General features: G+C 27.5%; 60 protein-coding genes and 1 pseudogene (1 of these 61 running past the window's edge). 20 read left to right on the top strand and 41 right to left on the bottom strand.

The window, feature by feature from the left end:
• The 10 genes and pseudogenes from ACQY5W_RS09195 to ACQY5W_RS09240 form a co-directional block, all read right to left on the bottom strand.
• Positions 1–1,014 (bottom strand): annotated as a pseudogene (locus ACQY5W_RS09195) (hypothetical protein); the annotation flags it as partial.
• 183 nt (positions 1,015–1,197) lie between these two features.
• Positions 1,198–2,736 carry a hypothetical protein gene (locus ACQY5W_RS09200; protein ID WP_428024666.1) on the bottom strand — a complete coding sequence of 513 codons (1,539 nt, stop codon included), beginning with the start codon at positions 2,734–2,736 and terminating at the stop codon, positions 1,198–1,200.
• On the bottom strand, positions 2,733–3,308 hold the full coding sequence (locus ACQY5W_RS09205) for a HyaD/HybD family hydrogenase maturation endopeptidase (RefSeq protein ID WP_428024667.1): 576 nt from the start codon (positions 3,306–3,308) through the stop codon (positions 2,733–2,735). Before ACQY5W_RS09205 ends, ACQY5W_RS09200 begins: the two co-directional genes overlap by 4 nt.
• A 108-nt stretch (positions 3,309–3,416) precedes the next feature.
• The gene (locus ACQY5W_RS09210) at positions 3,417–4,103 is read right to left on the bottom strand and encodes a cytochrome b/b6 domain-containing protein (protein WP_428024751.1); all 687 of its coding nucleotides are present in this window, start codon (positions 4,101–4,103) and stop codon (positions 3,417–3,419) included.
• A gap of 19 nt (positions 4,104–4,122) precedes the next feature.
• On the bottom strand, positions 4,123–5,859 hold the full coding sequence (locus ACQY5W_RS09215) for a nickel-dependent hydrogenase large subunit (protein WP_428024668.1): 1,737 nt from the start codon (positions 5,857–5,859) through the stop codon (positions 4,123–4,125).
• Positions 5,859–7,106 (bottom strand): hydrogenase small subunit, encoded by a 1,248-nt coding sequence (locus tag ACQY5W_RS09220; RefSeq protein WP_428024669.1) that lies wholly within the window; start codon positions 7,104–7,106, stop codon positions 5,859–5,861. The genes ACQY5W_RS09215 and ACQY5W_RS09220 overlap by 1 nt, the downstream gene beginning before the upstream one ends.
• A gap of 279 nt (positions 7,107–7,385) precedes the next feature.
• The gene (locus ACQY5W_RS09225) at positions 7,386–8,738 is read right to left on the bottom strand and encodes a nickel-dependent hydrogenase large subunit (protein WP_428024670.1); all 1,353 of its coding nucleotides are present in this window, start codon (positions 8,736–8,738) and stop codon (positions 7,386–7,388) included.
• Positions 8,735–9,652 carry a Ni/Fe hydrogenase gene (locus tag ACQY5W_RS09230; RefSeq protein ID WP_428024671.1) on the bottom strand — a complete coding sequence of 306 codons (918 nt, stop codon included), beginning with the start codon at positions 9,650–9,652 and terminating at the stop codon, positions 8,735–8,737. The genes ACQY5W_RS09225 and ACQY5W_RS09230 overlap by 4 nt, the downstream gene beginning before the upstream one ends.
• On the bottom strand, positions 9,645–10,241 hold the full coding sequence (locus ACQY5W_RS09235; RefSeq protein WP_428024672.1) for a TetR/AcrR family transcriptional regulator: 597 nt from the start codon (positions 10,239–10,241) through the stop codon (positions 9,645–9,647). The genes ACQY5W_RS09230 and ACQY5W_RS09235 overlap by 8 nt, the downstream gene beginning before the upstream one ends.
• Before the next feature lie 124 nt (positions 10,242–10,365).
• Positions 10,366–12,939 (bottom strand): bifunctional aconitate hydratase 2/2-methylisocitrate dehydratase, encoded by a 2,574-nt coding sequence (locus tag ACQY5W_RS09240; protein ID WP_428024673.1) that lies wholly within the window; start codon positions 12,937–12,939, stop codon positions 10,366–10,368.
• 414 nt (positions 12,940–13,353) lie between these two features.
• Between ACQY5W_RS09240 and ACQY5W_RS09245 the strand changes: the two genes are divergently transcribed.
• Positions 13,354–13,758, top strand: coding sequence for a YiiD C-terminal domain-containing protein (locus ACQY5W_RS09245; RefSeq protein ID WP_428024752.1), 405 nt, complete (start codon positions 13,354–13,356; stop codon positions 13,756–13,758).
• On the opposite strand, the gene yddG is transcribed toward ACQY5W_RS09245, so the two are convergent.
• A complete protein-coding gene (yddG, locus tag ACQY5W_RS09250; RefSeq protein WP_428024674.1) occupies positions 13,748–14,638 on the bottom strand; it encodes an aromatic amino acid exporter YddG in 891 nt (296 codons plus the stop codon). The genes ACQY5W_RS09245 and yddG overlap by 11 nt on opposite strands.
• A 74-nt stretch (positions 14,639–14,712) precedes the next feature.
• On the opposite strand from yddG, the gene ACQY5W_RS09255 reads away from it, so the two are divergent.
• A complete protein-coding gene (locus tag ACQY5W_RS09255; protein ID WP_428024675.1) occupies positions 14,713–15,501 on the top strand; it encodes a DUF3108 domain-containing protein in 789 nt (262 codons plus the stop codon).
• Between the two features lie 2 nt (positions 15,502–15,503).
• On the top strand, positions 15,504–16,280 hold the full coding sequence (locus tag ACQY5W_RS09260) for a M48 family metallopeptidase (RefSeq protein WP_428024676.1): 777 nt from the start codon (positions 15,504–15,506) through the stop codon (positions 16,278–16,280).
• A gap of 16 nt (positions 16,281–16,296) precedes the next feature.
• Here the strand turns inward: ACQY5W_RS09260 and ACQY5W_RS09265 are convergent, their stop codons facing one another.
• Positions 16,297–17,007 carry a YebC/PmpR family DNA-binding transcriptional regulator gene (locus ACQY5W_RS09265; protein ID WP_428024677.1) on the bottom strand — a complete coding sequence of 237 codons (711 nt, stop codon included), beginning with the start codon at positions 17,005–17,007 and terminating at the stop codon, positions 16,297–16,299.
• 89 nt (positions 17,008–17,096) lie between these two features.
• Here ACQY5W_RS09265 and ACQY5W_RS09270 point away from each other — a divergent pair, with 89 nt between their 5' ends.
• The 4 genes from ACQY5W_RS09270 (at position 17,097) to ACQY5W_RS09285 (ending at position 19,735) form a co-directional block, all read left to right on the top strand.
• Positions 17,097–17,291 (top strand): CPXCG motif-containing cysteine-rich protein, encoded by a 195-nt coding sequence (locus ACQY5W_RS09270; RefSeq protein WP_428024678.1) that lies wholly within the window; start codon positions 17,097–17,099, stop codon positions 17,289–17,291.
• A 6-nt stretch (positions 17,292–17,297) separates the two neighbouring features.
• Positions 17,298–18,236 (top strand): M23 family metallopeptidase, encoded by a 939-nt coding sequence (locus ACQY5W_RS09275; RefSeq protein WP_428024679.1) that lies wholly within the window; start codon positions 17,298–17,300, stop codon positions 18,234–18,236.
• 112 nt (positions 18,237–18,348) lie between these two features.
• Entirely contained in the window at positions 18,349–19,095 is a 747-nt protein-coding gene (locus ACQY5W_RS09280) for a hypothetical protein (protein WP_428024680.1), read from the top strand.
• 10 nt (positions 19,096–19,105) lie between these two features.
• Entirely contained in the window at positions 19,106–19,735 is a 630-nt protein-coding gene (locus tag ACQY5W_RS09285) for an HAD family hydrolase (protein WP_428024681.1), read from the top strand.
• Here ACQY5W_RS09285 and ACQY5W_RS09290 read toward each other — a convergent pair.
• Positions 19,732–20,244, bottom strand: coding sequence for a hypothetical protein (locus ACQY5W_RS09290; protein ID WP_428024682.1), 513 nt, complete (start codon positions 20,242–20,244; stop codon positions 19,732–19,734). The two genes, ACQY5W_RS09285 and ACQY5W_RS09290, sit on opposite strands and share 4 nt — an antisense overlap.
• Positions 20,245–20,282: 38 nt before the next feature.
• Here ACQY5W_RS09290 and ACQY5W_RS09295 point away from each other — a divergent pair, with 38 nt between their 5' ends.
• Complete coding sequence (locus ACQY5W_RS09295; RefSeq protein WP_428024683.1) at positions 20,283–22,055, top strand: ABC transporter ATP-binding protein; 1,773 nt, start codon at positions 20,283–20,285, stop codon at positions 22,053–22,055.
• Here ACQY5W_RS09295 and ACQY5W_RS09300 read toward each other — a convergent pair.
• Together ACQY5W_RS09300 and ACQY5W_RS09305 are read right to left on the bottom strand one after the other, a co-directional pair.
• Positions 22,047–24,311, bottom strand: a complete 2,265-nt coding sequence (locus ACQY5W_RS09300) for a cache domain-containing protein (RefSeq protein ID WP_428024684.1) — start codon at positions 24,309–24,311, stop codon at positions 22,047–22,049. The genes ACQY5W_RS09295 and ACQY5W_RS09300 overlap by 9 nt on opposite strands.
• Positions 24,312–24,368: 57 nt before the next feature.
• Positions 24,369–24,668, bottom strand: a complete 300-nt coding sequence (locus ACQY5W_RS09305) for a hypothetical protein (protein WP_428024685.1) — start codon at positions 24,666–24,668, stop codon at positions 24,369–24,371.
• 91 nt (positions 24,669–24,759) lie between these two features.
• Here ACQY5W_RS09305 and ACQY5W_RS09310 point away from each other — a divergent pair, with 91 nt between their 5' ends.
• The 3 genes from ACQY5W_RS09310 to ACQY5W_RS09320 all read left to right on the top strand — a co-directional run bounded on the left by ACQY5W_RS09310 (position 24,760) and on the right by ACQY5W_RS09320 (position 26,792).
• Positions 24,760–25,188 carry a disulfide oxidoreductase gene (locus ACQY5W_RS09310; protein WP_428024686.1) on the top strand — a complete coding sequence of 143 codons (429 nt, stop codon included), beginning with the start codon at positions 24,760–24,762 and terminating at the stop codon, positions 25,186–25,188.
• Positions 25,188–25,739, top strand: coding sequence for a TlpA family protein disulfide reductase (locus ACQY5W_RS09315; RefSeq protein WP_428024687.1), 552 nt, complete (start codon positions 25,188–25,190; stop codon positions 25,737–25,739). Before ACQY5W_RS09310 ends, ACQY5W_RS09315 begins: the two co-directional genes overlap by 1 nt.
• 81 nt (positions 25,740–25,820) lie before the next feature.
• Complete coding sequence (locus tag ACQY5W_RS09320; protein WP_428024688.1) at positions 25,821–26,792, top strand: hypothetical protein; 972 nt, start codon at positions 25,821–25,823, stop codon at positions 26,790–26,792.
• Here ACQY5W_RS09320 and ACQY5W_RS09325 read toward each other — a convergent pair.
• Entirely contained in the window at positions 26,789–27,769 is a 981-nt protein-coding gene (locus ACQY5W_RS09325) for a lytic murein transglycosylase (protein WP_428024689.1), read from the bottom strand. The two genes, ACQY5W_RS09320 and ACQY5W_RS09325, sit on opposite strands and share 4 nt — an antisense overlap.
• Positions 27,766–28,710, bottom strand: coding sequence for a class I SAM-dependent methyltransferase (locus tag ACQY5W_RS09330; protein ID WP_428024690.1), 945 nt, complete (start codon positions 28,708–28,710; stop codon positions 27,766–27,768). The genes ACQY5W_RS09325 and ACQY5W_RS09330 overlap by 4 nt, the downstream gene beginning before the upstream one ends.
• An 87-nt stretch (positions 28,711–28,797) precedes the next feature.
• Here ACQY5W_RS09330 and ACQY5W_RS09335 point away from each other — a divergent pair, with 87 nt between their 5' ends.
• The gene (locus tag ACQY5W_RS09335; RefSeq protein ID WP_428024691.1) at positions 28,798–29,277 is read left to right on the top strand and encodes a hypothetical protein; all 480 of its coding nucleotides are present in this window, start codon (positions 28,798–28,800) and stop codon (positions 29,275–29,277) included.
• A gap of 14 nt (positions 29,278–29,291) precedes the next feature.
• On the opposite strand, the gene ACQY5W_RS09340 is transcribed toward ACQY5W_RS09335, so the two are convergent.
• From ACQY5W_RS09340 to ACQY5W_RS09365, 6 genes are all read right to left on the bottom strand, one after another.
• Positions 29,292–30,242 (bottom strand): hypothetical protein, encoded by a 951-nt coding sequence (locus tag ACQY5W_RS09340; protein WP_428024692.1) that lies wholly within the window; start codon positions 30,240–30,242, stop codon positions 29,292–29,294.
• Between the two features lie 8 nt (positions 30,243–30,250).
• Complete coding sequence (locus ACQY5W_RS09345; RefSeq protein WP_428024693.1) at positions 30,251–31,027, bottom strand: ion transporter; 777 nt, start codon at positions 31,025–31,027, stop codon at positions 30,251–30,253.
• Positions 31,028–31,029: 2 nt separating this feature from the next.
• On the bottom strand, positions 31,030–31,404 hold the full coding sequence (locus ACQY5W_RS09350) for a cupin domain-containing protein (protein ID WP_428024694.1): 375 nt from the start codon (positions 31,402–31,404) through the stop codon (positions 31,030–31,032).
• Positions 31,405–32,970 (bottom strand): autoinducer-2 kinase, encoded by a 1,566-nt coding sequence (gene lsrK / locus ACQY5W_RS09355; protein WP_428024695.1) that lies wholly within the window; start codon positions 32,968–32,970, stop codon positions 31,405–31,407.
• 322 nt (positions 32,971–33,292) lie between these two features.
• Positions 33,293–34,480, bottom strand: a complete 1,188-nt coding sequence (locus ACQY5W_RS09360; RefSeq protein WP_428024696.1) for a class II aldolase/adducin family protein — start codon at positions 34,478–34,480, stop codon at positions 33,293–33,295.
• Positions 34,481–34,489: 9 nt separating this feature from the next.
• Positions 34,490–34,774, bottom strand: coding sequence for a putative quinol monooxygenase (locus tag ACQY5W_RS09365; RefSeq protein WP_428024697.1), 285 nt, complete (start codon positions 34,772–34,774; stop codon positions 34,490–34,492).
• A gap of 128 nt (positions 34,775–34,902) precedes the next feature.
• Here ACQY5W_RS09365 and ACQY5W_RS09370 point away from each other — a divergent pair, with 128 nt between their 5' ends.
• Both ACQY5W_RS09370 and ACQY5W_RS09375 read left to right on the top strand, forming a co-directional pair.
• On the top strand, positions 34,903–35,289 hold the full coding sequence (locus ACQY5W_RS09370) for a thioredoxin family protein (protein ID WP_428024698.1): 387 nt from the start codon (positions 34,903–34,905) through the stop codon (positions 35,287–35,289).
• The gene (locus ACQY5W_RS09375; protein ID WP_428024699.1) at positions 35,286–35,879 is read left to right on the top strand and encodes a pentapeptide repeat-containing protein; all 594 of its coding nucleotides are present in this window, start codon (positions 35,286–35,288) and stop codon (positions 35,877–35,879) included. The genes ACQY5W_RS09370 and ACQY5W_RS09375 overlap by 4 nt, the downstream gene beginning before the upstream one ends.
• Before the next feature lie 21 nt (positions 35,880–35,900).
• Here ACQY5W_RS09375 and ACQY5W_RS09380 read toward each other — a convergent pair whose 3' ends face one another.
• Positions 35,901–36,542 carry a DsbA family protein gene (locus ACQY5W_RS09380; RefSeq protein WP_428024700.1) on the bottom strand — a complete coding sequence of 214 codons (642 nt, stop codon included), beginning with the start codon at positions 36,540–36,542 and terminating at the stop codon, positions 35,901–35,903.
• A gap of 375 nt (positions 36,543–36,917) precedes the next feature.
• Between ACQY5W_RS09380 and ACQY5W_RS09385 the strand changes: the two genes are divergently transcribed.
• Together ACQY5W_RS09385 and ACQY5W_RS09390 are read left to right on the top strand one after the other, a co-directional pair.
• On the top strand, positions 36,918–37,136 hold the full coding sequence (locus tag ACQY5W_RS09385) for a cold-shock protein (protein ID WP_013135109.1): 219 nt from the start codon (positions 36,918–36,920) through the stop codon (positions 37,134–37,136).
• Between the two features lie 252 nt (positions 37,137–37,388).
• Positions 37,389–37,871 carry an S-adenosylmethionine--2-demethylmenaquinone methyltransferase gene (locus tag ACQY5W_RS09390; RefSeq protein WP_428024701.1) on the top strand — a complete coding sequence of 161 codons (483 nt, stop codon included), beginning with the start codon at positions 37,389–37,391 and terminating at the stop codon, positions 37,869–37,871.
• A 12-nt stretch (positions 37,872–37,883) separates the two neighbouring features.
• Here ACQY5W_RS09390 and ACQY5W_RS09395 read toward each other — a convergent pair whose 3' ends face one another.
• Positions 37,884–40,502: a methyl-accepting chemotaxis protein gene (locus tag ACQY5W_RS09395; RefSeq protein ID WP_428024702.1), complete on the bottom strand. Its 2,619-nt coding sequence runs from the start codon at positions 40,500–40,502 to the stop codon at positions 37,884–37,886.
• A 110-nt stretch (positions 40,503–40,612) separates the two neighbouring features.
• Here ACQY5W_RS09395 and ACQY5W_RS09400 point away from each other — a divergent pair, with 110 nt between their 5' ends.
• Together ACQY5W_RS09400 and ACQY5W_RS09405 are read left to right on the top strand one after the other, a co-directional pair.
• Positions 40,613–41,728, top strand: a complete 1,116-nt coding sequence (locus ACQY5W_RS09400; RefSeq protein ID WP_428024703.1) for an RHS repeat domain-containing protein — start codon at positions 40,613–40,615, stop codon at positions 41,726–41,728.
• A gap of 11 nt (positions 41,729–41,739) precedes the next feature.
• Positions 41,740–42,147, top strand: a complete 408-nt coding sequence (locus tag ACQY5W_RS09405; protein WP_428024704.1) for a hypothetical protein — start codon at positions 41,740–41,742, stop codon at positions 42,145–42,147.
• Between the two features lie 136 nt (positions 42,148–42,283).
• On the opposite strand, the gene ACQY5W_RS09410 is transcribed toward ACQY5W_RS09405, so the two are convergent.
• The 4 genes from ACQY5W_RS09410 to ACQY5W_RS09425 form a co-directional block, all read right to left on the bottom strand.
• Positions 42,284–43,279 carry an IS110 family transposase gene (locus tag ACQY5W_RS09410; RefSeq protein ID WP_428024705.1) on the bottom strand — a complete coding sequence of 332 codons (996 nt, stop codon included), beginning with the start codon at positions 43,277–43,279 and terminating at the stop codon, positions 42,284–42,286.
• Positions 43,280–43,460: 181 nt separating this feature from the next.
• A complete protein-coding gene (locus ACQY5W_RS09415) occupies positions 43,461–44,000 on the bottom strand; it encodes a hypothetical protein (protein ID WP_428024706.1) in 540 nt (179 codons plus the stop codon).
• 221 nt (positions 44,001–44,221) lie between these two features.
• A complete protein-coding gene (locus tag ACQY5W_RS09420; RefSeq protein ID WP_428024707.1) occupies positions 44,222–44,512 on the bottom strand; it encodes a type II toxin-antitoxin system RelE family toxin in 291 nt (96 codons plus the stop codon).
• Positions 44,512–44,787, bottom strand: a complete 276-nt coding sequence (locus tag ACQY5W_RS09425; RefSeq protein WP_428024708.1) for a type II toxin-antitoxin system Phd/YefM family antitoxin — start codon at positions 44,785–44,787, stop codon at positions 44,512–44,514. The genes ACQY5W_RS09420 and ACQY5W_RS09425 overlap by 1 nt, the downstream gene beginning before the upstream one ends.
• A 184-nt stretch (positions 44,788–44,971) precedes the next feature.
• Between ACQY5W_RS09425 and ACQY5W_RS09430 the strand changes: the two genes are divergently transcribed.
• Positions 44,972–46,348 carry a PhoH family protein gene (locus ACQY5W_RS09430; protein WP_428024709.1) on the top strand — a complete coding sequence of 459 codons (1,377 nt, stop codon included), beginning with the start codon at positions 44,972–44,974 and terminating at the stop codon, positions 46,346–46,348.
• A gap of 238 nt (positions 46,349–46,586) precedes the next feature.
• Positions 46,587–48,089, top strand: coding sequence for an HD domain-containing protein (locus ACQY5W_RS09435; RefSeq protein ID WP_428024710.1), 1,503 nt, complete (start codon positions 46,587–46,589; stop codon positions 48,087–48,089).
• Positions 48,090–48,106: 17 nt separating this feature from the next.
• Here the strand turns inward: ACQY5W_RS09435 and ACQY5W_RS09440 are convergent, their stop codons facing one another.
• From ACQY5W_RS09440 to ACQY5W_RS09495, 12 genes are all read right to left on the bottom strand, one after another.
• Positions 48,107–48,394, bottom strand: a complete 288-nt coding sequence (locus ACQY5W_RS09440; protein ID WP_428024711.1) for a peptidylprolyl isomerase — start codon at positions 48,392–48,394, stop codon at positions 48,107–48,109.
• Between the two features lie 13 nt (positions 48,395–48,407).
• Positions 48,408–49,376 carry a GGDEF domain-containing protein gene (locus ACQY5W_RS09445; protein ID WP_428024712.1) on the bottom strand — a complete coding sequence of 323 codons (969 nt, stop codon included), beginning with the start codon at positions 49,374–49,376 and terminating at the stop codon, positions 48,408–48,410.
• 62 nt (positions 49,377–49,438) lie between these two features.
• Complete coding sequence (gene dbpA / locus ACQY5W_RS09450; RefSeq protein WP_428024713.1) at positions 49,439–50,797, bottom strand: ATP-dependent RNA helicase DbpA; 1,359 nt, start codon at positions 50,795–50,797, stop codon at positions 49,439–49,441.
• The gene (locus ACQY5W_RS09455) at positions 50,798–51,337 is read right to left on the bottom strand and encodes a DedA family protein (RefSeq protein ID WP_428024714.1); all 540 of its coding nucleotides are present in this window, start codon (positions 51,335–51,337) and stop codon (positions 50,798–50,800) included.
• 33 nt (positions 51,338–51,370) lie between these two features.
• Positions 51,371–52,282 carry a biotin-dependent carboxyltransferase family protein gene (locus ACQY5W_RS09460; RefSeq protein WP_428024715.1) on the bottom strand — a complete coding sequence of 304 codons (912 nt, stop codon included), beginning with the start codon at positions 52,280–52,282 and terminating at the stop codon, positions 51,371–51,373.
• Positions 52,279–52,953 carry a 5-oxoprolinase subunit PxpB gene (gene pxpB, locus ACQY5W_RS09465; RefSeq protein ID WP_428024716.1) on the bottom strand — a complete coding sequence of 225 codons (675 nt, stop codon included), beginning with the start codon at positions 52,951–52,953 and terminating at the stop codon, positions 52,279–52,281. Before pxpB ends, ACQY5W_RS09460 begins: the two co-directional genes overlap by 4 nt.
• The gene (locus tag ACQY5W_RS09470) at positions 52,950–53,687 is read right to left on the bottom strand and encodes a 5-oxoprolinase subunit PxpA (RefSeq protein ID WP_428024717.1); all 738 of its coding nucleotides are present in this window, start codon (positions 53,685–53,687) and stop codon (positions 52,950–52,952) included. The genes pxpB and ACQY5W_RS09470 overlap by 4 nt, the downstream gene beginning before the upstream one ends.
• A 20-nt stretch (positions 53,688–53,707) precedes the next feature.
• Positions 53,708–55,045 (bottom strand): TRAP transporter large permease, encoded by a 1,338-nt coding sequence (locus ACQY5W_RS09475; protein WP_428024718.1) that lies wholly within the window; start codon positions 55,043–55,045, stop codon positions 53,708–53,710.
• On the bottom strand, positions 55,035–55,520 hold the full coding sequence (locus ACQY5W_RS09480) for a TRAP transporter small permease subunit (RefSeq protein WP_428024719.1): 486 nt from the start codon (positions 55,518–55,520) through the stop codon (positions 55,035–55,037). Before ACQY5W_RS09480 ends, ACQY5W_RS09475 begins: the two co-directional genes overlap by 11 nt.
• Positions 55,521–55,523: 3 nt before the next feature.
• Complete coding sequence (locus ACQY5W_RS09485; RefSeq protein ID WP_428024720.1) at positions 55,524–56,480, bottom strand: TRAP transporter substrate-binding protein; 957 nt, start codon at positions 56,478–56,480, stop codon at positions 55,524–55,526.
• A 72-nt stretch (positions 56,481–56,552) separates the two neighbouring features.
• Positions 56,553–57,233, bottom strand: a complete 681-nt coding sequence (locus ACQY5W_RS09490; RefSeq protein WP_428024721.1) for a response regulator transcription factor — start codon at positions 57,231–57,233, stop codon at positions 56,553–56,555.
• A 2-nt stretch (positions 57,234–57,235) separates the two neighbouring features.
• Positions 57,236–57,671: the end of a cache domain-containing protein gene (locus ACQY5W_RS09495; protein ID WP_428024722.1), read on the bottom strand. 1,085 nt of this gene lie beyond the right edge of the window; 436 of the gene's 1,521 nt are visible here — the last part of the coding sequence; its start codon lies off the right edge, out of view — the gene reads right to left on this strand; the stop codon is at positions 57,236–57,238.

Raw genomic sequence — 57,671 nt, forward strand, 5'->3', positions numbered from 1 at the left:
CTTTGTTTTTACTATATTTTCGTTTACTACTTTTGCCATTTGAGCAAATTCATCGTTTCCTTCTTCTTTTAGCATCTCTGTATGGCTTGCTTCTCTATTTAAATATGCAAAAAACGATAACAAACCACCTTGAAAATTAGTCAATGCAGTTAAAATATTATTTATAATTAAAAATGAAATACCTATAATCAATCCTATAATTACTACAGATATTACATTAGCAATATTTTTTGAAGAACTTACCTCCACATCAACTTCTTTTAAAGTATGTTCTGTCATTGTTTGTAATAACTGTTCTGTACTATGAACAGTTTGTCTCATATTACCTAAAATACCCTCTTTACTACTCAATCCTATTTCATTTTCAACTTTAACTAAAGCTAAAAAATTTTGACTGTAAGCTTCTAAATGAACTCTCATATCAGAATTAACTAAAGGAAGTAATTCACTTATTCTTGTTTTAAACTTATCAACATATTTCATATCTCGTCTAAGCATAAAATCTTTTTCTTGTTTTCTTAGATTATAAACATCTGCAAGAAGAGCATCATTGTTCTGTTTTTTTGCAAAATTTTCTACATCGTGAACTGCTTTTCTTAACTCACCATACAAACCATCTTCTGGATTTAACCCTATTTGTTGTTGTTTTGCTACTACAGTAGAAAAAATATTTTGATACTCATTGATTGTTTTTTCAAATGCAACAACATTGGTAGTATAAATACCATGTAAAGTGAAAATATCTTTTAATTTTGCTGTATTAGCATATAAAGCTTTTACATCTTTATCAAACTCTTTTTTATACTTTAAATCATTTCTGGCTAAAAAGTCCTTTTCATCTCGTCTTAATGTTAGCATATCACCATTAAGCTTTTGTATTATAGTAACTGCATTATCTAATTGTTGCACATTGCTTATAAAGGTATTTAATAATATACCTAAAATAATCAATCCCAATATTGCCAATCCAGATAAAATCATTAATTTAAATTTTATCTTTATATTTCCAAACATCCAAACTCTCCTATGACTGTATTTTGAAGATATTCTAGCAAAATGGTGGTCATATATTAGTCATATATTGGTCACAATTTGGTCATATATTATAATTTTTTATGATATTTATTAAATTATAATTCTAAATTCTTATAGAATATAACGTATATAAGAGAAATAATAAAATCTAATATTATTTCTCTAATAATCTAATGCAGTATCTTTAGGTAATATAATATCAAAGCTCTTATTTAAGCCATCAATTACCTTTGATAATAAAATATTATTTGCAAACATATCTCCACATAAAACTAAATCTTTTGCATTTAACTCACTATTTATTTTTGTTATATTATCTTTTATAAAATCACTAAGACTTTCGTAAAAAGAGTAAGCTAACATTCTATTATTTACATCAGCCATTTTATAACTCATAATACTTTGTACAACTCTTCTATAATCTAAATAGTTAATTCCATCCACTTTTACTAATTTCATATCTATTTGAATACCACTTTTTGCATTATATAAAAAAGCATCATCTTCAAACTCTATATAATCTTCCATACCTAAGATATATGCAGTAAGATTTAAAATTGCTTCAAAGCCATTGGCATCTTTATTTTTTAAATCTTTTTCAAAATATTGAGGAAATTTCTTTTTATAATTTTCAACCAATCTAGAAGTATTTTCATCAATTACTGAAATCTCATCTAGGGCATTATTTACATCACAAATAATATTTGGAATAGAAATAATATCTTTTAAACCTTTTCCTGGTACATTTACTGAAATTGTACTATTGTTACTAGCATATGAAAAATACACAGCAATACTTGGTTTAATTCTTTTATTTCGAGAAACAAGTGTTGCTTTTATCACTCCACCATTATCATCAAAAAACTCTTTTGAACTATTATATTTTTTATCCAAATTATAATCATATCTTGGGAAAAGAGATTTTTCACCTCTTATAATTAAATTATCTTCTTTAATATATGTAATTTTTAGTCCATCTTGCAAACTCTCTTCTTTTGCATAAAGCAAATAATCAATTCCCTCTTTTTGTAAAGCACTAGCAAAAAGAATTGTCTCTTTATCATCAGGTAATTTTACATAAATAAAATTTGTTTTTGAATACTCTTTATTTTCATTTTTTAGAATATTGAATTTTAATTTAACTAAAGGTCTTTCAATAGAACAAAGTAATTGTAAATCTTTTTGATTTACAGCAACTAATTCTGATAATTTATTTAAATTACAAACGAAAAGCTTAACTTCAAAATTATTTGATTCAAACTCTTCTCTTAAACTTTTCGATGGCAAAAAGAGGTCTTTAAAACCGTTATGCGTTTCTATTTTTGAGACTTTACCCTCTTTTATTTTTTTTATATCATTTGAAAAATCAATATTTTCATTCTCTTTTATTATATTTAGTATATCTTTGTTAGTGTACATAGAAACATTTTGAAGAATATTTTTATCTTCTAACTCTTCTAAAGATTCATCAAAACTATCAATAACATATGATTTTCCTAAAAAGATTGATAAAGGTAAGTTCTCACCTAAAAAAGTAAAAAACTCTTCGATTTTTTCTTCACTATCATCACAAATAATTAAAATAAAACCTTTATACTGTTTTATACTTGCATTAATTCCATTATCTTTTACTAGATTTTCAAGAATATGTTTATAATATAAATTAGTGCTATTGAACTCTATTTTATAAAATAGCTTCATCTTGTGGTATCCTCTTCATTTGGGATTCTGTCATCAAAATCATCATTATATGAACCTAAAAGTCCTTTACAAATCTGAGCAATAGATTTTTGTTCAGCTTTTTTACTTACTTTTATTCCTAAGTTTTCCACATCAATAATTGCTTGATTTATAAGTCCAATAAACTTCTCTTCAATAGTTTTCGTAAGTCCAATTTGAACACTTTGTATATCTTCAGGAATAATTCCTATGATTGTAACTTCAGCATGCTTATCTAAAACAGAACATATCTCTAACATCTCAACAATTTCTACTTCATGGGCAGTTTTTCTATATTGTCCAAGACCTAATAATACATCTGAAGGAAGTCTAAAAATATCTCCTGCCTTATCTTCTATTGAAACCGTATCTAAAATAATAACATTATCATACTCTTGGAAATATGTCATAAGTTTAAAACCTAAAGTTCCACCATCAATAATCTCTAAATCACCTTCAAACTCATAGTTTTCTTCCAAATACTTTGCAGCTAAAATACCTACACCCTCATCTTTAAAAAGTAAGTTTCCAACACCAATTACAATATTTTTCATATATAGCCTTCACATTTATTTAATACATTCAAAAACAAAAGTACATTTTACTTGTGGATATATTAGGGTAAGGTAAAAGGATATGGCAAGTACCATATCCTTTAAGTTCTATTTATTTTGAGAATTAGCTTTTTTATTTATAAATTTTGTTCCACCAAATGCAATATTGATATCACCTTCTCTCCAGAAAATTGTTCTCCAAATTTGATAATAAATATGAGACATTACCCACATCAATAAAATATACATTGCTGTATGATGTGCAATTCTAACTCCCATATTTCCACCAAATACTTCTAAAGTCCAATCAGTAGCGAAATGTAAAAGCCAAGGCCACCAAGCTCCAATAGAGCTATGTCCTGAAGCTAATCCATGTACATATAATTGAAGTCCAGTTAAAAGCATAAATACTAATAATATATGGAAAAGTGTGAAAAACATAATATTATAACTATCACTATATGTTGAATCAAACTTTTTTCTTCTATTAAAAGTAATTAAGTTAAAGAAGACTTCACAAAACTCAATGAAGTTTTTCTTTGTTGGTAAAATCTTTTTATATGGTTTTTCAAATCTAGAAAATAGATATAAATAACCAATTAAAATTGCTGTTACATCAAAAATAATAGCAACAACAAAATGTCCCCATCTATTCCATGCCATCACATATTTATCAACTGCAGGGTCTGCAATAAATGTTTGATAATATGGATGACCTATATAAAGCCCGGTTATAACTGCAACAATCATACAAATAATATTCGATAAATGAATTATTCGCATGATTGGAGTCATTCTCTCAACCCGATCAAAATTAGGCACGGCATACTCCTGTTGGATCTATTTTATAAACCCCTAATTCTTTACCTTTAGTATCAACTATATGCACAGCACAAGCAATACATGGGTCAAAACTATGGATTGTTCTTAAAATCTCTAATGGCATATTTGCATCAACAACTTTTGTACCAACTAAAGAAGCTTCATAAGCACCCATTCTATTTTTATAATCTTTAGGTGCTGCATTCCAAGTTGAAGGAACTACTGCTTGATAATTTACCACTTTACCATCTTTGATTTTAACCCAGTGACCTAAACCTCCTCTTGGAGCTTCAGCCATACCATAACCTTGAGCATCTTTAGCTACTTTATCAAAATCAAATTCTGTCCAAGTTGATAAATCACCAGCTGCAGCATTTTTAGCTAACTCATCTGCCCATTCGATAACAACATCACACATTAACTCTGTTTCAATCGCTCGTGCAGCTGTTCTTCCAACAGTTGAAAAAAGAACTTGAACTGGTAAGTTTCCATTTTTAAGGAAAGTTGTAACATATTTACTAATTCTAGCATCACCACGTGCAACACCTACTATCATTCTTGCTAGTGGTCCAACTTCCATTCTGTTATCATTATATAAAGGAGATTTAATCCAAGAATATTTATTTTTAGTATCTAGATATGCAATACCATCTTTTTTCTCTTTAAATCCAGTATAATTTGGCTTTGTAACACCATCATATGGATGTAGATTTGTATTACCTTCGTACCAAGAGTGAGTTACATCTTCTGAAATTTTACTTTGATCTAAATCATAAACTTTTGATAAATCTTTGTTCATAACAATTCCAGAAGGGAAAAGTTTAGCTGCTTCATAAAAAGGTGTATCATCTAAGTTAAAGTCACCATAAGACATATAGTTACCTAAACCACCACCTGTTCCATTTAATGCTTCATCAGCATACATTGTTCCAGCCATATAAACATCTGGTAAATATGCTTGTTTTGTAAATTTTTGAGCTTTTTGAATAATATCTTTAAACTCAGCAACACGTGCAGGATTTTTGATATCTTGAACACAAGTAACACCACCAACAACAATTGATTGTGGATGTGGATTTTTACCTCCAAATATTGCTTGTGCTTTAGCTATATCTCTTTGTAAATCAAGTGCGTCTAAATAATGTGAAAGTCCTATTAAGTTTTGTTCAGGAGTTAATTTATAAGCTTTACTTCCCCAATAAGCATTTCCAAATACTCCAAGTCTTCCTTGTTTAACATATTTAGTTACTCGCTGCTGTACTTCTGCAAACACATCTTCACTTGCATTCCAAGGTCTTTGCCCTGAAAGTTTTGCCCATTTTTGTGCTTCAGCTACTGCAGCTTTTGGATCTGCTTCTAAAGCTTTTGTAATATCAACCCAATCAAGTGCATGTAAATGATAAAAATGAACAATATGGTCATGGATATATAAAGAACCTTGCATTAAGTTTCTAACTATTCTTGCATTTTTAGGAATAGTAACTTTAAACGCATGCTCAACAGCTTCAATACTTCTTTGATAGTGAGTTCCAGTACAAACTCCACAAATTCTCATAGCAAGAAGTCCACAATCTCTAGGATCTCTACCTTTTAAAATCTCTTCAATCCCTCTAAACATTGTAGAAGAACTAAAAGCATCAGTAACTACGTTATTTTCATCAATTACTGCTTCAATTCTTAAGTGTCCTTCAATCCTTGTTATAGGATCTATTACGATATGTTTACTCATTATGCCTCCTCACTTTCACCATTATTTATTGATCTTTTTCCAACTACTGCTGAAGCTACAGCATGAACACCTATTCCAATAGTAGTTGCAGTTAATAATCCAAGTCCAAACTGGTCAACAGTTTTTTCAACTCCACCTGTTGGTGCTTTAATATTTGCATCTGCCATTGGTCTTTCATATGCGTATTTATCCCAGAAATCTGGTTCAGAACATCCAATACAACCTCGTCCTACACCAATAGGCCAGTTTGCACCTTCATTATATCTGATGATTGAACAGTTATTAAAAGTCATAGGACCTTTACATCCCATTTTATATAGACACCAGTTATTTTTAGCACCTTCATCTCCCCACTCTTCTACATATTCACCAGCATCAAAGTGAGCTCTTCTTTCACAGTTGTCATGGATTCTATAACCAAATGCAAATTTAGGTCTTAATAAAGAATCAAGTTCTGGAACTTGACCTGTTAAAACAAAATGTAAAACAACTCCAACCATATTTGCTGGGTTTGCAGGACATGCTGGGATATTAATAACTGGCTTACCTTTAACTAAATCCATAACTCCAACTGCACCAGTTGGATTTGGAGCTGCTGCTGGAACACCACCAAATGTAGCACATGAACCTACAGCAACAACAGCTGCAGCAGTACTAGATAATCTCATTAAGTGTTCTTGAAAAGTCTCACCAGAAGCACCAATTGTTCCATATTGACCATTCATAGCTGTAGGAATTGCCCCCTCTACAAATAATAAATATTTACCCTTAAAGTGTTCAATTGCATCTTCAAGTTGTGCATCAGCTTGATGACCAGAAGCTGCCATAATTGTTTCATGAAATTCTAATGATAATACATCAAATAATAAATCATCCACAGTAGGAGCAGATGATCTTAATAGAGCTTCAGAGTTTCCAGCACAATCTTGTAGCTCAATCCAAATAACAGGAACCCTATTCATAAGTTCAGTTGCTTCAGCAACTAAAGGAGTAAACATAGGAGGAAGCATAAGTGTTGCAGTTGTAGCACTTGCCCACTTCATAAAATCTCTTCTATTAACACCTTCACTCTCTACTACTTCCATCATATCGATGTCTTTTAGTACAGGTTGTTTTCTAAGATTACTTAGTCTAGTTTTTGCTTTTTCAAACAAACTATTGTAGTACTCTTCACCTTTGTTCGTATCCACTCTTGCAGAGTTTTGGTTAAAGACTTTTTTAACCATCTCCTGAGAATCGTATGCCATATGTTCTCCTTTTTTATTAAAATGAATGTTCATTTATTAACGTAATTTAACTTTTATAAACTTAAACAGAACTTATATGAAATATCAGAAATATCGGTAAAATAGCATTTACGTAGCATTTTGAGATTTATTTATTTGTTTTTATATTCTTATTTTAATAAGTAAATCGATAATATGGTAGCTTTTAATATTTTATACTAAAAATACATAAGTAATATAAAAATTTAACAATTTTTTAATATTGTTACAAAAGTACTCTATTTTATGAATGATTATTCACTAATGAGTAGTGCACACCGAACAAACGTCAAATGAACGTAAAATAATTTTAGCTTCTTCAAGTGATTTAGAACCAATAATTGCCTTTTGAGCAATACCTAGTTCTTTTTTATGTTTTGGACCTAAATTCCAAACAGTGGGAGTAATGACATCATACTTTATAATTTTACCCTTTTTTATACCAACTGTATGAATCAAAGAACCTCTACAAGCTTCCACAACTGATGTTGCAATAGCTTCATCAATATTTCTGATATCGATTTTTGGTTTGATATATGACTCCTCACTAATATTTATTTGTTTAATGAGTTTTTTACTATAAACTAATAAATGGGCAATTTCATCAACTCTTGCCATAACCCTTGTAAACACAGAATCATCATATTTTTTATGTATCTCTTTTATAAACTCTTTTTTATTTATAATTGCCCTTGAAAGTGGACCAACTTCATAAAACTCTTCATTATACTGAACTGATTTTGACCAAGTATGAGCTTTTTTATCATTTTTTTTATTTTTTTTAAAAGTAAACTCATCGTGTTCTATAATTTTATCTAAATCAATTTTTCTTGATATTCTATGTTTGTGAATACCTGATTCAAGACCGAACATATTTGCTAATACAATATGTCTATTATGGGATTTTCCAATTTGTTCTAATTTTGTTTCAAAAGCTATTTGACAAAAATCTCCCAAAGAAGATGACAATTTATCTATTTCATCATATTTCTTTAAAGATAAATAATTATCTATACTAATACCTGCAATACTTTTTTCAAAATATTTTAAAGTTTGGTCAAGGTAATTTTCACAAGTAACTATATCCAAAAGTGTTGGATCACTTACAACTCCACCTGGAACCATATAAGAAGTATGTGGCCACTGTCCTGCATAAATAGCCAAAGCTTTTATTGTATCACTAGCTACTTTTTGAGCTTCTAGCCACTTTTCTCCCTTTAAAGGAGTATAACCAGTATAATCTTTCTTTGATTGGCTTATTACATCAGGCATAATAAACATATAAAACCATTTGATATGAGAATCTATTATTTCAATGATTAAGCCTAATTCTCTTAAAATCTTAGCCTTATTTGTTATTTCTAATTCAATTCCTACATTTTTATATAAGTTTTCTAAAGCATTAACAGTTGCTAAAAGATGAGCTTGTCCACAAATTCCACATATTCTAGGTGTATAAACTAAAGCATCCAGTATTGGTTTATTTTCTAATATATACTCAAATCCTCTAAAGTTTAGAAAATCTATACTTGCATCATTTACTCTATCATTTCGCCATGTTAAACTAAGTTTTGCTTCACCTTCGATTCGCTCAATTATATCAATAGTTTTCATTTTAAATTACTTTCATCAAATCTATTTAATCTTTGATTTAATCTTGGTATCGTAAAAGTTTTTGCAACACCTGTTATAGATAAATATGCTCTTTTGGGAATACCTAGAGGTGGTTCATAAGGTATTCCAATATGCTTTTTAGTTTCAAACATATTAAGCCTTGGAAAATCATACTCTGTACAACCAATACATGGCATCCCAATTCTAGTTTTACTACTAACATCATTCCAAAGTATTTTGTTACAATTTGAATGAGTCATTGGACCTCTACAACCATCGTTGTAAAACAGACATCCCTCTTTTAGTCCTAAAGATTTTGCTTCAACTTTCCATTCAAAATACTCATTTCTTGTACATCCATGATGTGCTAATCCACCATAAATTTCAATTGGTCGTGATTTATCATCAAGAATAATTGAACCATTAAATTTTAAAGTAAACAGTGTTTGTAATATCCATTCAGGATGTACTGGACAACCTGTTAAATTTATAATTTCATGGGAAAGTAAAGATAAATTTTCTTTTGTGATATAATCTTTTATACCTGCGATATCTTTATTATCCTCAAATCTTGCATGAATACCACCATATGAAGCACAAGAACCAACTGCAATAACAAATTTTGATTTTGTAACTAATTTATTTAATATATCTGAAATTTTTTTGTCTGATATTGAAAAATAGAATTCATCATTTGTTATTGCACCTTCCACTAACAAATAATCAATTCTATCTTCTGATAGCAAAATATCTTCAAGGCTTATATCAACACTTAGACTAGGATGATATATCAAATCAAAATTATTATTAAACTGTTCAAATCTTGCTGCACTTGAAGATAAAAAGGAGTGAGTATTACCATTGCAAGTAATTCCCTGAAGCCAAACAACTTTTGGCAAAATTGCCTTACTCATTTTCATCATATTTTAGGGCTCTATATAAATTTTGGGCAATTGCATCAGAATATTCAAGTAAATCTTTATCTAAAACATTCTCTCCATTCATAAAGGCAAATCCACCTAAACTTCCCATTAACATACCAAACGCAGGAAAAAACTCTTGTTCTCTAAACTCTTTATTTTGTGCCCCATCATCAAGTAAAATCATTACTTCAGTTACAAACTCACCTACACATAAAAAACCTTCACATCCATCTTTAAAAACTTCTCTATTTGATAAATAAACCCTTAAAAAATACTCAATTACTTCAGGAGAATTTTTTACATTTGTTAGATAATTTTTTACAAATAAAAACAATTTTTCTTTTGAAGTAATGTTCATATTATTGATTTTTCGTAAGTCATCAGCAAGAATATTAGTAGAGTATTTAATGGCAACCTTTGCTAACTCTTCTTTTGAGCTAAAATAGTTATACATATTTCCAACACTCATACTCATTGCTTTTGCAATATCAGGAATAGTAGTATTATAAAAACCTTTTTTTGCAAATAATTTTAATGAATTTTTAATTATATTATTTTTTTTATCTTCTTTAACAGACATATTTCTTTACCTTGATTTAATAATGGATATATGATATTAAAAAATATGTTAATTATAAATGAATATAAAGGGATTGGAAGTATAAAGTAAAAAACTCAAGCAGAATTGCTTGAGTTTTTATCTATTAAGAGTGAACTAAATTAGTTAATTCTTCACCTGATAATAAGTGGAAATTTAAATATTTATAAATATCATCTCTTTTTTCAGGAGTGATTTTTTTAGGAACCATATCTAAATACTCTTCTTTAGTTGGAAGTCTTCCTAAAAGTGCTGCAAGTGCTGCAACTTCTGCAGAACCTAAGTAAACTTTAGAGTCTTTTCCAAGTCTATTGTCAAAGTTTCTTGTAGATGTACTAAATACAACTGCACCTTGAGCAACGTTTGCTTGGTTACCCATACATAAAGAACATCCAGGGATTTCCATTCTAGCACCTGCTGCTCCAAATACTGCATAGTATCCTTCTTCAGTTAATTGTTGTTGATCCATTTTTGTTGGAGGAGCAACCCATAATTTAGCTGGAACTGGACCTTCCCCTTTAAGAACTTCACCTAAAGCTCTAAATAATCCAATATTAGTCATACAAGAACCAACAAATACTTCGTCAATTTTTTCAGTTGGTCTATTTGGATCAGCTAAGATATTTGATAAAGTATCAACATCATCTGGATCGTTAGGACAAGCTAAGATTGGCTCAGTAATTTCATTTAAGTCAATTTCAATTGTTGCTAAGTATTCTGCATCTTCATCTGGAGTTAATAACTCTGGATTTGCAATCCACTCTTTCATTTTATCAGCTCTTCTTTGTAAAGTTCTAGCATCTTGGTAACCCTCTTCAATCATTTTTTCGATTAAAGCGATGTTTGAAGATAAGTATTCGATAATTGGTTCTTTATCTAATTGAACTGAACATGCTGCTGCACTTCTTTCTGCTGCTGCATCTGATAATTCGAATGCTTGTTCTACTTTAAGTTGTGGTAATCCAGAAATTTCAATTACATTACCAGCAAAGATATTCTTTTTGTTTTTCTTAGGAACAGTTAATAATCCTTGTTTAATTGCATAATAAGGAATAGCATTTACTAAGTCTCTTAAAGTAATACCTGGTTGTAATTCACCTTTAAATTTAACATGAACAGATTCTGGCATAGTTAAAGGCATCATACCTGTAACACCAGCAAATGCAACAAGACCTGAACCAGCTGGGAATGAAATACCAATTGGGAATCTTGTGTGTGAATCTCCACCAGTACCAACTGTATCTGGTAAACATAATCTATTTAACCAAGAGTGAATAACACCATCACCTGGTCTTAATGTAACACCACCTCTTGAAGTAATAAACTCTGGTAAAGTGTGTTGTAATTTAATATCTGCTGGTTTTGGATAAGCAGCAGTGTGACAGAATGATTGCATAACCATATCAGCACCAAAAGATAATGCTGCAAGTTCTTTAATCTCATCTCTAGTCATTGGTCCTGTAGTATCTTGTGAACCAACAGTTGTACAAATTGGCTCTACATACATACCTGGTTTAACACCTTCTACACCACAAGCTCGTCCTACCATTTTTTGTGCTTGAGTATAACCCGTAGTTGAAGCAGCTGGTTGAGAAGCAGCAACAAATACATCAGAAGCACCTAAACCTAAAGCAGCTCTTGCTTTTGCAGTTAAACCTTTACCAATAATTAATGGAATTCTTCCACCAGCTCTCATTTCATCAGTTAATGTATTAGGAGCTAAAGTAAATTCAGAAACAACTACACCATCTTTTAAGATTTGTCCAGCGTATGGTTTAACAGTAATAACATCACCAGTTTCTAAATTATCAACTGGAGCTTGAATTGGTAAACATCCAGAATCTTCTGCAGTGTTGAAGAAAATTGGAGCAATAATAGAACCAATAACAACACCACCTGTTCTTTTATTAGGAACACCAGGGATATCTCTACCCATATGCCATTGAACAGAGTTAATACCTGATTTTCTAGAACTTCCAGTTCCAACAACATCACCAACATATGCTAAAGGATAACCTTTTTCTTTTAAAGATGCCATTGTTTCAAGTGGTTTTTCCATTCTTGATTGTAACATTGCTGTTGCATGTAATGGAATATCAGCTCTTGTAAATGCTACAGTTGCAGGAGATAGGTCATCTGTATTTGTTTCACCAGGGATTTTATAAACAGTTAATGTAATCTCTTCTTCTAATGCTGGTTTATTAGTAAACCATTCAGCATTTGCCCAAGACTCAATAACTTCTTTAGCTTGTGCATTTCCAGCATCTGCTAAATCTTTAACATCATTAAATGAATCATAAACTAAAATTGTATTTTTTAATTGTTCAGCCGCTGCTTCTGCAACTTCTGCAATTTTTAATGCCTCAACAAGTGGAGTAACATTAAATCCACCCATCATCGTACCTAAAATTTCTAGAGCATCAATTTTAGAAATAACTGAACATGAAGCCTTACCTTGTACTATATCATTTAAAAATGCAGCTTTAACATAAGCAGCATCATCAACACCTGGGTTAACTTTATTTTTAAATAATTCTAAGGCATAATCTGCATCAGCTGTATTTGCTTTTAAAACTTCCACTAATTGTGCAGTTTGATCAGCAGTTAATGCCAATGGAGGAAGACCACCTTCATTAAGTCTTTCTTGTGTATGTGCTTTATAATCAGCGATTAAACTCATATATATCTCCTAATTAATTTGTAATCCAATTATATCATATCACTTAACTTATTATTGTACAATTCTTGGAATGTGTAGTACAAGTTTTATTTGTGTATATATAAGTTACATAAAAAACTGATAAAAAGCTTAAGAGCCGATAATATCGTATTTTCAAAAGAGTGATTTTTTCTTAAATTGTACTAATTTTTAAAATTAGTTGTTTTTCAATATGTCTTTATTTTGTTCCTTTCATAAGTATTATGTACAATTTCTGTACATATTTATTTTATTTTATACTTTATTTAAAAAGTATAATTAAAAAATACATTTCCATTGTTTTTTTGTAATTAAGCATATGAAATATATGATAAAATAAAATCTAAACAAAAAACATAAGGTAAAAAGTGATTATAAAAGAGATAACATACTCAAATCCCAATAACCAAATTGATGCAACTAAAACTAAAAAGTATAGATAATAGTTGTCTAATTACAACAGCTCCACTTGATATAAATATCAATGATAAAGGTACAGCTTTTGGAGGAAGTTTAAATAGTATAACAATTATGTCATCATGGTGTTTGGCTTATTATTTATCAAAAAAACTTAATCTAGAAAATCCAAATATTGTTATATTTAAAAATGAAACAAAATTTATAAGACCAGTTATCAAAGATATTATTTGTACTACATTTATTCCAAGCGAAGAAGAACTAAAAAGTTTAGAATCAAAACTTGAAATAAAAGGTAGTGGTTCAATTAAAATTCATGCCCAAGTTATAGAAGATGGAAAAGTATGTGTTGATTTCCAAGGTGTTTATGTAATTAAGACTTAAAAATCAAATTTGTTATTATTTTTAAATACTGCTTTGAACTAATAATAGACCCTAAAATAATAAATAAACAAGCAAAAGCAATTGAAGTTGTCATTTTTGATACTCCAACTAATACTAATATTAAAGTTGACAAAAGTGGTGCTAAATATGCAAGAGAACCAAGTATCTTAATATCACCATTTTTAAGTGCAAAATCCCATAAATAAAATGCTCCACCAACAGGACCCAATCCCAACATAACTGCAGCTAGTAACTCTACTAAATTTGGAGTTATTGTTTGTTCAAAAATCAAATGTGCGATAAAAGAAAATACAGCAGTTATAATACAAAAGCCAGTTACTGCAAATGTTGGTACGTGGGTTAATGTTTTAGATATAACAGAATAACTTGACCAAATAAGTGCAGCTATAAGTGCAAAAAGATAGCCTAAAGTATATTTTGAGTCAAACTCTAAGCTTCCATCTTTTAATACAAGTAAAAAAGCTCCAATTAAAGCTAATATAGTACCAAGAATATGAAACCACTTTAACTTTTCATTTGGTAAAAATGCTGAAAAAAGAACAATAAGTAAAGGCCATAAATAATTCAATAAATTTGCTTCAACAGCTGGTGCATTTTTAATTGCCAAAAAATAAAAAAAATGATATCCAAATAATCCACTAACCCCAATTATATAAGCTTTAAGTGGTATGTCTTTTAAACTAGATAAACTTCTTTTTTGTTTTTTTAACATTAAAAGTCCAATTATTGAAGCAATAAAAAAAGATATACTTAAAAGTTCAAAAGGTGGAATATTCCCAGAATAAACTGTAAAAAGAGCTAGTGTTGACCATAAAAAAATTGTTAGTAAACCTAAAATATTACCTTTTGTTTGTTGCATTTTTAATCCTAATATAAAATAAAAATAGATTTTATTATAAAAAAGTATAAAACATTGTGTGATATAATCAATTTATGAAAAAAATCCTTATTCTTTTACTTTTTTTATCTGTACTTTTAAATGCTAAAACCATAACAGCAACCTACAAAATAAGTTATGGAATATTTGGCGAATTAGGAGTTGCAAAAACTACCCTTGAAGTTTTTGAAGATAAAACTTATAAAATAAAAGTCCATGCTTTTGCAACAGGCTTTGCAAAGTTTTTAAGTAGTAATAAAGAAGAGTTTTATGAAAGTTATGGAATTATAAAAAATAACTTACTTATTCCAAATAAATATATCACAATAACCAATAATGACTATAAAAAAAGAAAAAAAACTTATACCTTTGATTATAAAAAAAATCAAATCACCCTTGAAATATATGAAAAAAAATTAATCACAAAATATAATGAAGACTTTCAAAAAATAAAGACATGGGAAGAAAATAGTTCAAAAGAATTTTCTAATTTTTTTGCACAAAATGATTTATTATCACTTTTTTTTAATATTACACAAGTAGTTCCTAGTTTTGAAAAAGGAAATAATTATACTTTTAAAGCTATTGGTGCAAATAAAGAAAATGGAAAACTTGATATAATAATTCCAAAAAATGAAGCTTATAAAGAGTTAGAAAAGTCATTAAATACTAAAAATAAAAAATTTATTGTATCAGTTCATCAAAAGATATTTTCAAGTTCAAATGGAGAGCTTTTTATATCTTTAAATCAAGAAGGTTTTTGTGATAAAGCAGTGTTAAAAGATGTTCTTATTTTTGGTGATATTACAGGTGAAATGATAAATTTTAAAATTAATAAAGGATAGTGATGAAAAAATACCTTGCAATTATTTTTATTGCATATTTATTGGTGGGATGTACAGGTAAAGCTCCCATAACAAATAGATCTCAAATGATTTTAATCTCTCAAGATCAAGAGTTAGCATTGGGAGAAAAATCCTATGAAGATACCCTTAAAAAATCTAAAGTTATAACAAATACAAAAGATGCAAAAAGAGTAAAAGAGATTGGCCAAAAAATTGCAAAAATTGTTAATAAATCAGATTATAAATGGGAATTTAATCTAGTTGAAAATAAACAAAAAAATGCCTTTTGTCTTCCTGGAGGAAAAGTTGTTGTTTATACTGGAATCTTGTCTGTTGCAAAAAATGATTCTCAACTTGCAACTGTAATGTCTCACGAAATAGCACATGCACTTGCACGACATGGAGCTGAGCGAATGAGTACAGGAATGGTTGCACAAGGGGTACAACTTTTAGGAAATATTATCTTAGGTTCACAAGCACCAGAATATACAAATGCTTTTAATATAGCTTATGGTGCAGGAGCTCAATACGGAGTTTTATTGCCTTATGGAAGAATGCAAGAGAGTGAAGCTGATGAAATTGGAATACATCTTATGTACAAAGCAGGTTATGATTTAAAGGAAGCTTTAAAATTTTGGCAAAATATGAGTCAAGGTAAAAAAGAGTCAATCGAGTTTTTCTCAACGCACCCAAATTCAGATACAAGAATAGCTAATATTTCAAAAGTAATAAATGATATTTTAAATAAAGAACAAAAAAACCAAATAATCAAAAAATGATTATTTGGTAAAGTTTTTAAGCAATATTTGTATAAACAGCTTGAACATCATCATCATCTTCAAGCTTTTCAATAAGTTTACCGATATCTTCTTGTTGTTCTTCAGTAAACTCTTGTGGATTATTTGCAATTCTTTCTAATTTTGCTTTAGTTAATTCAATTCCTTTATCTTCAAAAGCTTTATTTAAAGTACCAAAATCTTTATAATCAGCTGTAACTAAAATAATTCCATCTTCTTCTTCGATATCTTCTAATCCAAAATCGATTAACTCAAGTTCAAGTTCTTCAATATCCATACCTTCAGTTTTATTAAACTCAAATATTGCTTTTCTATCAAAGAAAAACTCTAAAGAACCAGTTGGTGCCATTGAACCACCATTTTTGTTAAAATACATTTTAACATTTGCAACTGTTCTAGTGTTGTTATCTGTTGCAGTTTCAACAAAAACTAAAACTCCATGAGGTCCTTTACCTTCAAAGTTTACTTCAGAGAAGTTTGCTGCATCTTTTCCTGATGCTCTTTTAATCGCTGCATCAATATTTGCTTTTGGCATATTTTCAGCTTTTGCATTTAATATAGCAGTTCTAAGTGCAGAATTCATCTCAGGATCTGGAACTCCTGATTTTGCTGCTACTTCAATTGCACGTGCAAGTTTTGGGAAAACTCTTGACATATTTCCCCATCTTTTCATTTTGGCTGCTTTTCTATATTCAAAGGCTCTACCCATAAATCTCTCCAATTGTTTTCATAATTTTGTGCGATTATATCAAGTTTGTTATAAATATGATATTATACATTTTCAAAAGGTTATAAAAGATGGAAGAATTAAATTTAACTTGTCCCTATTGTAAACAAGCTATTACAATATTACTAGATACTGGAGTATTTGGATACACAGAAATTGTAGAAGATTGTGAAGTTTGTTGTCGTCCTATTGAAGTTTCTTACAATGTAGAAGATGGTATAGTTACCACATTTAATTACAATTCAATAGAAGGAAATGAATTTTAAAACGTTATGAATTATCTAAGAATTACCCTACTTTTATTACTACTCTCAAGCACTGTTTTTTCAAACTCAACGAATATTTATCAATATCAAAAAAATATTCAAGATGCAAAAAAGTTATATCTAAGTAAAACTCCACCACTTCACATTAGTTATGAAAATAGTGTAAATAATGGTGATACCTTACTAATACAAATAAATGAAAAAAATATTTCAGATGTAAAATTAACCTTTAAAGATATAAATCTACCTTTTTATAAAAATCCATTTAAAAAGAACTCTTTTTATGCTCTTGTACCAATCTCTTATTACAATAAAACATCCAATGAAAAAGTTATTATTTCATATGTTAGAAATAACATAAGAGAATTTACTTTTGCCAAGATAAGAGTTAAACAAGGTAATTACAAAAGTGAAAAAATCAAAGTTGCTAACTCAAAAGTAAATCTAAGCCAAAATAATAGTGCAAGAACTGCAAAAGAGTATAAAGAAGCAATGGAAATATACAATACAAATAGTAGTGAAATTCTTTGGAAAAAAGATTTTATAATGCCAATGTTCAGTAAAATCACAAGTAATTTTGGCACAAAAAGAGTCTATAATGACCAACTAAAAAGTTTCCATAGTGGGATTGATTTTAAGGCTGATGTTGGAAGTCGTGTTGTTGCTGCAAATGATGGTATTGTAAAATTTGTAGGTGATAGATTTTATTCTGGTAACTCAATAATAATAGACCATGGGCAAGGTATATATACCTGTTATTTTCACTTAAGTAAAATACTTGTAAAAGAGAATCAAAAAGTATCAAAAAAAGATTTAATAGCTTTATCAGGAGATACAGGAAGAATAACTGGACCACATCTACATTTTGGAGTAAGAGTTCATGGTGAATTAGTCAATCCAGAAAATCTCTTTACCCTATTAAATAAACTTAATGAGAAATACTAATTTCTTTTAATACTATATTTTATAAGCTATTAATCTAGAAAATAAAAGTTTTAAGTATAATTGCAAAATATAAAAGGCTTCATGCCTTAAAAACAGTATAGGAAAATTAGATATGCAATATTTTGGTAAAATTGAGACTAAATATGAAGAAGTTTTTTTAACATCTAGTTATTTGTATTTCAATTATGATGATGAAGTTATAAGTGGAAAAGATTTAGAAAATATGATTAAAACAACAAAAGATAGAAAAAAGAATATTGAAGGGACAATATTTATTTATAATCCAGTGGTAACTCCTATTGGATATGATTCAGAAAAATTTCTATTAGATCAAGATTTTGATAATTTTGGTGAATTTGTTGAATTAAAATGTGAAACATATATCACTATTTTTAAACACGCTTTGGGAACAAAATTAAAAGGAAAATTGGTTGAGTTAAAAAGCCTTTTTAACCTAATAGAAAAAAATATAAACTCTACTACTTTACTTACAAAATTTGACCAAGATTTAGAAAAATATTATTCTAGACAAAATACAGAGTTCGACAGAGATATTATGTATCTAGATGCAAATAATTTTATCCCATCTGGTAAATTTGTATTTTTCTGTTGGGGTGATAAAATTAGCCAAAAAGAGTTTACTTTCATTCGAACATACAGTAATACACTATTTAATAGAATAGAAGATATGGGGAAAAAAGTTGCCTTTGTTTATAAAAAAGAAAGAAGCTTAGAAAATGCGAAAGAGTTATTGCAGTTTAGTAATCCTATAGAAAATTATAAATATAGAAATAACATAACAAATGCAATAAAAGAATCTTTTAGAGAACTACCACCAACACCAAAGCCTTATGAATAATAAATAAAAGATGAAAAAATATATACTTTTTGATAATGATGGGGTTTTAGTTGAAACTGAACCTCTATATTTTGAAGCAAGTAAAAGAGCGCTAAAAGAGTTTTTTAATGTAAATATTCAATTTGATGACTACATGAAAATCATGACCGATGGAAATGGAGTTTGGGTAGCGGCACCTGGGGCTACCCAAAAAGAGATAATCATTGCTAGAAATCAAAGAGATATTTATTACCAAGAGTACTTAAAAAAAGAAAATATCGCCATTGATAATGTACACGATATTTTAAATGAACTTAGCAAGAATTATAAAATGGGAATTGTTACAACTTCCCGTCGTATAGATTTTGAAATTATTCATAATAATCGGGGAATTACAGATTTTATGGATTTTGTTTTATGTGTGGAAGATTATCCAAAATCAAAACCACATCCTGATCCTTATTTAAAAGGATTAGAAATGTTTAATGCTAAAAAAGATGAAGCTATTGTAGTTGAAGATTCGCAAAGGGGTTTAATAGCTGCATATGAAGCTGACATTGATTGTGTAATAGTACATAATGAGTTTACAAAAACCCAAGATTTTTCAAAAGCTACATATAAAATAGAAAAACTAGAAGATATTTTTAATATATTAAATTAAAAAAAGAGTTGTTTGTTTTTATAAAACTCTTTTAGAACTTCTTCAATATTTTCAGATTCTAAAAAAGAGATGATATCTTTTATAGCTATTGGTCTAGTAGGAAATCGTGAAAGAGCATCAACATTTGAATATACAACAGATACTTCATCTGGGTCAGGTTTATTAACAAGAGCTAAAACTATATATTTAGTTAAAACATCATCAATAAAAACCTTTGCATTTTTTACAAACTCTGCTGATATAAAAGCTATACTAGCATATCTATGATATGTGAGTAATACTTTTCTTATTGGGTATTCTTCTGTACAATAAGGTTTTAACATAAATTCAATTTTTTCTGTATTTTTCAAATCAAGCAATGCTTTTGAGTCATCATTTGATATCTCATTACACAACTCTAAAAAATTCTTTTTTAATTCTCTTGTACTTACAATTTTTTCCATATGAAATAATATCCAAAAAGATTTTTGATTTAAATTATTTTTTAATAATATTACAATATTTTTCAATTAATATGCTATTAAAATAACAAAGCTATAATCCAAACATGAAAAAACAGCAGATAAAATTAAAAAATATATTTAAATTGATAATAGAAAATAAAAAAGATCTCCTTTGGGGGCAATTATTTACTTTCATAGCAATATGTATAAGTATTCCTATTCCTTTAATGTTGCCAGCCTTAGTTGATGAAGTTCTTTTAAATAAACCAAACTTTTTTGTAAATAATATTGATTATTTTTTCTCATCGGGAAATGCTTTTTATTATATTGCAATTGTTACAGTTGCTGTAATTTTATTAAGAATTTTTTATTTTTTATTTAGTGCGATAACTACTAAGATTTTTACTAAAATATCAAAATTTGTAACTTTTAAAATCAGAGAAACTATCTTATTACACCTAAAACAAGTAAATATGAATGAATATGAAAGTATGGGTTCAGGGGCTATTACTTCAAACTTAGTAACAGATGTAAATACACTTGATGGATTTATAATAAATGGAGCTAGCAAATTTATTTCTTCAATTTTAACTCTTATTGGTGTGTCAGTTGTTATGATAACTATACACCCCATCTTGGGACTTATGATTCTATTTATTCAACCAATTATTATACTTTTATCTAAAAAGATTTCAAAAAATGTTGGAGTTTTAAAGAAAAAAGAGAATGAAGCTGTTGAAAAATTTCAAAATAATCTGGGTGAGACTCTTGATCTTTTTGGTCAAATAAAAGCGAGCAATAAAGAAAAATACTTTTTTAATCAATCAATTAAAAATGCTTTAAATGTAAAAGAAACATCCGATGAATTCAACTTTAAAAGTGTGGCATATGAAAGATTTTCTTTTACAATTTTTCTAATTGCCTTTGAAGTTTTAAGGGCATCTGGGCTAGTTATGGTTGCCTATAGTGATTTATCAATAGGAATGATGTTTGCTATGTTTGGATATATATGGTTTATAATGACTCCTATTCAAGATATCTTATCAATTCAATACTCATATGCCAACGCAAGTGCAGCATTAAAAAGAATCAATAAAATTCTAGAACTAAATAAAGAAAATACAGGAACAATTGAATTAGATGACAATAATAATTTAGAAATATCCATAAAGAATCTATATTTTTCTTACACTGAAGATAAAGCACTTTTAAAAGATATAACTTTAGATATAAAACCAAAAGACAAAGTAGCACTTATTGGTGCAAGTGGAAGTGGGAAAACTACATTGGCTCAGATTATTTCTGGGTTTTACCATAAAAATTCTGGTGAAATTACTTATAATGGCATTAGCATAGATGAAATAAATAAAGAATCTTTGAGAAAAAATATTTTTTTAGTCCTTCAAATGCCAATTTTATTTAACAATACATTACGATTTAATATCTCTATGGATAATGAAAATATAAGTGATGAAGAAATTTTTGAGGCACTTAAAACAGCCCAATTATATGATAGTGTGCAAGATATGCCAAATGGCTTAGATACTATTCTTGGAAAACATGGAATAAGATTAAGTGGTGGTCAAAGACAAAGATTATCAATAGCTAGAATGATTGTTTCTAAAGCAAAAGTTGTAATCTTTGATGAATCAACATCAGCATTAGATGTTCATACTGAAACAAAACTATTTAACTCTTTACAGCCTATTTTAAAAGATAAAACAGTAATTACCATTGCCCATAGATTAAGTACAGTAAAAAATGCAGATAAAATTTTTGTTTTAGATAATGGGGAAATTGTACAAAGTGGAAATCACGATGAACTAGAAGATATAGAAGGACACTATCAAGATTTTATAAGAAATCAATTAATCTAAATCCAAAGTAACTGTAAACATAGCACCTTCGTAAAATATATTTTCATGGTAAAAGCTAACATTACTAGCTTCGATAGTTCCATTTTTATACTGTTTTATAATTTCATGGCACATATATAATCCTATACCTGTTCCATTTTTTTTGTGTTTAGTTGTAAAATATGGTTCAAAAACCCTTGAAATAACTTTAGAAGAAATACCACCAGCATTATCTTTAATTGTTAAAATCAGTTTACCATCTTCTTTTTTTGCATTAATAAAAAGTAATCTGTTTTTTTCAACTTCAAGTAACTCATCTTTTGCATTATTTAAAATATTTAAAATAACTTGCATAAACTCATTTTCGACACCATAAACATTTATCTCTTCAGCATCAATAAATACTTTTATATTATTTTTTTCAAATTGAGCAATTGCTAAATTATAGGTTTTATTAATGACTTCTTTTATGCAAAATAGCGTTGCTTCTTTTTTAGGATTTGTAAAGTTTGTAAAATCATTTATTGTATTAGATAAATAGTCTATTTGGGCTTTCATATCTAATGTTATACCCTTTAACTCTTCTTTTGTAAATTTTCCACTGTCAAAAGTATCCCTTACAAAATGAATTAAAAGATTGATATTATTTAAAGGTTGTCGCCATTGATGAGCAATCATTGTTAACATTTCACCCAATGCAGATTTTTTTGATTCTTCTGCAAGCATAACTTGCTGTCTTTTTGTTTTTTCCTCAAGTTCTTTTTTATATGTAACATCTCGGATAACGGCATGAATAATATTTTTTTCGTCTAAATTAAGTTTTGTTGTTCTTATTTCACAAAAAAGTTTTCTTTTATTTTTTGAAAGAAATAACCACTCGAAATTGTATGTTTGATTATTAAAAGAGACTTCTTTAAATAACTTTTCATTTGAAATAGATAATTCATTGTTAAACTGAACTTTTGGTGAAAAATCTTTTAGGCTTTTATTTATTATGCGTAGTTTATTATTATATCCTAACATTTTAACAACCGAATCATTACAATCAACTATTAAACCATCTTCAGAATATATTATAATTCCATCTGTAGATTTTTTAAATAAAGTCTCAAATATATCTTTTTGTTTTTTTAGATTTTCATTACTTTCACTTAAACTTGTAGCATAATTATTTACTAGACTATTTATTTTTGAAGTAATAAAATATAATATTACTGAAACTATCAAAATAAGCATTATGCCTACAAACAATGAAGTTTTTACACTCTCTTTTATTTTACGTTCTATTGAGATTTTAAACTCTTGCTTTTTACTCTCTAAATCATCAAAATAAAATCCACTTCCAATAATCCAATTTAAATCTTTTTGTAAATAAAAAAATGATAATTTTTTAGAAATACTATTTGTGTCAGGCTTAACATAATTGTATGTGATAAACCCCTCACCAGTATCTCTAATAATCTTTAAATATTCTTTTCTATATTTTTCCATTTCATTATTTTTATCTGTATCATTTAAATAAGTACCAGATAAACTTGGTCTTCCTTGATGAAGTAAGATTTTTCCATATCTTTCTCCACCATTTATATTAAATAAATCAATAATAAAAATATAATAACTACTTTCTGTATCAAAATAAAAAAGACTATTTATAACCTTCTTTTTAATCTCTTCATTTAATTTTTTAGTATTATTTCCTGTTAAAATTAATAGATTTAAATCTTTTAACTTTTCTGTATAAAAAAGATATTTAACCTTTTCTATTTCTATGTCTAAAAATTGTTCATATTCTCTTTTTGTATTTATTAGTTTTACACCATTAGAATCAGTTAATGTATTTAAATTTTTATTTTTAAATAGATTTTTTTCATCTAACAATACTTTATTTGTATTTAAATCAATTATAATATTTATATAATCATTTTTAAACATCTTTTTTAAAATAGGAGCTTTTATCTCACTTTTTGGATATGTATTAGTATGATTATGTAAGAAATAGTTTTCAAAATAATTAATTTTTTCTGCATTTTCTTTTATAAAATTTCTTTGTTCAGCTGTAAATTCATCAAATTTTAGTTTTATAATATTTGAAAAAAAATGAACTTTATTATAGATTTTTGTTTTTTCTTCAATTAAATAGTTTTCGGTAAACTCTTTAATATCTTGTTGGGCAGTCATATTTAACTCTTTTATATTATGAATAGTAATCAAAATAATAGAGATAAGAACAGCCAAAATTGGGATAATAATAATATACAAAGAGAAATTTTTTTTCAAAGTTTACCTCAAAAGTTAATTATTAGTATTGTATCTAATAGTATATAAAATCAAAAATTACAGCTCTGCAAGTTTTGAAACGATATATTTTGCTTCTTCTTCATCAAAATAAATATTGTTGTGTAAATCTTTAGAAATAACTTTTAGAAGTTTTGTCTTTTTCTCTACTAATGCTTCTTTATCATCTTTATTATTTTCAATTACTTCTAATATCAATCTCTCATAACCATCGACAATATCTTGTTTTGTATTAACTGTTGGTTTACTTCCTTTACTATTTTTCCCAAATTGTTTGGAAATTAAAACAAATAATGCCAAACTTACAAGTATAAATAAAATAACTGTTAGCTCATTCAAATTAACCCTTTAGTTTTAATTTCATTATAAATATTTTTAAATTAAGTTTTTGTTAAAAAAAAATTGATATATTTTCATTCAAAGGTAGTAAATGCAAGAAAAAAAAATAAACCCCAACTATATTTTGTTATCATTTATAATTTCACTAACTGCAACCCTAGGAAGTCTTTTTTTTAGTGAAATTATGCAGTTTGTTCCTTGTTCTATGTGCTGGTATCAAAGAATTTTTATGTACCCATTAGTATTTATCTTTTTGATAAATTTATTATACCCAGATGATAAGATATTTAAATACTCTTTTATTCTAATATTAATCGGGCTAGGACTAAGTATTTATCACAATTTACTTATGTTTGGTATAATATCTGAAGAGATGGTTCCTTGTGTACAAGGTGTTCCTTGTTCAACTGTTTATCTAAACTGGTTTGGTTTTATAACTATTCCACTTTTATCATTTGTTGCATATTTTTTACTTTTAATTTTGCAACTACTAATTTACAAAAATATTAAGGAAAATTAATGAAATACTTTATACCTTTAATAGCTGCTATATTTTTATTTACTGCTTGTGATGATGCTCAAACTGTTGTAAAAGAGACTCCAAGTTTTAGTGAACTAAAAGATAAAAAAAATGAACATATTTATAATTTAGTTACAACAGAAGGTAAAAAAATCACTTTAGAATATGCCCATGATATTCTTACTTCAAAAGATTTAAATGGAAAAATTGTTTTAATAAACTTCTTTGCAACATGGTGTCCCCCTTGTAAAAAAGAGATTCCTGTTTTTAACCAATTGGTAAAAAAATACCCTGATGATTTTGTAGTTTTATCAATTCTTTTCCAAGACACAATCAATATAAGTGACTTAAAAAAATTTATGCAAGATTATGAAATGACTTTTGATGTTACAGTAGGTGGAGATAATGCAAGACTTGCTAAAGCTTTTAATAATGTACAAAAAATACCTGAATCATACCTATTTACAAATGATGGAGTTTTGATTGAAAAGTTTTTAGGTGCAGTTGATGAAGAGGCTCTTGATTACCTTATTGAGAAATTAAAAAAATAAAAATATTTAAAATAACTTGTACTTTCAAGATAATTACAATACTTTTTTGGCATAATCGCGAATTAATAAATAGGGAAATAAATGCTTAAAATAAAAAATATTATCTTTTTACTTACAATAACTTTTACAACTTTTTTAAATGCAACTCAAGAAAACTTAACACAAGTTAATCCAACTCAAGTTAATTTAACACAAGATAACCCAGTTCAAGAAAATATAGAAAAAAAAGAAGTCATACAAAATAGTTATTCGCCTGATGACATTTTAATAGGATTTTATGGAAGACCATTTGCAAAATCGCTGGGAATCTTGGGTGAATATAATATTGATGAACTTACTAAAAAAATGAAAATTCTTAAAGCTGAATATGAAAAAATATCAGCTGGCACAAAAATAATACCAACATATCATATTATAAAAGATGTGGCAACTTTAGAATCTGGTAATGACAAAGATCATATTAAACCACTAAATGAAACTTTAATTATGAAATACATTAATAAAGCTCAAGAGGAAAATTTTGCAGTTATTTTAGATGTGCAATTAGGGACAATGACACCAATTGAAGCGATTAAACCAATACTCAAATTTCTAAAATATCCTAATGTTCATTTAGCTATTGACCCAGAATTCAAAATACCTGCACATAGAAAATATCCCCCTGGAAAATTTATAGGACATATCTTTGCTAAAGATGTTAATGAAGTGCAAGAAGCTATGCAAAACTATATGATTGAAAATAATATTCAAGGTAAAAGAATGCTTCTTGTTCATATGTTTTATGAAAGAATGTTAAGAAATAAAGAGAATGTAAAAAAATATGACTCTATAAACCTTACATATAATATTGATGGGCATGGAAGAGGACCAACAAAAATAAAAATCTATAACTCTTTATATAATCAAGAAGCAAATAAAATAGCTCAAGGTGGATTTAAAATTTTCTATAAAAATGATATTAAACCACTTATGACCCCTAAACAAATTTTAGGGCAAGAGCCAGTAAAAGGTGCTTTGATTTGGGCAAAACCTAATTATATAAATTATCACTAATTATTTTTTTGTTTTAAATACTCTTCTTTTATTTTTGTAGCTAGTTGATGAACTGCCATTGCGTAATAAGCACTTTTATTATAAGTTGTAATAACTTTAAAGTTTTTAGTTCCATACCAAAGTTCATCATTCTCTTTTGTTTTTAATTTAATCAAACTAACATTTCTATCATAATAAAATCTTTTTTCTGGCTCAATTCCCACTAAATCATTTCTATTGTATGAAGTTGTATATCCTGTTTTATATTTATCAAATCTATCACCTTCGTAAACTACTTTTGTGGCAACAGGCACACCTCTTTCCCATCCACTTATTCTTAAATAGTTTGCAATACTTCCAATAGCATCAACTGGTCTATCAAGTCTTACTTGCTTATTTTTATCCAAATCAACTGCTACTTTTTTAAAATTACTTGGCATAAATTGACAATATCCAATAGCTCCTGCAAAAGAACCTTTTATCTCCCTTGGATCAACATTTTCTCTTTTTGTCATTACTAAAAACTCTTCAAGCTCTTTTTTAAAAAACTTATTTCTTCTATTTTCTTTAAAAGCTAAAGTACTTAAAGTATCAAAGGTCGGATGTTTCCCCATAAAACCACCATAATTACTCTCAATACCAATAATTGCTACAATATATTCACTTGGTATTTTATACTCTTTATAAGCTTGATATAAATAGTAATTATGCTCTTTTAGAAAATCTACTCCAGCTTGAATTTTCTTTGAAGATAAAAAACTCTTACTATAATCATTCCAATAATAAGTTTTATAATCACTCTTTTTTTTCTTTGTATAAAACCATAAAGAGTCTTTTTGAACTTCCACATTTGCAAATAGTTTTGATAACTCTTTTTTATTATATTTATGCTTTTTTGCCATATAATTTTTAAATTCGTCAACATCTTTTATCTTATTGAAATCTTCAGCAAAACAAAAAGTTGTGAATATAATTATATAACTAACCAAAAACTTCACACAAGCTCCTTTTTAATTGATGTTGCAGTTAAAAATATATAATCTTTGCCTGTAATTGTAACTCTATATTTTTTTTGTTGTAAATATTTTTTACAAAATATCACATCATTGAATAGTATTGATAACTCAGAATATGAATAATTTGGAGCCTTAGCACCATAAATCATTTGAGTATCAATCCATCTACAATTTGGAAAGCCTAAGATTATAGCACCTTTATCTTCTAAATAATCTTGTACTAATGACATAAAAAATGTTTTAAAGTTTATGGTTGTACTTTGTAGTGTACCTATCGATATTATCAGGTCAAAACGACCTAAGTTTAATTTATCTAAATTATTAATATCTTCAATAAAAAAAGAGAAATTTGATTCGGGTAAATTTTTCTTAGCAATATTAATTGCTGATTCACAAAAATCAACTCCTACAAATTTAGTTTGTTTATAGTCTTTAGAAATTTGTTTTATTACTTCAAATTCATCTCCATTATTTATACCTAAATTTAAAACTCTTTTTTTAGAACTTATATCTACATTTTTTAGTGCATTTAAATAGTAATTTAAAAATGAAGCTTCTTCATTTTTGTTGATATTATCAAATATAGAATTTACTCCATATTTCTCATTTTGTTCAATTGTACTATTATGAAAAGTATTATTAATATTTAATTTCATAAATGATAATTTTACTAGCTCATCTGATATAAACTTAGGAGTTAATGGTTTACAAAATAAAATTTGAGCTAAAGAATTCCATGAATTATAACTTCTATATATGTACTCCACTCCAGCAATATTAAATTTCTCTCCACTATAAGCATCAAATGAATAATCTGGATTTAATACTTCAAATTCACAAATAAATCTATTCTCTTTATCCTTTAAATATTCTTTTAAATAATCTATTATTTCTATCATACTTTCATTTGTAAATCTTTTCATTAAACCCCTTTTATTACGCTATTTTACTAAAATAACCTTTTTAATTTATTTTAATATTTTAAATATATAATGCAAAAAAGGAAATTTATGAAAAAACTAACTGATAATGAAATTATTGAAATATTTACTACATTTACAAAAGACAAATTTTCCCTAATACTTTCAACTTCAAATAAAGAGATTGAAGCACTTACAAGTTATTCTCCATTTGTTGAAGCTAAGGGTAAATTTTATACGGTAATGAGCTCATCAATGCCACATTACAAAAATATAGAACAAACCCTAAAAGCTCATGTATTTATTATAGAAGATGAAAAAGATGCTTCACATATATTTGCAAGAAAAAGATTGTATTTTGGTGCTAATTGTAAAATAGTAGAAGGTGAAGAGTATTTTGAACTATTTGATAAAAGATATGGAGAAAGTCTAAGTTTTATTAGAACAATGAAAGATTTTAAAATAGTTGAATTAAGCCCAAAAGAAAAATCTTTAGTTTTAGGTTTTGGAGCTGCTTATTTAATGAATGAACAAGGTGAGTTGCTTCAAAAAAATATATCTCACAAATAAAAAAGTTAAGCTTATTATTTTTCTAAATAATAAGCTTTTATGATTATACCCTTACTTAATTTTTTAGAAGTTACATAGTAATTTACAGGAGTTAAAATAACATCATCTTTTATAAAATCCTTAATATAAAAAGTTGTTTCAAGTACCCTTCCTCTTGAAAAGCCTCGTACTATATACTCTTTTATTTTTGCATTCTCATTTTCAAGTTTTATTTTATTTATTAGCTCAATGTCATCTGGTGATACCACTGCAATAACTTCCAATTTAAAACTATCTGAATTTTTATGTAAAAACTCTTTTATTGTATTTTTACATTCATTAGGAAAATTTGTTTGTCCAACTTTAAAGTCATAACATTTGTATATTTCATATTTTTGAGAGTTGAAATATTTTTTTAAGGTTTTATCATCAATATCTTTTTCTGATGTTACAATTTTTTCTTTTACAACCTCTTTTATTATCTCTTTAGGTTCGCTATCTTTATAAACTACTACCTCTTTAACAACAGCTGTAGGTTTTTTCATATATAAATATCCAGCAAAAATCATCAATAATATTGCCACAAAAGAGAAAATATAAATAATAGTATTTATAGAACTTTTACCATTTTTCTCTTCCATTCTTCTTTTATTTAATTGTGCTAATTTTTCAGGAGATATTTCTTCCATTTGAATTTCAAAAGTTACTGGTTCTTCATCTTCTTTTTCATCTTCTTCTGGATATTCTTCAAGATTATTATCTTCTTTTTTGTCTTCGATTTCTAATTCTTGAACTATTTCTTCTTGTTCTTCTTGTTCATTTTCTTCAATAACTTCAACATCTTCAATTATCTCTTTTTTTTCAATAGTACTATCTTTGGTTCCTGCTTGTGTTTTTTCTCTAAGTTTTTTTTCAATCTCTTCTTGAGTCATAGTTTCACCTAAAGCAGCTTTTAACTTTTCAATTTCTAATACTCTTTCTTCCATCTTAGACCTTATTCTTCATCACTATTTTTTTCTCGAGAATTTCTTTCTTGCCTATCATGCTTTTTATGATTCATCTTATCCAAAAATGCCGAAGTTAAAATTGAACCAGGTATTGCATAAAATGCAATTCCAAATACTCCTAAAAAAGTAGCCAAAATTCTTCCCATTCCAGTTATTGGATACATATCACCATATCCAACAGTTGTAAATGTTACAATCGACCACCATAAAGAGTCCAACATACTTTTAAAAACCATCGGTTGAACATCATGTTCAAAATAAAAAACCAATGGAGCTATCGTAAATAGTATTATAACAGAAGCAATTAAAATAAATATAAACTCTTCTTTTTTTTCTGTAACTATTTGTGCTAGTATATTATCAAATTCTATAAATTTTGCAAGTCTAAAGAGCTTAAATATTCTTAGGATTCTCAATGTTCTTAAAAAAGCTAAATCAATATTTAAAAAAGATAGATAAAATGGAAGTAATACTAATAAATCAATAATCATAAAAGGAGTAAACATATATCTAAGTCTCTTACGATTGTTCAAATAATTAATACTATACAGTCTTGAAATATATTCAACTGTAAAAATGATAATACTAATCATATTAATCATATCAAACATATTTTTATATGGTTGTAAAGACTCTTCAGTTTCTAAAAATAAAACAAGAATACTAACAAAAATATTAATATATATAATTACTTGAACAAACATCCCATATTTATGGGTATTTGGTTTTTCTAATATTTCATGGAGATTTTTCTTTAATTCCATTATTAATCCTCTTTTATAAACTCTTGTCCTGGCTTCCAATCAATATAAACTGAATCTTTTACTTCACTATGTGGAGCTTTTATAAATACAGCTTTAAAAGGCTTTTCACTCTCATTTATAAACATATGAGATTCACCAAGTTCACATTGTAAATAATCACCTTTTTTAATTACTACTTTTACTCCATCAAGATAAACACTGCATTCACCTTCTAAAACAAAAAATGACTCTTCTTGGAAAACATGTTTATGACAAGGGTGTTCTTCCCCTACTCCAATAACAACAACTCCCATATCAACCATAAGACCTTTGGTAAGATATTTTGGTCCATGTGTTCCATATCTATATTCATGTTCGTTTTCATTTGTTAGCTTCATCTATACTCCTGGTGCTTTCCACATAGAATTAGCTAAGCCTAAATCAACCAATTCTAATTGTTTTTCATAAATTTTAATCCACTTATTTTTTATATCATCATATTTTTTTTTATTTTCCATATTTGGTAAATACTCTTTATCCCAAACAATCAACTCTTTTGAAGCTTCACTTAGTGATTTAAAAACTCCAGCACCAACACCTGCTGCCATTGCAGCACCTAGTGCTGTAGCTTCTGTAACTTTTGGTATTTTTATTTTACATCCTGTTACATCTGCTAATATTTGAGGCCAAAGTTTTCCTTTACTTGCCCCTCCAGCAAAAACTATTTCAGAGAATTTAAGATTTGTAAAATTTTCCACTTTTTCCAAATTTATAGCACTTACAATAGACGCATTTTCTTGTAAACTTCTAAACATGGAAGCCTTATTGCAAACGCTTGGGTCAATGCTTAAATTTATAAAACTTGGACTTGCATGGTACCATTTACCATACTTCATAGAATCAGAAAATATTGGCATTATTCCATGTGAACCTACAGGTACACCCTTTGCTTTATTCTCCAATATTTCATATATATCGATATTTTGTTCTTTTGCTTGTAGTTTTTCCATATCACAAAAGGCATCCCTAAACCATCTCATAATAAGCCCAGAAAAAAAAGTAATTCCTTCTGCTTGAGATTGACTTGGAATAACATGGGGATTTACTCTTAGACTCATATCTTGGGGAGGATTTATATCCTTTGAAATATTTACAATTTGTTGCCAAAAAGAGCCACCTAAAACTGCCACTTGACCAACTTCAACAACACCAAGTCCGGCAGAGCCTAACTGTACATCTCCTCCACCCATCACAACTTTTGTATTAGTTGATAATCCAGTTTCTATAGAAGCCTTCTCATTTACACTTCCTATAACTGTTCCAACTTCATAACAAGGAGGGAAAATATTATCTTTCAATCCGATTCTTTTAGCTTGTGACTCATCCCAAGTTCTATTTTTTAGTGAAAATATACCAGTAGTCCCACCATTACTTGGGTCACTTGCAATTACACCACTAAGTTTTGCTAAAATCCAATCTCCTATCATGGAGATTTTTGCAACTTTTTCATAGGTCTTTGGTCTATTATTTTTAAGCCATAAAATACGAGGAAGAGCTCCTAAGGCAAAGGTTTGACCAGAAGATTTATAAAACTCTTCTTCAATTCCTTCAAAGTTTTCTTTTAAATATTTAACTTCTTTTGATGCTCTTGCATCTACATTTGCTACACCCCATAGTTCATTACCAAAAGCATCATATAAAACAATACCTTCTCTCATACTTGTTGAACTTAAAGCTAAAATGTCATTTGGATTTATGTTTGCAGTTTCAATTGCTTCTTTTATACACTCTATACAAAGTAACCAATTTGTATCAAAATCAAAGCTCATACTATTTGCGACGCCCTCTTCTTCAAGGTGAGTCCATTCCCTTTGACCTACACTAATTTGTTTTCCCATAGTATCAAATATAACAGCACGAACACTTCCTGTCCCTGCATCAATGGCCATTAAATATTTCACCATATTCTCCCACTAAGATAAAATTGACAATCGCCATTTATATTTATATACAAAATTTATCAAACTCTCTTATTTCTTTTAGAATAAATTATATCATATAATTATAATAAACAAATTATAAAATTTAAGTCTACTTAAAGAATAATAGACATACTATATACTAAAAAGAGTCGTAAAAATGGATTTTTGGGATAATTTTAAAAAAGATGAACAAAAACTTATTGCCCATAGAGGAGTAAGGTCAGGAGAAGCAGAAAAAAGAAAATAGTCACTACCTTTTACCTTTTCACTTGCCCCTTCCATTTTCAATATTTCAAGAAACTTATCACTTCGTGATAGCACTTTTTGCTAGTTTTGCTTGCTCTAGTTCCCAGTATTCCATCTCAAAACTATCTTTTTCACTTATACTTACAAAGCCACCTAATTTTTCAGCTTTTAAAACAGCACTAATAGTATGGCTTACTATGTCATTTATAATACTTGCTTCTTTTTCATCTTTTCCAAAACAAACTACTCCAAACTCTTTTATTACGGCGTAATTTGGGGCAGGATTTAGACAAATTTCATCTTTTGCGTACCTATCAAAATATGCTTTGTACTCTTTTTTATACTCATCAACTGCATTTTGTATATCACTATTTTCCAATACTAAAGGAATCTTTTTAGTTCTAATAATATGCTCAGGAGTTAAAACTCCTTTTGTAACACCATCTTTAAGATTGCTTTGAGAAGCATAATATATAGCCTCTTCGTTTTGATTTACTTTTAGAACTACCTCATAACCTTTTTCTTTAGAAATGATAGTTTTAAGTTCATCCAAATCAAAACCTTTTGCTTGTAAATTTGGTATTTCAACTTTTGCATTATCTTCTAAAAACTTCTCTGCTAAACTAACAGCAGCTATCATTTTGTCATAAGATTTTTTTGCATCATCATCAAAGGTAAAAATTCCATGATTATGTAAAATAATTCCATCACTATTTTTCCAATCATAATCCTTAGCCATCTCATAAATAGTACGCGCTAAAATAAAACCTGGCATAACATAAGGGATAATTAAAAAGTTTGGAAAAACTTTTTTGATATTTTCTATTCCATTTTTATTGTTTGATATTGTAACCACTGCATCAGCGTGCGTATGGTCAACAAACTTAAAAGGAATAATAGCATGAAGTATTGCTTCAACTGAAGGGTTTGGTGCACTTTTATCAATCATTGCTGCTTTTTGTTGTGATACCATATCACTATCACTTAAGCTTTCAAGTTTTGCCATTTCTATTAAAGTGTCAAGTTTAACAGGAGCAAAGCCCTCTTTTTCAATACTTACCAAGTCCCAACCACTTCCTTTTACATAAAGGATATCTTCACCATCTACCTTTGATTTTACAGAAGTATTTCCACCTCCATGAAGAACAAGTTCATCACTTCTACCTAATAAATTTGAAGTAAAAACTCTTAGTTCTAAATCACTTTTATACTTTTGTGCTTCTTCATCTGTCCATAAATTTTTCAAACTAATACCTTAAATTATTTCTAAATCATCACTGTATTTATCTTTACAGTATGGCTCAAAAGTTGCTTTATAGTGTTTATAGTGTGCAGTTGTTTTATGTCCTTCTAAGGACTCTTCATCTTCCCAAGCTTCAACAACAACAAACTTTGCAGGGTTTTCTTTTAATTGATAAATTTCATATGATAAACATCCCTTTTCATTTTTTGAAGGCTCAACCATAGTTTTTAATAAATCTTTCATCTGTTTAATACAATCATCTTTTGCTATAAATGTAACTTTTTTTATAATACTCATAATATCTCCAATTGTTTAGTTAATAGTTTTCATTTTATTATATTTTGACTTAATAACTAAAAATGAAATTTAAGAATATATTTCTATTATAAGTAGCTATAATATCAAAATAAATATAGGAGTTAATTATGATTAAATTAGTAGCAACACTTCTTATATCTTTTCTTACATTAAATGCAGCAAGCATCAATTGGGAAAAGGATTATGACAGTGCAATCCAAAAAGCAAAAAAAGAAAACAAACCAATTTTTGTGATGGTTAGTTCACCAACTTGTCCAGAGTGTAATTATATGAAAAAACATGTTTTTACAAAAGATGAAGTTAAAAACTATGTCAACAAAAACTTTGTTTCTTATCAGTTTGATATTAGTGATACAAATATTCCTGAACAAATGCAATTTTGGGGAATACCAAGATTTTATTTTTCAAAAGATGGAAAAAATGTTTACAACAAAACAATGGGTGGATTAAAAATAGACAAATTTATGACCCTTGTAAAAGAGAGTAAAAAATGAAAAAGATATTTCTTCTAATTTTTAGCTTTACTTTACTTTTTTCATTTGACCAAACACAACTTGAAAAATTTAAAAAAACATCTATTTGTGAAGAGTGTGATTTAACAAATGCTGATTTATCGGGTATGGATTTTGGAAAGGCAAATTTAGCAGGCTCAAACTTAAGTGGTGCAAATCTTTCTAAATCAAACTTTGCAAGGGCAACCTTTTGGGGGACAAAACTTGAGAATGTAAAAGCAAATGATTCTAACTTTTTTAAAGTAAATTTTGAAAGTTCTGTTATAAAAGATTCAAATTTTGATAGAAGTATATTAAAAGGTGCAAATCTTCAACTATCAGAATTATCAAACATATCATTTGTTGAAACAAACCTATGGGGAGTCCAATTTAATGAAGCAACTATTGATAATGTTAATTTTTCATCTTCTAGAATTGCAGAAGCTAAATTTGTAGATATAGATTTAACTAAATCTAACCTATCTGATGTATTAGCATTTGGTGCAGTTTTTGAAAGGGCAACATTGTTAAAAAAAGATTGTGATTATTTAAAAGGCGAAGAAGTAAAATTTAAAGAGAGTACTTGTAAATAAAAGATACTTTTAAAGTATCTTTTATAACTCTGACTCGATTAGTTTTTCTAAGTTTTCACCACTTAAATCCTGAAGTGGTTTTTTATTTACAAAAAATGTAGGTGTACCTCTAACATTTAATGCTCTTGCATCACTTAAATCTTGTTCAATGATTTTATCATACATAATATTTTCCATACTTTGAGACAATTTTTTCATATCTAATAAGTATGATTTTTCTAAAACAATCCATAATTTTCTTGGATCAACTCCATGGTCATTTATCCATTGACTTTGTGTATTATACATCAACTCTAAAGTCTCTTTGAAAAGGTTTTGTTCCCTTGCTCCTTCTAACATTTTTACAGCATAGTTTGCATTTGCATGGAAAGGTGCATATCTTAATACTAACTTTATATTATCTTTATGTTTTGCCAAAATACTTTTTACAAATGGATAATAGTACGCACAAGTTCCACAAGCTGGGTCAAAGAACTCTACTAATTGAACTTTGGCATCCTTTGAACCAATTACTAAAGAATAATCCCTTTGTAATAATTCAGCATTTTCATTTGATATTTTTACATTTGTAGTTTTTTTATTTTCTTTATAAAAATAACCACCTATAAGAAATAATCCAACTAAAACAACAATTGATATTAAAACGACTTTTTTATTTTGCATTTTTTCTCCTAAATTTTCGTATTCTAATATTTTTTCATTAATGAAAGATAAATAATTTTTTTAAAAATCAAAATTATACTAATAAAAACTTAGTTTTTATGGAATAAAAAAATTTAAAAGTTATATACCATATAATACAAAAATGTTTTATATTGATTATAAATTTAAATAATAGGTATTGGACGAATACAATTTCTTGCATTTAATTTTTATTTTAGATATACTGTTTTTATGAAGATGGTTTCGAGTTTCATCTTTGGCTTTTTTTTATTGACAACTTTTTTGCTGTACAAATAATCTACCATAAAGAACACTCAAATTTATATTTTCTACAAGCTTTAGTAATAAAGTATTTTAAACAACAAAGGAAACTGCATGGCAGATTTAGTAAACGGAACAGTAAAATGGTTCAATAGCGAAAAAGGTTTTGGATTTATCGAACAAGAAAATGGTGGAAAAGATGTATTCGTACATTATAGACAAATTAACAGTACTGGATACGGTAGAGTATCTTTAAATGAAGGTCAAAAAGTAACTTTCGAAGTAGCTGAAGGTCAAAAAGGTCCACAAGCTGAAAATGTAACAGCTTTATAATAATAAATTTATTTACTATTATATTAAAGGTTAGTCAAAAGACTAACCTTTTTTTATCTCCTTTTTCCCTATATTTTTTAAGTTTATTTTAATAAAACTCTTAAAAAATAGTTTTTAATTTAAAATTATGTTTCTTTTTGAAACACTGATTGGATTTTTTTTATAAATTCTTAATTTTTTTTAAATTTTAAATCTATTATATACTTTTTTTCTCTACACTTGCATCTTCAATTATAATCTAAAGGGGAAAGAATGATTTTTGAAACTGCTGATTTATGTGATGATAACCAAGATAAAAAAATACAAGTACTATCAAATGAATATAAAAATTATGGTGGATTAAAAAAATGTGCAGGAGAGATTGTTACAATTAAACTTGATAAAAGTAATTGGGAACTATTAGAAATGCTAAGAGATGAAGATGGTGAAGGGAAAGTTGTAGTTGTTGACAATGCAAGATATTTTTATGGTGTAGTTGGCGATAAACTAATGGCATATGCGAAAAAAAATAACTGGCAAGCAATAATTATAAATGGATATGTTAGAGATGTAGCATATACAAAAGATATTGATGTTGCTTTATATGCAATTGGAACTTGTCCATTAAGAAACTTTGAAAAAACAATTTCATCAAGAGGAAATCAATTAAGCTTTGGTGGAGTTACATTTAATCAGGGTGATTATTTATATGCAGACTTAGATGGAGTAATTATTTCTAAAGATAAACTAATCTAATGCGGAGAGAGTTTAAAAGCTCTCCCAATCATTATCTTTTGCATTAGCACTTTTTTCAAAATTATCTTTTAATTTTTTCATTTTTTTTCTTTTTCTTGGCTTCACATCATCTTTACCAATAAACTCTTTTGCATTTGCATTACTAACTACAAGTTTAGATATTTCATCTGTTATCATTGCTATTTCATTTGATTCAGCAGCAACGGTTGCATTTTCTTGTGTTTGTCTATCCAAAGTTGTTATGGTGTCATTTATTTGCTCAATACCATGTAGTTGTTCTTTACTTGCCATTTCGATATCTGAAATTAAATTTATAGTTTGTGATATATTATTATTTAAATTTTTATAACCATTAATCATATTATCTGCAATATTTTTACCCTCATTTGCTTTTAACGTAGCTTGTTCAACTATTCCTTTTATCTCACGTGCCGCTTCAGCACTTCTATTTGCTAGATTTCTAACTTCTTGAGCAACAACTGCAAATCCTTTACCAGCTTCTCCTGCTGTTGCTGCTTCAACGGCTGCATTAAGTGAAAGTATATTTGTTTGAAAAGCAATTTGGTCTATTACTGTAATTGCTTCATTTATTGAAGTTACTTGTTTATTTATTTCATCCATAGCTATAGTAGTTTTATTCGCTAAGTCTTCACCTTCGTTTGCAGATTTTGTAACATCATTAGATAACTGTGCCATTTTTTGGATATTTTCTGTATTATGTCTAATATTTCCAGTGATTTGGTCAACAGCAGCAGCTGTTTCTTCAAGTGAAGCAGCTGCTTCACTTGAACTTAGATTTAATTTATTTACATTAACAAGTAACATATCAGAAGTTTCATCTAACGTTAATCCATTTCTTTTGTTTTCTACTAAAATACTTGTTATAGAATCTCCAAGATTATTTACACCAATTGCAAGTCTTAATAAATGCTCTTTTAAATTTTCAGTTTTTACTTTTTCCATATAATTATGTTGTGTGTATTGTTCTAAGATATTTAGTATATTTGAAATATTGTTTTCTAAATTATCTCCCATATTATTTAATACATTTTTCAATTCATTTAATGCTGGATTATTAGAATTATTAGTAATTCTTTGAGATAAATCTCCATTTTCAAAATCACCTAAAACTTTTACTGTTTCAGCAATCAATACTTTGTCTTTTTCAATTGTCTCATTTGTTTTTTTAATATTCTCATTTACAACTACTGACATTCTTGAAATTTCATCATTACCTCTTTCATCAAGATACTCTATATTTAAAATTTCATTATTCAAATATTTAAAAAATCCTAAAAGTCCACCTTGAAATTTATTTAATGGTCTAATGACAAAACTATTTAACAGTACAATAGATATAAGTATTGTCAAAAGTAATACAACAAAAGCAATTACAGATAATATTATATTTAAATGTACAGTAGATTCAAATGCTTCGTCGCTACTAATTTCAGCCACAACAGCCCACTTGGTGCCTAAAATATTTAAAGTATCAAAGGAGCTTAATACTTCATATCCTTCTTTATTAATTATATTTTCATGGCTTTTTCCTAATTTTAAAGCATCTTGCGTAGCTTTAGTTTTCACTTCATAAAAAGATACTGTAGTTCCAGAACTTTTAACATTTGATTCGTTTACACTATTTATAAATCTATAGTTATTTCTCATCTTATAGTCGCTTCCAACTAAAAAAGTATTACCTGTTTTCCCTAGACCTGACTCTTCAAACTTATTTTTAAAATTCATAATTAAGTCAATTTGTGATACTGCTAATTGGAATATCAAGTTACCAATTCTTTTACCTTTTTTAAATACAGGTGTTGCTACAAATGCTACTGGAGAGTTATAACTTGGTAAGTATGTTTTAAAATCTGAAAATATAACTTCGCCTATATTTAAATCATTTGATTTTTTGTTTATTTCTGCAAGTGCAGTATTTGAATAAGGACCTGAATTTAAATTTGTCGCAAAATCTTTTTCTTTACTTGTAGAATAAACAACATAGCCATTTTTATCAACTAAATAAATATCATATAAATTGAACTTCTTTAACATAATATTAAAGGTTTCATGATATTTCTCATGGTTCATTGTATAAGTTGCTGCTAGTGCTGTTTCATTTGGCATATCATTTTTTTTACCAATTTCAGCTTCATTTTTTACTATATAGATATATTGAGCCAATATTCCATTATTTGTTTTTGGAAGATACTCTTCCAGAGTTTTTTTTGATTCAACATTTGAAAGATTAAAATTTATCTTATTTATATATTGACTTTCATAATGTTCAACCAATTCTTTTTTTATTATATTCATATCTTTTTTTAGTACTAAATCAATATCATTTTTTACATCTTCTTCTATTACTTTAAAAAATCTAGAAAAATAATATAATCCTTCAGATGTAGTATTACTATTTGCAACTGAAATAATCAATCCAGATATGGTATTGAAATAATCTTCTAAGTGCTGTTTTTTTGACACAACTAAAGAATCCAATTGTGCAAATTTCTCTTTTTTTGCAGATTTAAAACTTTCATTCAAGCTCACTAAAAGCAATATGACAGATAACATCACCAAACTTGTTATAATTAAACCTATTAATTTACTTTTGATAGAAATATTCTTCATATACAATTTCCTCTAATTTATTTTTCTGATACTAACAAAAAAAAATTACATAAAATGTTAACTAGCTGTTACCATTTTGTAATAAATAATTTTTGAAAGTATTCTTATTTGTGTATAAAAAAGTACTCAATGGAAACACTACTTACTATGTAGGTAAACAATACGAACAAGAAAATATAGGACAAACAGTACTTCAAAAAAATTATATCTATGTAGGAGAAGAACTTGTAGCTGTACATGTAGAAGAAGATGATGGAATTTTAATACTTCCACAAAATCGATATATGCACAAAGATGCCTTAGGTTCTATTGATACCATAACCAATGAATCAGGAGTAGTAATCCAAAGATTAGCTTATGATGCCTTTGGAAAACAATTAGTACAAGAATGGATAAATGATACAGATAAAAATAAACCTTTAGTAAAAAGAGGATATACTGGTCATGAACATATAGAAGAGTTTGAACTTATTCATATGAATGGTAGGGTTTATGATCCTACTGTTGGTAGGTTTTTGAGTTCTGATCCTAATATACCACATCCATTTATGATCCAAAGTTTTAATAGATATTCTTATGTTATGAATAATCCTTTGAAATATACTGATCCTAGTGGGTTTATAGATGACTATGGTGGAGATGGTGGTTGGGGTTCACCTAATGAAGGAATTGGAAGCATAAATAGCCCTGAAAATACTTCTGGTGGTAATGCTATGGGACATGGACATATTTCTGATGGCGGATGGGTTAGTGGTAGTTATAGTGATGAAGTTGAGCATGACATGCAAGTTGAGAAAGATAAAATTGCAAAAGTTGCTGATATTGTTGAAAAAAGAGCAAATTATTTAAAAGATTTTTTTGATAAACAATTTAATAATGTACCGGTTGAAGATAGGGTTGAAGATACATTTCATATGTTTGATGATTATAAAGATTATACATCACCAGATTATGATTTTGGGGAGTTGGAAACAGGCGTAAAAGGAATACACTTGCATCCAAGTAAGCATCCCATGAGAAATATCTTGCTAAGTGGTGCTAAAAAAGCTGGAATTGTTGGTGTATCATTTGCTTTTGCAGGTACAATAGCTGGAACACCTGTGGGCGGTCTAGTTGCTGGTATTTTTGGAACTGTAGTTGGATTTGCAAGTGGATTAATCGAAGGAGCTATTACAGAAAGTTTAGGTATAACTGGGGCAGTAGAAGATGCAATAGATAACTTATAATTTGGAGTAAAATGAATATTAATAATTGTGAAAAATATATAGAGTCAATCTTATTATTTAATAAAAAAAATTTATATTTGTTATTATTTATATTATCGATTAGTGTAATATTTGTTGATATAAACATCAAAAAAATTATCTTTTTTGTTCTTTTAGGTTTTATTGAAATTTTGTCTATTATTCTTGTAATATTTTTATTTAAGAATAAGATTATTAATTTATTTACAAATAAAATTATAAAATCTGAAAAGGAATCTAAATTAAATTTGAAAACATTTCAATATAGTTATATATTTATATATCTGTTACTTTTTTTTTCATTTTTTTTAGATAAAAGGCTATTTTATGAATTTAATATCTCTTTTATAATTATTATTTTAGTATTAAACTTTTTAATTGCTAAAATAGAAATAAAATAGATCACATCTGGGTCAAACATTAAACATTAAACATCGGGGTCAGTCGCCACCTTAAAAAGTCTTTAAATTTTAAAATTTCTAATTAATATCAAAACATAATAAATCTCCATAAAAAAGAGTAATTAAATTACTCTTTTTATAAACCACCACAAGCTTTTTTATAAAATTCTTTATCATATTGTTTATCATTTTTATATAAAGAATGAGCAATAATGACCATTTTTCTCATGACTGCAATTTGTGCTAAAGTTGTATGTTTACCATTTAATTTTAATCTTTCAAAAAAGTTTTTAAAATTTTCATCAAATCTAATGGCAGTCATTACACCCATAAATAAACTTCCTCTGTAAATTTTAGAACCAGCTTTTGATATTTTTTCTTTTTTGTGTACTGAAGTTCCAGATTGTTTGACTATAGGATCCAATCCTATAAGTGCAGATATTTGTCTTTGATTGGCTTTAGGATATTTAATAAAAAGATGTAGTAAAACTATGGCTCCAATTTCACCTATTCCAGATAAGGTTTTTATATTAGTATATCCATTAAGTAAATTTTTTTCTGAATATATAATTTCTTTAATCTTTATCAATACGTCTGTTTCTTGTTTTTTTAAGTTTTTAATGGATTTTTTAAGCTCATTAATAGCATAAGAATTACCCTCTTTAGAACTTAAGGATTCAAGATGATTTATTGTTTTAGTTTTTTGTTTTGAAAGAAATTTATAGTATCCCATTAACTCTTTTATATTCTCAGCTTCCTTGTTTATATAAGGCACTTTTATTTCATTGTCTTTGGCTAAATGTAAAGACTTAGATAATACCTGAGCATCTATTAAATCTGTTTTGTTCCGCTCACCTAAAGCTTTTGAATGATTGGAAAATTGTTTTGGATTTATCAAAAAACATTTGATTCTTTTTTCGTTACAAAACTTGGTTAATGTAAATGAATAGGAACCAGTTGGTTCAAAAATGAAAACTAAATTGTCAATATCATTTTTGTATAGTTTCTTTAATTTGGAATATAAGCCTTTGATACTTTTAATACTGTTATCAATTTCTATATCAACTTTATTAATAGGTATATGAACAGCAATTAATTCTTTACTAATATCTAATCCGATACAATTAAACATCGTGAACCTCCAATAGTAATATTTGAGAGTTCGTTAGGCTAGGAGTTGATTCCTAGCTGATTAATGTTTTACACATAACCTAACCTCGTGTAATACGATCTAATAATATTTACCGATCTTGTCGCCACTCAAGTTTAAAGTGTAATTATCAGACTGACCCCATTTGGAAAATATATGGGATTTATATTCTATTTTTTAGATAAGTGCTTAACTCATTTTTTATTTGATATAAAACTTCCAAGTTATTCATACTATTTAAAAATATATTTGAATTACACCATGGATAAGGCACATTTTCAATCCAAGGGAATATTTTAGTATCCTTTTTTGATAAAATATCCATACTTTTAATTGTAATATTTAATTCTTCAACTAAAGTATCAAATTTCCAAAGATATGTACCATATCCTAAACGTATTTCTTCTGTATCCTTATCAGACATGAATACAAACCAATTACAACCTAAAGTATTTTTTTCTATGACAATGGTATCCTCAAAACATAATGTAAAGATATTTTCAAAATTTTTATTAAAATCTTTTATCAAAACTTTGATAATTTTTTCTAAACCATCACTTCGAGAAGGAAAAGATATATTTTGAGAGTTTAATACTATATCTAATTTTCCACTATCTTTAAATACATCTTTCATCAGATAAGGTTTATTATTATCTTTTGCATAAATATATTTTGAAATCAAACTTTTATAAGTATTTATCATTTTAATCACCATCCTTTTAAATTAGAAAAATACAATTTTAAAGTGAGTTATAAGTGAGTAAATACTTATATTGTTTTATAATCTCCTCATTTCTAATCTAGGAACATCGGGGTCAGACCTCGTTTGGGAACTTTTCTGAAATCAAGCTGAATCTCTTTCTTTTTCTTCTTTGAAACTTTTTGAATCAGAAATTCCATTTTGGAAAGTGAGACTTACAAAATTTATTTATAAATATCTCCTCGAAATCCTATATCTTCAATAATAGCTTCAATTATTACTTCATTATTTATTAGGGTTACTATAATACGAATATTGCCTTTTCTAATTCTAAATAAATTATTAAAAGAGCCTCTTAATGGTTTATAGTCAATGTTTATATCAATATTAAAAAGTTTATTCTTGATAAATTTAATGACTAAATTATCAATTTCTGTTTCTGTTATTTTAGAAGAATTTTTATCTAAAAATTTTGTAGCTTTTTTCAGATAAGTAAGTTTAATATCTTTTTTCATTAGATATCAATAGTTAGTATTTTTGAGTTAGAAACTTCTTTATCTTCAGTTGTTCGATTTAATAAAAGTTGTTCAATTTCTTTTTCTTCAAGCATATCATAGACAGTACGAAGTCTTTCATACTCTTCTATATCTAATATTATTGCTTCAAGTTTATTGTTTTTTGATATTACAAATCGTTCTTTTGTATGGTTTATAATATTATTTAATATATTAGAAAACCCTCTTGATACATCACTTGTAGATATGATTTCATCTCTTTTATACGCTACCATAAATCATCCTATACATAAAATTTTACATATTATACTACATAAAATATTAATTGTATATATTACTTAGAAATTTTGAAAGATACAATTATTTTCAAAAATCAAATCTATTGTTATCATTTTGTAACAAATATTTTTTTCTAATTTACCTTATAGATATATAATAAATTAATGATATAATTAATCCATGAAAGAAAAAATATACGTCGTAGATACAAACATTATTCTACAGAACCTCCAAAACCTGTATAAAATTAGTGACAATGGCTCTAATGTAATAGTTGTGCCTGAAACTGTTTTATTTGAACTTGAAGATAAAAAAAAGTTAACTAACGAACTTGGTTATCACTCAAGAGAGTTTGCTAGACTTCTAGCCAAAATGAAAATCAAAGAAGTTGACCATAAAAGTAATTTTAAGGTTGTAAAATATTTTAATGATGATCTTCAACTACATGTAATAGCAAAAGATAAATATGATTCTGAAATCGAACAAGTTCACATAAGCGAAAGTAATGACAAAAGAATCATAGAAGTTGCTTCTGTTGCACAAGATTATTATAAAGGTGCCCAAACAATATTTTTATCAATAGATATTTATGCTAGAACTTTTGCTCAGTTTAAAGGAATAAAAGCTGAGACGCTACATGACGATAAATCTATTGTTCCTAAATTTCAATTTATAAAAACCTTACCTTTAGACTCATCAAAATTTAACTCCCTTGATGGCAAACCAATATCTTTATTTGATGAAGAATATACTTTAGAAAATTTTTCCTATGAATTTAGTAGTGAAGATGGAAATAAAGAGTATGCAATCATTGTAAATAAGATGATAAATATTTTAAGTGAAAGTGATTTTAAAGCCTTACAAATAAAACCTGTAAATCTAAAACAAAAACTCTTTTGTAAAGCTATTATTTCTAATATGTTTGATTTACTTGTTATTGATGCAAAAGCTGGAAGTGGAAAAACTTTGATGTCAATTGCTAGTGCAATGAGACTTATTGATTTAGGTTTATATGACAAAATTGTTTATGTTAGAAACTCAATAGAATCTCTTGATAAAGGTGCCGAGATTGGTTTCTTATCAGGAAATGAAGAAAAATTTCGTATTTATAATATGGCTTTATCTGATACTTTAGAATTTATTGCAAAAAAACAACTGAAAAAATCAGAAAATAGAGAAAACAAAGAGTCAATTGATAGTAAAATCTCTGAACTTACATCAAAATACTGTATTGAAACTTTATGGCCAGGAGAAGCTAGAGGAAGAACACTTAGTTCAGCTATTGTTATCATGGATGAGTGGCAAAATTCAAGTGAAAAAACAACACAACTAATACTCTCTAGACTTGATGAAAGTTGTATGGCAATAGTAATTGGATCAAATAGACAAATTGATAACTTGTATTTAAATAAATACAACAATGGTCTTACAACACTTCTAAAACAGACTAATTTTGAACATGATGAAGTAAAGATGTTTGCAATAGAGCTTGAAAAAGCAGTTCGAGGTAAATTTGCAGAGTTTACAGAGCGAATATTTGAAAATAAGAAAAACTAGAGTTTAAGGAACTGTTCTATTTTTAGAACAATTTCCTTCATCTTTTTATAAAGGATTTACCATACAAAATAGGTTAATCAATGATACAATCTATAATCATATAGAATACACAAGACTTGAAGATACTATACTTCAAAGTAAAATATTAAATAGACTTCAATTTATAACACAAAACGCCCTAGCTTATTTCTCTTTCCCCTCAATAACAACAAAAAGATTTATACACTCATTAGGTACTATGCACGTTAGTTCTTATATGCTTAAAAATGCTCTTTTAAATAGTGATTCAACAACTAGAGATATGTTTTTAAAAAGTATGAGAAAAGTTATTCAAACTATAATTGTAGAAGATAATTTAAATATATCATTCAATGAAGGGGCAAGCTATTTTGATAATAAAGCACTATATCAGTTCTCTATTCCTACAAACTCTAGAATGTATAATGACACATATATAATCACTTTACAAGCACTAAGATTAGCGGGACTATTACATGATGTGGGTCATCTTCCTTTTTCACATCAAGTTGAAAATGCTCTAAAAAGAGTTTATCAAAATATTTCAACAAGTGAAAATATATTGGAAAAAGAAAAAGAGTTTAAGATTTTATATGAAATTATAACTTCAACTGGAAAGCAAGTTTTACATGAAGCTATAGGTGAAAACTTTATTGATATATTATTTAATCAAGAACTTATTAAAAATAACGAATCACAAACTGATGTTGATTATTTAAAACTCATACACAAACTTTGTATGTTTATAATAAAAGAGAAGATTTATAATAAATTTGATTTTAAAGTATTACACTCAATTATCAGTGGAACAGTTGATGCGGATAGATTAGATTATATAAATAGAGATATGGTGGCTTCTGGATATATTGGTGGTCCAAATGATCATATACGTATAACCAAACATACTGTTTTAGTTAGAGATAAAAAGTCTTTTAAAATAAGTTTTTTTGATATGGGACTTATTGATATTGAACATCTTTTAGAGATGAGATTTAATCTTTATAAAAAAGTTATTTATAATCATGGTATCGCAAAAACAGATGCTTTATTAGAAAATGTTGTTTTATATTTATCTAATAAATATTTCAAAAATGGAATGTTTTATGAAAAAAACTCTTCAAACTGTATTGCTATGCTTTGGAATTTTTTAAATGAAAGAAATGAAGCAAGAAGACTTGATATAGTTTCAATGTTAGATGAAAATTGGTTAATTTCACTATTTAAAAAAGAGTATTTTGAGATAAAAAATAGAGATATCCAAACAAATGATGACAAAAAATATTTAAAATCTTTTGAAGAAGTACTTTTTGGAAAAAGATTTTTTCGTTCACCTTGGAAAAACCTAAATGAATTTTATAAAGTTTTAGAGTTTTCAACAATTGAAAGATATAAATTTAGAGAAAGTTTTGGCTATCTTACAAAAAATAAATTTGTAAAACTTAGAATTGAGCTAGATAAATTTATTAAAAAATGGGAAACTCAAGAAGAAGATGTATTTTTTACATATCAAATAGTATCTTTTAGTTTAGGATTAAATAAAGAGTTTACACTTTATGATGGAGAAGAGATAATTCCAATAGATGAAATATCAACAGTTAGAAAAAGACTTAAAAAATCTATGCTAAATACAGTACCTTTTTATATTTATACAAACAAAAAAGAGATGAATTTAACACTAATAAAAGAGCTTAAATCAATAGTATTTAAAATCTTTGCAGAATAAGGGACTAATCCCTTATTTTAATCGTTTCTTGAAGTTACTTCAATAAGATGGTAACCAAACTCTGTTTGAACTGGACCTTGTATTTTTCCAACAGGTGCTGAAAAAACAACATCTTCAAACTCTTTTACCATTTGACCTTTTCCAAATGTACCTAACTCCCCACCAACATCGCCAGATGGACATAATGAATATTGTTCTGCTGCCTCTACAAAATCTAAATCTCCATTATTGATTTGATCTTTAATTTGATTACAAATTTCTTCATTATCAACTAAAATATGTCTTGCACTTGCTTTAACACCCATAAATTCTCCTTTTTTAAAATAAATCTACACACTCAACTTCATCTGGAAAAAACTCTTTAATCTTACTTCTTCCTAGATTTCGTGCTTCATAAAGCGAAATATCTGCATTTCGTAAAATATAATCAACTGAATTTGTCTGATTATCATAATGTGTTATACCAACACAAATAGTCTTTTTCAAAGTATATCCTGCTGGAGATACTTTTACTTCATTTTTTGCAAAAACATCAATTAGTTTTTGTGCTACAAGCTTAGCATCATTTGGTGATGTAATCCCAACTAATGCAACTAAAAACTCATCAGCTTCTAATCTAACAACTATATCTGATTCTCTAATATTTTCTTGTAATATTTCGGATAAACTGATTAATACTTTATCACCAATATCATAATCAAATTCATCAATAACAGCTTTAAAGTGGTCAATTCCAACCATCAAAAATGATATATTTTTATTCTCTCTTTTAGACAAAGGCAAAAGTTTATTTAAATGTTCTACTAAAAACTTTCTGTTATAAACATTTGTTAAGGGATCTCTAAATGTTAGTTTTTGTACTAATTCTTGATAAGAAACACTACTTATAAATGGTGATACCATATAAAAAAAGGCATTTAATATTTCATCTTTTGATGTTATTTGTTTAAAATGATTGTCATTTTCACATACTAAACTAAAATTTATCATCAAATTAGCATTCATTTGAACTTTATATTTTTTTAGCATTGCTTCATTTTGATAAACTTCGTCATCTGCATTTTGAAAAACTATCTCTTTTTCATTATCGTTTAAAGAGTAAATCATGATTTTTAGTGATTTGATATTAAAGGTATTTTCTAACCATTTTTGTAATTCATCATAGATAAACTTTACTTCTTTTAGTTCTCTTAATTTTGCATAGAAATCAAGATAATCATAAATATCATCATTAAAACAATTAGCTTCTAAAAACTTTTTAATGCCACTAACAATCAAATTATTCATCAAATTCCCTAAAAAAATATCTTATTTAATTATATTACCTACATTATGCTTTTATCATTATATTATCTAGCAAATATTCTAAAGTACTTACCTTTTATCTTTAAAGATTCTAACTCTTTTATTTTCTTTTCATATGCTTCTATTTTTATAGCAACATATGAACACATTGGAAGTATTTTTATTTTTCCAATATCATCTTTATCTAAACCATTATCTTGAATTAAACATCCTAAAATATCAGCAGGTCTAAGTTTTAGTTTTTTTCCACCACTTATATAGATAGTTTTATATTGGGGTATAAGTTTATATACCTCATCAATCAAACTCTCTTCATCTACATAAACTAACTCTTTATTATCTTGCAGTTCTTCTACTTTATCTTCATCATAATCATTATATAAAGTTAAAGCAACTCCACTTTTACCAGCACGTGCAGTTCTTCCTATTCTGTGAGTATAGACATTTGTATCATTTGCCATGTCATAGTTTATAACCATCTCCACATCATCAATATCAAGTCCCCTACTTGCAACATCTGTTGCTATTAGGATAGGATATGATTTATTTGAAAAAAGTGTGATAATCTCATCTCTTGTTTTTTGTTCAAAATCAGAATGTAAAACTAAAGGATCATATCCCATATCATAAAGGTATGTATCTAGTTCATCACATTTGATTTTTGTATTACAAAATATGATTACTGAGTTTGGTCTATATGTTGAAAATAGTTTTAATAAAACGCTATCTTTTCTTGAAGTTTTTATAAACTCTTCTCTTATGGAGCTTTTGGTATGAACGGTATCTACACTTTTAAAGGTAGGATTATTTAGTATTCCTTTAGAAAGTTCTTTTATATTTTCTTCATAGGTTGCAGAAAATAGTAGTGTCTGTCTTTGTTTTGGTATAAAGCTTATTACCTTTTCTATATCTTCTAAAAATCCCATATCTAACATTCTATCTGCTTCATCTAATACTAAAGTATCTATTGAGTCTGGATTTAAATTTTGCTCTCTTAAGTGAAATAGTACACGACCAGGTGTTCCAACTATAATATGAGCTCCATGACTTAAGGAGTGTGTTTGTCTGCTAGATGGAACTCCACCACATAAAGTTAATATTTTGATATTGTGTTTATATCTAGCTATTCTTCTTAATTCATCTGCAACTTGGTCAGCAAGTTCTCTTGTAGGACATAATACTAAGCACTGTACTTTAAATTTTTTTACATCTATTTTATTTAATAGCCCTATTCCAAAAGCAGCAGTTTTTCCACTTCCTGTTTTTGCTTTTGCTATTACATCTTTTCCCTCTAGTATTATAGGTAAGGATTCTTCTTGTATTTTAGTTAGTGTTTCATAACCTAGTGATTTTAGATTCTCTTTTAATTTTTCATCTATGTTTAATGTATTTATTAGTTGCATTTATATCTTCTTTAAATAGTAAGTAATAGTAAGTACTATAGCTAAAATAATAGCTACACCATAATACTTATAATCATCTGCGTATGTTAAAACAACTTCTCCTAGTCTATAACTAATATACCCTACTACCATAGACCATAAAGCTGTTGCGAAGATATTGTATATTGTAAATTTTCTAAATGAGTATTTTGTAAGTCCCATTGCCAATGGAATTAAAGTTTTTATCCCATATACATATTTTTGTAAAAATACAACAGGAGAGCCATATCTTCTCATCCATAAATGAGCAAGGGCAACTTTTCTTCCATATTTTTTCATTATATCTTTTGCGTAGTTTTTATTAGTACGTGCCATATAAAACAAAAATTGATCACCAATAAAATTTGATGTACCAGCTACTAACATAGATACAAATATATTTAAATCACCTGCGTAAGATAAAACACCTGCTATAACAAGTCCTACAAAACCTCCCCCAAATGAATATAAAAAAAGTATTACATATGCAAAATATCCACCATCTCTAATTAAATCTTCCAAATTAAACCTCTATATTTATTAATAGGGGGAATACTATCTAAAATAGTGATAAAAAGCTCTTAACTTCTTTTGTGCCTCATCTATTGATATGGGGATAAATCTTACTTTATCATTTGGTTTTGCTTGTGATAACTTAAAACAATCGATACTAAAAACCGTTCCAATTTTTGGATAGCCTCCAATTGTCTGTCTCTCTTTTAATAAAATAATTGGTTGTCCATCACTAGGTATTTGAATAGCACCAAAGCTTATACCTTCTGAAATGATTCCATTTATATCTGCTTTTATTACTTCTCCATTTAACTTACAACCCATTCTATTAAAATCATTTGTTATAGTATAAGTATTTGAGAAAAACTTATCTTTTTCCTCTTGGGAAAAATTCTCCTCTTGTGAACAAAGAATTACTCGTAGAGTTAGTTCATCTGTATATTTGGGTAAATACTCATCATGTAGTCTTTTTTTATATTTTGGTAATACAGGATTAAAGGGTAAGATATCACCTTGCATTAATTTATCACCAGATATTCCACCTAAATTTTCTTTTATGGTTGTACTATTACTACCAAACTCTTTTTTTATATCAAAACCACCACTTACACTTAAATATACCCTACTACCTTCTAATATCTTTCCTACTTTTAAAATATCACCACTTTTTACATTATGTGATTCCCAAGTATTAACTAAAATATCATTTATAAAAAATTCACACTTAGCACCTGTAATTACTACTTGAGTAGAAGCATTTACTTTAAACTGAACATTTGAAAAGGATATTTCTAATACATTTGTTCCATAATCATTATCTAATATTTTATTTGCATAAAGGTAAGAATACTCATCCATAACTCCAGAGTTTGAAACCCCAATATTAGAATAAGAAAATCTACCCATATCTTGTATTGTTGCAAATATTGGTTTATTTATTACTTCTAAACTCATATAACTCCACCTTGAGATAAAAACTCCTCTTTACTTATGGCATTGAACTTAACCTTATCTCCAACACTTAAAGGTGAAAGTTTTTCTAAACTCTTATCAAACAACTCCATTGCAGTTCTTCCTATGATATTCCACCCACCAGGTGAACTTTGGGGATAAACTGCTGTTTGGGCATCTGCAATAGCAACAGAACCTTTTGCTACACTTTTTCTTGGACTTGACAATCTTGGTACTGCTATTTGTTTATCAACACTTGCTAAAAAACCAAATCCTGGAGCAAATCCTATGGCATATACATCATAAAGTTTTTGGGAATGTAGTTCTATAATTTTTTCTATTGGAAGTTTTGTTTTTATACTCATATCATTTAAGTCTAATCCAACTTCTTGTCCATAATATACATCTATATTTATTATATTTTTAGAACTGTTATCTTCATACTCTAAATTAATAGTTTGTTTTAATAGTTCTACTAAAGAAGAGTAATCATATTTAAAAATATCATAAGAGATATAAATAGTAGTATATGAGGGGATAATCTCGATTAACCCTTCAATATTTGAATTTTTCAATGATAAATAAGCTTTTTGTACATCATTAGCTATATTTTCGTTTATTTCATTTCCAAAATATATAACCAACGAATCAACAGAAGCTATTTTAAATATCATACAGATATTTCCTTTCTAAGTATTTTTATAAATTCTAAGGCATTTTGAGTATCACCATGTACGCAAAGAGCATCTACTTTTAAAGCTAACTCTTTTCCACTGACACTATTTAAAGTACCTTTTTCTTTTAAATTTTTAACTCTTGTTATAACCTCTTTTTCATCATGTATTACAGCATTATTTTCACTTCTCGAAACTAAACTTCCATCATCGTTATAATTTCTATCTGCAAATACTTCATACAATAAAGAGATATTATAAATATTTGCAATAGTAGCATACTCTTCATTTTTAGGACTCGATAATATCATAAGCTTTATATTCTTATCATAAGATGAAATAGCATTTAAAATTGTATTAAATATATTTGCATCTTTCATCATATCATTGTAGAGTGCACCATGTGGTTTTACATAAGAAACCTTTGTATCATGTACTTTACAAAAAGCACTTAAAGCTCCCACTTGATACCAAACAATAGATCTAATCTCTTCATTACTGCAAGCAATACTTCTTCTACCAAATCCAACTAAATCTTGATAACCAGGGTGGGCACCAATTATTACACCATTTTCTTTAGCTAAAGAAACAGATTTATTCATAGTAAGAGCATCACTTGCGTGAAATCCACAAGCAAGATTTGCCATATCTATATATGGCATTATCTCATTATCTAATCCCATTTTCCAGATACCAAAACTCTCACCCATATCACAGTTTAATTTTATACTCATATATTCTCCATTAGACTATACTACTTTGTAGTCATATACTTAGGTACAAAATCAACAATTTCTGGAAAAATTGTAATCAATATAACTGCAACAATCATTAAAATAAAAAATGGTAATGTAGCTTTTAATATATACTCTATCTTTTCACCACTTATACTTTGTATTACAAAAAGTGAAAACCCAACTGGTGGTGTAATTTGAGATAACTCAACCATAAATACTAAAAATATACCAAACCATAAGGGATCAAATCCCGCTAAAACAATAATAGGTAATACAATAGGTAAAGTCATAACAACAATAGAAATACCATCTAAAATCATGCCTAAAAACACATACATAATACCAATAATAAGTATTAAAGCAAAAGGCGAAAGACCTAAAGTTCCTATAAACTCACTAATTGCTCTAGCAATTCCTAAGAAACCTACAACTTGTGATAAAAATCCAGCACCAACAATAATAAAACTTATCATTACAGATGTTTTAATAGTATTTAACAAAGCATTTTTCAATATATCAATTGAAAAACTTTTGAAATATATTGCCAAAATAGCTGAACCCAATACTCCTAAAGAGGCTGCTTCAGTTGGAGTTGCAAAACCTCCATAAATAGAACCTAAAACAACTGTTATTAAAGACAATATAGGAAATAAATCTTTTATAGAATGTATATAATCATTTATACTATATTTATCTTCACTTACAGGAACAACACTCTTATCTATTTTTGAAACTATCATTATGTAAAACGAATATAAAGTGGCAAGTAATAATCCTGGAAGAATTCCTGCCATAAATAACTTTCCTATAGAAACATTTGATAATACCCCATAAATAATCATAATAAGTGAAGGGGGAATCAGAAATCCCAATGTCCCACTTCCAGCTAATGAACCCAATGCAAGTGATTTTGAATAACCTCTTTTTTTAAGTTCATCAAGTGTTATTTTTCCAACAGTTGCAGTTGTTGCCGAACTAGAACCTGATATTGCTGCAAATAGTGAACAAGCAGCAACATTTATATGTAAAAGTTTTCCTGGAATAAAATTTAACCAAGGAGTTAAACCATTTAACAACCTAGTTGATATAGATGATTTATATAATATTTCACCCATCAAAATAAATATTGGCAAAGCAGCAAGTGACCAAGAGTTTAGTGAATCATACATTGATGCTGCCAATAAATCACCGATTTTGTCATATATTGATATTACAGGTGGTAGGTTATTATTAAAAATAAGCATACCTACAATTCCTGTTAATATTAATGAAACTCCAATCCAAATTGAAGATAACAAAAAAGTAAACATTACTAAAACAATAACAATAGATAAAATTAAAGGATCAGTTATCATTTTTTAATCCTTTCATTACAAAAACTAAAACAGCTAAAATAAATAAGCTAATACCAAAAGGCATAGCTAACTGTGTTAAATATAATGGTGTAGCAGAAACCCCTTCAGAAAGCATTTCCATTTTATAAGAATCAAAAGTAAATAAAATCGTTCTATAAAGTGCAAAAGCCAGTATAATAATTGTAATAAGACCAGCTAGTATATCTATAAATTTATTGGCTTTTTTATTTACTTTTGAAGTTAAGATATTAATTCTAATGTGTGCATCTTCATTGAAAGTATAAGCTAAACCTAGAAAAATTGCAGCTAGATATAAATATCCGCTATATTCATCTGCAATCATTGTTGACATATCAAAAAAATATCGAATGAAAACTTCTGTAAGAATTAATAACACCAATGATATCAATAAAAGTGATGATAAATAAGCTCCCCAAAGAGAGAGCTTGTTTATAAGATTATAAAAAGTTTTCATAATTTACTTTCTATATTCTTCAAATATTTTTTTAGTATCACTATCTGCATCTTCCAAATATTTTTCAAGTACTTCATCAACAATTTTTGTTAATTCTATTTTTAATTTTGGAGTAGCTTCCCAAATTAGCATACCATTTTTCATCATTGTTTCAAGGGCATCATTATCTTCTTGTTTTACCACTTCCCATTGTTCTTTTTCTATTTGGGCAGCTGCTTTTAACATAGCATCTTGTTGAGATTTATTTAAAGAGTTCCAATAATCAAGGTTGATTGTAACTGCTTGTAAAGGATAAGCATAATTGATTTTAGTAAAGTTAGTTAATACTTCCCAAAACTTACCATCTTTTCCTGAAGAAGATGAAGTAATAACAGAATTAACTAAACCAGTTCTAAGTGCTGAATATACCTCTCCCCAAGGTAAAGCAACTGCATTTCCTCCAGCTGCATTAATAAAATCAGCTGAATTTTTATCATAAGTTCTAGTTTTAGCACCTTTTAAATCTTCCAAAGCTTCTAATTTTTTATTTCCATAAAATCCAGACGGTGGCCAAGTAACACTATAAAGTAATTTTTGATTCCATTTTTCTGCAGTTTTTTCATATGAAGGTTTAGAGATTTGATATAATCTATAAGCATCATCATAAGATTGTGCAACAAAAGGTAAAGCAGAAATACCAAACACTTTACCTCCACCAGCAGTAAATGGTATAAACATATCTGTCATAGCAACTGTTCCATCTTTTACGGCTTTTAAAGGATTACCTTTTACTAAAGAAGAACCAGCATAAACCGTAATGCTTACACTACCTTTTGTATAATCATTAACTAAAGATGCAAACTTTTCAGCACCTTTTGTATGAAAATTATTTGCACCATACTTTGCATTTAAATTCATTTTTACATTTCCTGCAAACACTAAGCTTGCAAGAGAAGCAACAAGTAAACATTTTTTTAACATTGTAATCTCCTAATTTTAGATAAGGAAATTCTAATTGTTTAAAGTGAGGAATCAGTGAGTTTTAAAATTAGATTATAAAACTTTTAATTTATAACCTTCTTGTGGGATATTTACCACTAAATCTATTGGTAATCTTTGTCTAAATTCTTTAATAAAAGTTTTTAAAGCACTTGAAGTCATCACTTTATCTCTCCAAATATTTTCTTCAATCATAGAATAAGTTAATACCATATTTTTATTTTCATAAAGTAAAATTAAAAAATCTTTATCCCTTTTTCTCAAAGGCACAATCTCATCATTATAATAAAGTTCTCGATTTTTCATATCAAAATATAATTCATCACAAAATAGTATTTTTTTATCCAGTCTATCCTTAAAAACTTTTACAATGGCATCCAATAAACTTTCAGAGGTAAGTGGCTTTAAAATATAATGATTTATATTTAGATTTATTAAATTTAAAAGATACTCTTCATTTGAGTATGCAGTAAGCATGATAATTATTGTAGATAAGTCATCTTTTCTTATATCTTTAGCTAATTGAATACCATTTTTTTCTGGCATTTCTATATCTGATATTATAATATCAGGTCTATTTTCATAATATAAACAATAACCATCTTCACCATTAGAAGCTTCATAAACTTCTGCGAAATAGTATTTTAAAGTATTTACTAATCTTTTTCTAATACCCTCTTCATCTTCTACACAAAGAACTGAAAAGTTTTTTAGTTGTTCTGCTATTTCTTCCATGTTTATCCCTTGATTTTTATTGTAAAGAGTGCTCCATCACCTCTATTTTCAACGCTTAGTTCTCCACCCATATTTTTTTCAATTATCATTTTTGACATATATAGACCCAATCCTGTACCTTGGGAAGACTCTTTTGTTGTAAAATATGGTTCAAAAATCATATCTAAATACTCTTCTTCTACCCCGTTTGCATTATCTTGAACTGTAACTATTGCATTTCCATCTTTATAGTCAACCTCTAAATTAATGGTTGGATTTTTTATCTCCCTTTGGATTAATATATCTTTTGCATTTGACATTAGATTTAATAAAACCTGTGCAAACTCTCTTTTATAACCATATACTTCATAATTCATTTTTATATTATAGTTCAATTTTATATTTGCATTTTTAATTGAAGCAGTAATAAGTGATATTGCTTCCATACAAGAATCTTCA

The organism is Arcobacter sp., assembly GCF_050300555.1.
Lineage (GTDB): Bacteria > Campylobacterota > Campylobacteria > Campylobacterales > Arcobacteraceae > Arcobacter.

Excerpts from the sequence above, each read along its gene's own strand:
- ACQY5W_RS09200 (WP_428024666.1), bottom strand. The coding sequence starts at position 2,736 with ATGAAGCTATTTTATAAAATAGAGTTCAATAGCACTAATTTATATTAT.
- ACQY5W_RS09205 (WP_428024667.1), bottom strand. The coding sequence starts at position 3,308 with ATGAAAAATATTGTAATTGGTGTTGGAAACTTACTTTTTAAAGATGAG.
- ACQY5W_RS09210 (WP_428024751.1), bottom strand. The coding sequence starts at position 4,103 with ATGACTCCAATCATGCGAATAATTCATTTATCGAATATTATTTGTATG.
- ACQY5W_RS09215 (WP_428024668.1), bottom strand. The coding sequence starts at position 5,859 with ATGAGTAAACATATCGTAATAGATCCTATAACAAGGATTGAAGGACAC.
- ACQY5W_RS09220 (WP_428024669.1), bottom strand. The coding sequence starts at position 7,106 with ATGGCATACGATTCTCAGGAGATGGTTAAAAAAGTCTTTAACCAAAAC.
- ACQY5W_RS09225 (WP_428024670.1), bottom strand. The coding sequence starts at position 8,738 with ATGAAAACTATTGATATAATTGAGCGAATCGAAGGTGAAGCAAAACTT.
- ACQY5W_RS09230 (WP_428024671.1), bottom strand. The coding sequence starts at position 9,652 with ATGAGTAAGGCAATTTTGCCAAAAGTTGTTTGGCTTCAGGGAATTACT.
- ACQY5W_RS09235 (WP_428024672.1), bottom strand. The coding sequence starts at position 10,241 with ATGTCTGTTAAAGAAGATAAAAAAAATAATATAATTAAAAATTCATTA.
- ACQY5W_RS09240 (WP_428024673.1), bottom strand. The coding sequence starts at position 12,939 with ATGAGTTTAATCGCTGATTATAAAGCACATACACAAGAAAGACTTAAT.
- yddG (WP_428024674.1), bottom strand. The coding sequence starts at position 14,638 with ATGCAACAAACAAAAGGTAATATTTTAGGTTTACTAACAATTTTTTTA.
- ACQY5W_RS09255 (WP_428024675.1), top strand. The coding sequence starts at position 14,713 with ATGAAAAAAATCCTTATTCTTTTACTTTTTTTATCTGTACTTTTAAAT.
- ACQY5W_RS09260 (WP_428024676.1), top strand. The coding sequence starts at position 15,504 with ATGAAAAAATACCTTGCAATTATTTTTATTGCATATTTATTGGTGGGA.
- ACQY5W_RS09265 (WP_428024677.1), bottom strand. The coding sequence starts at position 17,007 with ATGGGTAGAGCCTTTGAATATAGAAAAGCAGCCAAAATGAAAAGATGG.
- ACQY5W_RS09270 (WP_428024678.1), top strand. The coding sequence starts at position 17,097 with ATGGAAGAATTAAATTTAACTTGTCCCTATTGTAAACAAGCTATTACA.
- ACQY5W_RS09275 (WP_428024679.1), top strand. The coding sequence starts at position 17,298 with ATGAATTATCTAAGAATTACCCTACTTTTATTACTACTCTCAAGCACT.
- ACQY5W_RS09280 (WP_428024680.1), top strand. The coding sequence starts at position 18,349 with ATGCAATATTTTGGTAAAATTGAGACTAAATATGAAGAAGTTTTTTTA.
- ACQY5W_RS09285 (WP_428024681.1), top strand. The coding sequence starts at position 19,106 with ATGAAAAAATATATACTTTTTGATAATGATGGGGTTTTAGTTGAAACT.
- ACQY5W_RS09295 (WP_428024683.1), top strand. The coding sequence starts at position 20,283 with ATGAAAAAACAGCAGATAAAATTAAAAAATATATTTAAATTGATAATA.
- ACQY5W_RS09310 (WP_428024686.1), top strand. The coding sequence starts at position 24,760 with ATGCAAGAAAAAAAAATAAACCCCAACTATATTTTGTTATCATTTATA.
- ACQY5W_RS09315 (WP_428024687.1), top strand. The coding sequence starts at position 25,188 with ATGAAATACTTTATACCTTTAATAGCTGCTATATTTTTATTTACTGCT.
- ACQY5W_RS09320 (WP_428024688.1), top strand. The coding sequence starts at position 25,821 with ATGCTTAAAATAAAAAATATTATCTTTTTACTTACAATAACTTTTACA.
- ACQY5W_RS09330 (WP_428024690.1), bottom strand. The coding sequence starts at position 28,710 with ATGAAAAGATTTACAAATGAAAGTATGATAGAAATAATAGATTATTTA.
- ACQY5W_RS09335 (WP_428024691.1), top strand. The coding sequence starts at position 28,798 with ATGAAAAAACTAACTGATAATGAAATTATTGAAATATTTACTACATTT.
- ACQY5W_RS09340 (WP_428024692.1), bottom strand. The coding sequence starts at position 30,242 with ATGGAAGAAAGAGTATTAGAAATTGAAAAGTTAAAAGCTGCTTTAGGT.
- ACQY5W_RS09345 (WP_428024693.1), bottom strand. The coding sequence starts at position 31,027 with ATGGAATTAAAGAAAAATCTCCATGAAATATTAGAAAAACCAAATACC.
- ACQY5W_RS09350 (WP_428024694.1), bottom strand. The coding sequence starts at position 31,404 with ATGAAGCTAACAAATGAAAACGAACATGAATATAGATATGGAACACAT.
- lsrK (WP_428024695.1), bottom strand. The coding sequence starts at position 32,970 with ATGGTGAAATATTTAATGGCCATTGATGCAGGGACAGGAAGTGTTCGT.
- ACQY5W_RS09365 (WP_428024697.1), bottom strand. The coding sequence starts at position 34,774 with ATGAGTATTATAAAAAAAGTTACATTTATAGCAAAAGATGATTGTATT.
- ACQY5W_RS09370 (WP_428024698.1), top strand. The coding sequence starts at position 34,903 with ATGATTAAATTAGTAGCAACACTTCTTATATCTTTTCTTACATTAAAT.
- ACQY5W_RS09375 (WP_428024699.1), top strand. The coding sequence starts at position 35,286 with ATGAAAAAGATATTTCTTCTAATTTTTAGCTTTACTTTACTTTTTTCA.
- ACQY5W_RS09380 (WP_428024700.1), bottom strand. The coding sequence starts at position 36,542 with ATGCAAAATAAAAAAGTCGTTTTAATATCAATTGTTGTTTTAGTTGGA.
- ACQY5W_RS09385 (WP_013135109.1), top strand. The coding sequence starts at position 36,918 with ATGGCAGATTTAGTAAACGGAACAGTAAAATGGTTCAATAGCGAAAAA.
- ACQY5W_RS09390 (WP_428024701.1), top strand. The coding sequence starts at position 37,389 with ATGATTTTTGAAACTGCTGATTTATGTGATGATAACCAAGATAAAAAA.
- ACQY5W_RS09395 (WP_428024702.1), bottom strand. The coding sequence starts at position 40,502 with ATGAAGAATATTTCTATCAAAAGTAAATTAATAGGTTTAATTATAACA.
- ACQY5W_RS09405 (WP_428024704.1), top strand. The coding sequence starts at position 41,740 with ATGAATATTAATAATTGTGAAAAATATATAGAGTCAATCTTATTATTT.
- ACQY5W_RS09410 (WP_428024705.1), bottom strand. The coding sequence starts at position 43,279 with ATGTTTAATTGTATCGGATTAGATATTAGTAAAGAATTAATTGCTGTT.
- ACQY5W_RS09415 (WP_428024706.1), bottom strand. The coding sequence starts at position 44,000 with ATGATAAATACTTATAAAAGTTTGATTTCAAAATATATTTATGCAAAA.
- ACQY5W_RS09420 (WP_428024707.1), bottom strand. The coding sequence starts at position 44,512 with ATGAAAAAAGATATTAAACTTACTTATCTGAAAAAAGCTACAAAATTT.
- ACQY5W_RS09425 (WP_428024708.1), bottom strand. The coding sequence starts at position 44,787 with ATGGTAGCGTATAAAAGAGATGAAATCATATCTACAAGTGATGTATCA.
- ACQY5W_RS09430 (WP_428024709.1), top strand. The coding sequence starts at position 44,972 with ATGAAAGAAAAAATATACGTCGTAGATACAAACATTATTCTACAGAAC.
- ACQY5W_RS09435 (WP_428024710.1), top strand. The coding sequence starts at position 46,587 with ATGCACGTTAGTTCTTATATGCTTAAAAATGCTCTTTTAAATAGTGAT.
- ACQY5W_RS09440 (WP_428024711.1), bottom strand. The coding sequence starts at position 48,394 with ATGGGTGTTAAAGCAAGTGCAAGACATATTTTAGTTGATAATGAAGAA.
- ACQY5W_RS09445 (WP_428024712.1), bottom strand. The coding sequence starts at position 49,376 with ATGAATAATTTGATTGTTAGTGGCATTAAAAAGTTTTTAGAAGCTAAT.
- dbpA (WP_428024713.1), bottom strand. The coding sequence starts at position 50,797 with ATGCAACTAATAAATACATTAAACATAGATGAAAAATTAAAAGAGAAT.
- ACQY5W_RS09460 (WP_428024715.1), bottom strand. The coding sequence starts at position 52,282 with ATGAGTTTAGAAGTAATAAATAAACCAATATTTGCAACAATACAAGAT.
- pxpB (WP_428024716.1), bottom strand. The coding sequence starts at position 52,953 with ATGATATTTAAAATAGCTTCTGTTGATTCGTTGGTTATATATTTTGGA.
- ACQY5W_RS09470 (WP_428024717.1), bottom strand. The coding sequence starts at position 53,687 with ATGAGTATAAAATTAAACTGTGATATGGGTGAGAGTTTTGGTATCTGG.
- ACQY5W_RS09475 (WP_428024718.1), bottom strand. The coding sequence starts at position 55,045 with ATGATAACTGATCCTTTAATTTTATCTATTGTTATTGTTTTAGTAATG.
- ACQY5W_RS09480 (WP_428024719.1), bottom strand. The coding sequence starts at position 55,520 with ATGAAAACTTTTTATAATCTTATAAACAAGCTCTCTCTTTGGGGAGCT.
- ACQY5W_RS09485 (WP_428024720.1), bottom strand. The coding sequence starts at position 56,480 with ATGTTAAAAAAATGTTTACTTGTTGCTTCTCTTGCAAGCTTAGTGTTT.
- ACQY5W_RS09490 (WP_428024721.1), bottom strand. The coding sequence starts at position 57,233 with ATGGAAGAAATAGCAGAACAACTAAAAAACTTTTCAGTTCTTTGTGTA.